Origin of the sequence: Propionivibrio limicola, assembly GCF_009469695.1 — a bacterium.
Lineage (GTDB): Bacteria > Pseudomonadota > Gammaproteobacteria > Burkholderiales > Rhodocyclaceae > Propionivibrio > Propionivibrio limicola.
The window spans coordinates 1-55,770 of sequence record NZ_SSSR01000007.1; the positions used below are offsets into that span (position 1 = coordinate 1).

Here is a 55,770-nt window from a genome sequence, read left to right on the forward strand (position 1 = left end):
CGAAAAGACCTCCGTCAGCGAGACTCGTTGATTTGCCGTAGCCGCTTTCTCCGTCTCCATACGCCACCCAAAAAGACAGAAAACTACACAAATCAACGCCCTGTGAACAGCCCCTTTGTAACTGATTGATTGTGAACGGCTATTTTGGCATGTTCACGACGGTGGCATTTCGGGTTTGGTGCGATTGCCCTGGTTGCTAACGCCATAATGCATAAGTATTTTTTTCTCCCTGCTATCATGGAGTGCTGTTGATCGGATCCGCGATGAATTCGTTCTTTTGTCGCTTCGCTTCGGTGCTCTCATGAGAAAACTCTTTCGCCCATTCCGGCTGGCCGGTCACTGCATCTTCCTTGCCTTCGCCGTACTGCCGCTACTGGCCGTGCCGGCTGCGGCCAGCGCCGGCCATGGTCGCGAGATCATCGTCGGCGTCCACGAAAACGAGCCGAAGATTTTCATGGGGCCGAATGGTCAGCCCTCGGGGATTCTCGGCGATCTGCTCGTCGAGATGGCGCGGCAGGAGGGGTGGAAACTGAAGCCGGTGGCCTGCATCTGGCAGGATTGCCTGACCGCATTGCAATCCGGGACGATCGACCTGCTGCCCGATGTCGCGTTCTCCGAGGAGCGCAGCCGGCAGCTCGGTTTTCACGAACGGGCGGCGTTGAACAGCTGGTCGCGGCTTTATCACGGCGATTCGGCACAGATCAATTCGATGCTTGATTTGCAGGGCAAGCGTGTCGCGGTCATGGAGGGCTCGATCCAGCAAACGTACCTCGACGAGGTTCTGCGCGGCTTCGGCGTGCAGGCCGTCTTGGTCCCGGTGGCATCGATTCCGGAGGGGTTCCGCCGAGTGGCGGCGGGCGAACTGGACGTGGCGGTGGCGAATCGCTTCGTTGGCGACTTGCAGGCGCCGCGGCACCACCTTCTGGAAACCCCGGTCATCTTTCAGCCGACGCAGCTCTACTACGCAACGGCCAGCGGGCGTAACGTCGACCTGCGGCAGGCGATCGACGAGCACCTCGAAAAATGGCAAGCGCAGCCGGATTCCGTCTATTCGCGCGTTCTGGAGCGCTGGATGGGGGCGGCGCCGCCGCGGCCCTTTCCCCGTGCCGTATGGTGGATCGGCGCCGGGCTCCTATTCCTGTTTCTCGTGACGCTCAAGGCGGTAGCGTTCCTGCGTCGCCAGGTCGCCAGAAAGACGGCGCAATTGCGCGAGAACGAGAACCGTCTGAACACGATCCTCGACAGTGTCGATGCGCACATCTTCATCAAGGACAGCGATTTTCGCTACCAGTACGTCAATCGGGGCGTCTGCGATCTGTTCGCCTGTACGCGGACAGCGATCATCGGCCGGGAAGACAAGGACTTTTTCGATGCCGATACGGCCGCCAACATGCGCGAAGACGATCGCCTCGTCCTGCAACAGGGAAAGCGCATCGAGGTCAAGGAAACGAAGCGCACGCTGGACGGCCGGTCGGAAAAGAACTATCTCACGGTCAAGCAGCCGTTGCTCGGCGACGACGGGGAAATTCAGGGGCTGTGCGGCGTATCGACCGATATCACCCGGCTCGCCGAGGCCGAGGCGGCGATCCATGAACTGGCCTTTTACGATCCGCTGACCGGCCTGCCGAACCGCCGCCTGTTGCATGATCGTTTGCAGCAGGCGATGTCGGCGACGACCCGTTACGCCGAGGGCGGCGCCTTGCTGTTCATCGATCTCGACAATTTCAAGGATCTCAATGACACGCAGGGGCACGACGCTGGCGATCGATTGCTCGTGCAAGCGGCCGGACGCTTGCACGATTGCGTGCGGGAGACCGACACGATTGCCCGGCTCGGCGGCGACGAATTCGTCGTCATGTTGCGCGGACTCAGCGCGGAGCCGGATCAGGCGCTGCTGCAGGCCGAGCGCATCGGCCGCAAAATCTGGGCCGCCATGCGCCAGCCGTACGAACTTGTAGGGCAGAGCCACCTGAGCACGGTCAGCATCGGCATCGCGATGTTTTCCGACCAGTACAAGAGCAAGGAGGATCTGCTCAAGCGGGCGGATCTGGCGATGTATCAGGCGAAAGCCGATGGGCGCGATACGTTGCGTTTCTTCAACCCGGACATGCAGGCCAAGGTCGCGGAGCGGACCGGCATCGAAAGCGCCCTGCGTCTGGCGCTGGCCCATTCCCAGTTCGTTCTGCACTATCAGCCGCAGGTCGATTCGAGTGGCCGCATCCGCGGCGTCGAGGCGCTGGTGCGTTGGCAGCGGCCCGGGCATGGGGTCGTGCCGCCGGATAGCTTCATCCCCGTCGCCGAATCGTCCGGCCTGATCCTGCCGCTTGGCGACTGGATTCTCCAGACGGCCTGCGGGCAACTGGTGGCGTGGGCCGACGATCCGGTGGCTTGTGGCTGGCATATCGCGGTCAATGTGAGCGCCCATCAATTCCGCCAGCCGGACTTTGCCGACAAGGTCATTGGCATTCTGGGTCAGACCGGCGCCAGTCCGGCGCTTCTCAAGCTCGAACTGACCGAGAGCCAGTTGATCGACGATATCGACAGTGTGATTTACCAGATGGAACGGCTGACAGAAAAGGGCGTTCGCTTCTCGCTCGACGACTTCGGCACCGGCTATTCATCGTTGAGCTTCCTCAAGCGCTTGCCGCTCGATCAGGTCAAGATCGACCGCTCCTTCGTCCGCGATCTGCTCTCGGATCCCGATGATGCGTCGATCGTCAAGACGATCATCGCCCTCGGTCAGAGTCTGCAGCTCAAAGTGATCGCCGAAGGCGTCGAAACGCAGGAACAGCGCGATACGCTGGAGCGGATCGGCTGTTTCCACTACCAGGGCTACCTGTTCGGCCGGCCGGTCAATTCGGACTCCCTGGCCGCTTCCGTGGCCGCCTGACTTCGCCCGCGGCGAAGCGACGGCCTCCGCGTCACAGCGTCAATAAGCCCGCGGCGGCGGGGGCGGACTGCCGGGTGGCGGAGGCGGGTAGGAGCCGGCAGGCGCGAGCGGCGGATAGGTGGTCGTGCGCCCTGACGATGATCTGACTACCGTGCCGGAGACCGGCACCCGTTGCCCGCGCGCGTACATGCACTGGAAGTAGGCGTTGTCGTAATACTGCTGCGTCGCGTAGTAGGAGCTCTGGGCCGTTCCAAGCCCAATCATGCTGCCGAACAACAGCCCCGTGCCGGCGCCGAATGCCGCGCCGTCTTGGCCGCCGAAGGCGGCTCCCGCCAAGGCGCCGACGACCGTTCCGACGGCCGCACTCTCAACGCCGGCCTGGGTCGCCGCCCCGGAAGCCGTCGTGCCGCCAAGCTGGTTGGTGGCATATTGCCGGCATTCGGCGTCGTCCCGGTTGAATTGCGCGAGTGTCTTTCCCGTTCCCGGCAGCGCCATGGCGCTGGGGCCCGTCGGAACGCTGGCGCAGCCGCCGAACAATGTCAGGCCGGCGAGCGCAAGGAGCACAGTCAGCGATTTCATATCCATTGTCCCTTTCGCGAATAGAAACTAACGCGGCGGTTGCGGCAACACCCGCTCCCAGCCGCCGGGACACTCCCTGACGTAGGGGTAGTAAGCCTTGGCCGAACGGCAGAAGTACCAATAATTTGCCGTAGCGTCCTGGCCGGTTGCCTCGCTGGACGGAGATGCCGAGTCAGCCGGAGCTTGCTCGATATAAACCTGCGGATAAGGACGCTCTATTACGGCCGGCGGATAGTAGTAGCGCGGCGGGTAATACCACGGATCCCAATACGGTCCCCAGTAAGGGCCGAAAGTGATGCCGACACTGCCTCTGTAGCCAGAATAATGTCGGTGCGCACGGTGGTCGGCCTCGGCGTTGTGGCTGCTGGCCAAGCCAACGAGCAAAAGCACGATTGTTGCGATTGTCGATTTCATCGGGACCTACCTTTCCTCTCAACTCTCCGATGCATCTCCGCCGGGATGCTCCTTGCCGTGATCGCAACGCGACCGTCGTTGGGGCAAGCAGCCCGGCATGGGATCAACTAGCTATCAGACTCTTGGATTATTGATCAGTTTCCGTGGCATTCAAGGGAGTGCAGGTAGCAGGGCGTGTTTTCCCGCCCGACCTGGCGCCGCCGCCTACTTTTCGGCGTCCTTCGCTGGTTTGTTCAGATCGCCATCCGGCAGATAGCCGACGCCACCCCAGTTGGCTTGCAGCAAGGCGCCGCGATCCGTCATTTGATATACGGAGAGCAGGGGATTGAACGACACGGCGCCATCAAGCACCAGACCCTCGCCTTCCTTCTTCAGCTTGAGCGTTGCGTCGCCGCTTGCCGTCACATCGGCGCCGACCTTGCAGAATGTCTTGAACAGCGACTTGTCCTTGAAGATCAGCACCTGTTTGTAGCTCTTGTGACCGATACCGGGCCCGGTTCCCAAACGGGCCATTTTCATGAACGTTTCCTGCTTGCTCTCGTTATCTACAGCAACACCGGCGCCCCGACCTGTCACGAGGAGAATGATGTTGGATTGCGAGGCATCGAACACGGCGTATCCCACCGACTTCCGGAGTTCTTCGCGCGCTTTCGGGTGGGCCTTGTACAAGCGTTTTAGCGTTTCGTCGCGCATGGTGCGGATTTCATCGCGGGCCTTTTGCTGCTCCGCGGTGCTGAGTGAACTGGTCGTTGGTTCCTCGGCGGAGGATTCCTGCTTTGGGTCATCGGCCAGTGCGGGGGCACCGGCAAACAGCAAGACCAACGAGAAGAGCAAACTGGCGCGTGATTTCATCTTGGTTGTCCCTTTAAGGATGGATGGGGTCTAATGGTCGGCGCCGCGGACGGTTCCAACCGTCGTGCACTGCAAAATTATTCTACGCCGAGGAAAAAATGCTTCCCAAGATAGTGTTTCTCGATCGCTCCACGCTGGCGGTTCCGCTGCGTCCCGTCGGCGTGCCGCACGCGTGGGTGGAATACCCACTGACCGCGCCGGACGAAACCGGCGAACGCCTGCAGGACGCCACCGTTGTCATCACCAACAAGACGCTCATCGACGAAGCGGTCCTGCGGCAAACCCCATCGTTGAAACTCGTCGCCGTCTCGGCGACCGGCTACAACAACGTCGATGTCGCGGCCTGCAAGGCGCGTGGTATTACGGTGTGCAACGTGCGTGACTACGCGCTGACCGGTGTCACCGAGCATACGCTGATGTTGATGCTGGCGCTGCGGCGCCAGCTGCTGGCCTATCGGACGCGGCTCATGGCCGGCGACTGGCAGAAATCGGCCAGCTTCTGCCTGTCCGAACCGCCTTTGCACGATCTGGCCGGCAGTACGTTGGTCATCATCGGTGGCGGCGCGCTTGGCAAGAGCGTGGCGGCGGCCTGTGGGGCGCTGGGCATGCGCGTGCTGTTTGCCGAGCACAAGGGCGCTGGCGTCGTGCGCCCGGGTTATGTGCCGTTCGCTGACGCGTTGGCGCAGGCGGATGTCGTGAGTCTGCATTGCCCGCTGACGCCGGAAACGCGCCACCTGATTGGTGCGCCCGAGCTGGCGCAGATGAAACGCAGCGCCCTGCTCATCAACACGGCACGCGGCGGCATCGTCGATGAACCGGCATTGCTCACCGCGTTGCAAAGCGGGCAGATTGCCGGCGCCGGCGTCGATGTGCTGAGCGAGGAGCCGCCGGTCAACGGCAACCCGCTGCTCAATGTCGACCTGCCGAATCTGATCGTCACCCCGCACGTCGCCTGGGCCAGCGAGGAAACGGTGCACAAGCTGGCCGAGCAGCTGATCGGTAACGTGGAAGCGTTTTTGTCGGGGACGCCGCGCAATATCGTGGTTTAGAAAGCTGCAGATTTATTGCAGATGCGTCATCCCGGCGAACGCCGGAATCCATAAAATCAACGAACTGGACCCCGGCTTTTGCCGGGGTGACGAATACTTCAACAACTCCTTAGCAGGCTTCCGCCTCGATTTGCTCGGAGAGCAGCAGCCACTTTTCTTCGCATTCGGCGAGCGCGTCGTTGACCGCTTGCAACTCCAGCCCGAGTTCGCCGATTTCCTGCGGCGAGAGCGGTTCCGCGAGGCGGGTTTCGAGGTCGGATTTCTGCGTTTCCAGTTCGGCCATGCGCGTTTCGACCTTGCCGAGGTCGCGCTTCATCGCCTTCATCTGCGGCGTGATTTTCTTGTTCGCGGCGGGGGGCGGCGCGACCGGGGCGGCGGCTGATGTTGTGGCCTTTTCTTCCTTGAGCGAGGTTTTGAGTTCCTCGCGCGCTCGTTTGGCTTCGTCGAGCAGGAATTGCTGGTAGTCGTCGAGGTCGCCGTCGAACGGGCCGACGCCACCGCGCGTGACGAGCCAGAACTCGTCGCAGACGGCGCGCAGCAGGGCGCGGTCGTGGCTGACCAGCATCACCGTGCCTTCGAATTCGTTGAGCGCAACGGCCAGCGCCTCGCGCGTCGCGAGATCGAGGTGGTTGGTCGGTTCGTCGAGCAGCAGCAGGTTCGGGCGTTGCCAGACGAGCATGCACAGCACGAGGCGCGCCTTTTCGCCGCCGCTCATCGTGCCGACCGGTTGTTTGACCATGTCGCCGCTGAAATTGAACGAGCCGAGGAAGTTGCGCAGATCCTGCTCGCGGCCCGATTCACCGTCCGGCAGCGCTTCCTTGGCCAGCCGCACCATGTGTTCGAGCGGGTTGTCCTGCGGGCGCAGCACGTCGAGTTCCTGCTGCGCGAAATAGCCGATCTTCAGGCCCTTGCCTTCGGTGACGGTGCCGCCGAGCGGGGCCAGCGTGCGGGCGATCGTCTTGACCAGCGTCGACTTGCCCTGGCCGTTGGCGCCGAGGATGCCGATGCGCTGGCCGGCGTTCACCGTGCGCGTTGCCTTGTTCACGATGACGGTCGGCGGGGTGCCGGCCGGCGCGTCGTCGGGAGCGGGATAGCCGCAGTCGGCGTCGCGCAGGACCAGCATCGGGTTGGGCAGGTTGGCCGGTTCCTTGAATTCGAAGGTGAAGTCGGCGCTGGCCAGTACCGGCGCGATCTTTTCCATGCGTTCGAGCGCCTTGACCCGGCTTTGCGCCTGCTTGGCTTTCGTCGCCTTGGCCTTGAAGCGGTCGATGAATTTCTGCAGGTGGGCGATCTTGTCCTGCTGCTTGGCGTAGGCGCTTTGCTGCAATTCAAGCTGCATCGCCTGTGTTTCCTCGAAGGTCGAGTAGTTGCCGCCGTAGCGGGTCAGCTTGCCGCTGTCGATGTGCAGCGTGACGTTGGTGATGGCGTCGAGGAATTCGCGGTCGTGGCTGATGACGAGCAGCGTGCCGTCGTAGCGCTTGAGCCAGGCTTCGAGCCAGACCAGCGCGTCGAGATCGAGGTGGTTGGTCGGTTCATCGAGCAGCAGCAGGTCGGATGGGCACATCAGTGCACGCGCCAGTTGCAGACGCATGCGCCAGCCGCCGGAGAAACTGTTGACCGGGTTTTCGAGCTCGGTGACCTTGAAGCCGAGGCCGAGAATCAGCGCTTGCGCCCGCGCTTCGGCGTCGTGCGAACCGGCGTCGTGCAGCGTCATGTAGGCGTGCGCCATGCGCTCGCCGTCGCCGGAGGCTTCGGCCGCGGCGACCTCGTCCTGCGCAGCTTTCAGGCGCGTATCGCCCTCGATGACGAAGGCCGTCGCGCTTTGCGCCGTTTCCGGCATCTCCTGCGCCACCTGCGCCAGCCGCCACGAAGGCGGCATGAAGAATTCGCCGCCGTCCTCGTGCAGGTTGCCGTTGATCAAGGCGAACAGCGACGACTTGCCGGCGCCGTTGCGCCCGACGAGGCCGGCTTTCTCGCCGGGATTGATCGTGACCGACGCGTTTTCGAGCAATACCTTGGCGCTGCGGCGCAGGGTGACATTCTTGAGGGTAATCATGAAGGGGGACGTCTTTTGAAAAACTGCGCAAACGCCTTAAACGCAGAGAACGCAGAGCCGCAGAGATACAGAGAAGTTCAAATCTGATTTTTCTCTGCGATCTCTGCGGCTCTGCGCGCTCTGCGTTGAAAGAGTTTCTAGTTCGATTTACTTGAAAACCACCGTCTTGTTGCCATGCACCAGCACGCGGTCTTCGAGGTGGTAGCGCAGGCCGCGGGCGAGGACGGTCTTTTCGATGTCCTTGCCGTAGCGCACCATGTCTTCAACCGAGTCGGAGTGGTCGATGCGGATCACGTCCTGCTCGATGATCGGGCCCTGGTCGAGCTCGCTGGTGACGTAGTGGCAGGTCGCGCCGATCAGCTTGACGCCGCGCTGGTAGGCCTGGTGGTACGGGCGGGCGCCGATGAAGCTGGGCAGGAAGGAGTGGTGGATGTTGATGATCTGGCCGGCAAATTTCTCGCACAGAGACGGCGAGAGAATCTGCATGTAGCGCGCCAGCACCATCGTGTCGCCCTTCACTTCCTCGAAGATGCGCTGCACTTCGGCGTAGGCCGATTCCTTGTTGTCCGGCGTCACCGGTACGTGATGGAACGGGATGCCGTGCCACTCGACGAAGCCCTTGAAGGTGTCGTGGTTTGAGATGACGCAGGGGATCTCGATGTCGAGCTCCTTCGACTGCCAGCGCGCCAGCAGGTCGTACAGGCAGTGTTCCTGCTTGCTGACGAGGACGACCACACGCTTCTTGACCGCCGAATCGTTGATCTTCCAGTCCATCTTGATTTCCTCGGCAAGCGGGCGGAAACGCTCGCGGAATTCCGCGAGATGGAAGGGCAGCGAGTCGGCCTTGATGTCGATGCGCATGAAATAGCGGCTGTCGCCGTTATTGTTGTCCGAGTGGTAGCGCGATTCGAGAATCCAGCCCTTGTGCTCGGCGATGAAGCCCGCGACGCGGGCGACGATGCCGACCTGGTCGGGGCACGAGGCCGATAGCGTGTAATAGCGTTTCGAGTACATGGCGGCGCTCAGCCTCCGACGCGGGCGAATGCCTTGTCGATTTCCGTGCGCAGTTCGTCGTAGTTCATGGTGACCGGGAACTGCGGGAATTCGCGGATGACGTTCTCCGGCGGGTGGAAGAGGATGCCGGCATCGGCTTCGCCGAGCATCGCCGTGTCGTTGTACGAATCGCCGGCGGCGACGATCTTGAAGTTGAGTTCCTTGAAGCGCTGGACGGCTTCGCGCTTCTGGTCGGGCATGCGCAGATGGTAGTCGACGAGCAAGCCGTTGGCGTCCGCCTCGAGGCTGTGGCAGAACAGCGTCGGCCAGCCGAGTTGGCGCATCAGCGGGTGGGCGAATTCGTAGAACGTGTCGGACAGGATGATCACCTGATAATCCTCGCGCAGCTTGTCGAGGAATTCGCGGGCGCCCGGCATCGGCCCCATTTCGCCGATCACCTTCTGGATGTCCGGCAGGCCGAGTTTTTTCTCGGCGAGAATGTTCAGACGATAGGTCATCAGCTTGTCGTAGTCCGGCTCGTCGCGCGTCGTGCGGCGCAATTCGGGAATACCGGTGCGCTCGGCAAACTGGATCCAGATTTCGGGGACAAGCACGCCTTCAAGGTCGAGACAGACGATTTTCACGAGAAGCTCCCAGAGAATGAGTAAAAAAACAGCCGGTCATTCTACCAAAGGGGGGAGTGGCGCATGTGGCTGATTCAGCGGGATTCATCGCCGTTTTTCCGCAAACCGGAGGCGCCCGTCTCCGCCGCGGCGTAAAATCGCCGGCTGTGGAGGAAACCGTAATGCACATGCGTAATCTGATGACCGTTTTGCTGTTGACCAGCACCCCGCTGGGGGCGCAGGTGCCTGCCGCCCATCCGGGGCCCGTGCCGAAAACGCTGGAGGAGGCGAAGGCGCAACGCGAACGCGCCTCGCAAATGGAGAAGGATGCCGAGCAGCGCTACGCCGCTGACGAAGCCGCTTGTTACCAGAAGATTCTGGTCAACGACTGCCTGGACGAAGCGAAAAAGCGTCTGACCCAGTCGAAGATCGACGCTCGCAATCTCGACACGCCGGCCCGCGACTTCGAGCGCGAGGCCAAGCGTGCCGACGTCGAGGCCAAGGAAGCGAAGCGCGAAGCCGATCGTCCGGTGCGCGAAGCCGAGCAGCAGACGAGGGGCGAACAGTACCGTAGCGAAGAGGCCGCCAAAGCGGTCGAGCGCGAGCGAAAAGCCGCCGAAAAAACGCAACAGGCCGCCGAGAATCGCCAGAAACTGGCCGAGGAGCAGGCCAGGCGGGCAGAAAAGAACGAAAAGCGCGCCAAGAAGGATGCCGAACGCGCCGCCCAGCGGGCCAAGCGGGAAGCCAAGGAAGCGGCGAAGGCGGCTGAGAAAGCGGCGGCCGACAAGGCGAAGGGCAATTGAGTTGAGCGATTCCTTGTCCGATTCCGACACGGCGATTTGCCTGAAAAAAGCTGCCGGCGAGGAATGAAAACTCCCTGCGCCGGCAGTCAAGGCTTCAAGTCGTGCTTCAAGAGGTACTGCTTGCTGCCACTGCGGGTACTACTTCTACTGCAATCCATAACGCTCAGATATACACGCCGCCATTGACGTCGAGGATTTCGCCAGTCACCCATTCTGCCTCGTCGCTGGCGAGGTAGAGGGCGGCATTGCCGATGTCGTCGGGGCGCCCAAGGCGGCCGATGCAGGCGGTGCTGATCAGCGCCTTGAGGTTTTCCGGCGGCATCGATTCCGTCATGCGGCCGGCCAGCGGGCCCGGACAGATGCTGTTGACGGTGATGTTGAAGGCGCCGAGTTCGCGGGCGAGGCACATCGTCAGGCCGTTGACCCCGGCTTTCGACGCGGCGTAATTAACGCCGACCTTCGGCCGGCCGGTGCGGCCGCCGACCGATGAGATCGTGATGATGCGACCGCTTTGTTGCTGCTTCATGAACGGCACGGCGGCTTTGCAGGTGACGAAGGTGCCGGTCAGGTTGATATCGACGACCCATTTCCAGTCGTTGAGCGACATCTCGTCGATCGGCATGTGCTTGATCACGCCGGCGCAGGGCACGACGATATCGAGCTTGCCGAACTGGCTGACGGCCAGCCTGGCGGCGGCTTCCATGTCGTCGAGGTGGCACACGTCGCCGGTGACGGTTGCCAGCGCGGCGCCGGCGTTCAGTTTCTGCGCGGCGGCCGCGAGCAGCTCGGGTTTCAGGTCGACCAGTACGACCCTGGCGCCGTTGGCGAGGAATTTTTCGGCGATCGCGATGGCCACATCGCCGCCGCCGCCGGTAATCAATGCCACTTTGTCTTTCAGTCTCATGTGTTCACCTCCGATGGTTCGAGTTCAGATGTGCCGTGCGATTGCCTTGCGCGCTCAGAGTCCGTTGGCTTCCAGATATGCCTTGGTTGTCTCGATGCTGCGGGAAATATGTTCGGAGGCGCCAATGGCCTTGAGGCGTTCGATATGCGGGATTTCGATGCCGCAAACGACGTTCGCCGGCATGTTGCTGACGATGCCGGCGATGTCGATGCCGCCTTCCCCGACGTAGAGCCGTTCGCCGCGGCCGGTGTGGATCAATCCTTCCTTGGTCGTCGGGATTTCGGCCGGCGCATCGCACAGGTGCAGCGCCCCGAGGTAGTCGGGCGGCAGGGCGGCCAGTTCTTCCAGCGTGCAGCGCGAGCGGGAAAAATGCAGCGTGTCGAGGGCGATTGCGGCGTTGTCGGCGCCGGACGATTTGATGATCTCGACGGAATCCTTGAGGTCGGTGATGCTTGCCCAAGTGACAAATTCAAGATTGACCTTGAGGCCGTAAGACTTGGCATGACCGCAAAGCTCGGCGAACTTGTCGACGACGAAAGCGCGGTCGGTTGACCAGATGTTCGTCAGCACCGCCTTGGCGCCGAGTTCGGCGGCAATTTCCATTTCCGGCAGATATTTCCTGATATCGACGTCGTCATGGAGGCGGGCATTTTCGATGTCGAGCAGCTTGACGCCGCTGTCGGCCAGCGCCGCCTTGGTGTCGCGCAGCAAGGCCGGATTGCTCGAAAGTCCGAAATTCAACTCGCCGGGAAGCCCCATGGCGATGGTGCGCAGGCTGACATAATCGAAACCGGCCCGGCCCGCCGTCTCGATCATTTCCGGCGGCGCCAGTTCCGAAGCGGTGAGATATACCAGCGAGAATTGTCTTTTCATTTGCGGTGCGTCCGAGATGTTGGCGGGGGCGGCCAGCGCCTGCTGAGACGCCAGCCCCCGTTCCAGCGGCTTACTTGCTGCCGCGCACCTTGGCGATTTCGGCGGTGAATTCCTTGTACAGCGCTTCGCCGACATCCTTCTGGACGAACTTGTCGATCACCGGCTTGGCTTTTTCGCGCAGCTTGGCGACGTCCTGCGGCGTCAGTTCATTGACCTGCACACCCGCTTTCTTCATGCGCTCGATCGCTTGCTGGTTCTGCTCGCGCGACAGATTGCGCTGGAAGACGGACGCTTCCTTGGCGGCATCGCCGATGATCTTCTTCTCTTCGGGAGTGAACTTGTCCCAGACCTTCTTGCTGATCAGGAACGCCATCGGGTTGTAGGTGTGCTGGGTCAGCGTCATGTACTTCTGAACCTCGAACAGCTTGGACGCCTCGATCGTGCGCGGCGGGTTTTCCTGGCCGTCGATGGTCTTCTGCTCCAGCGCGGTGTACAACTCGCCGAACGGCATCGGCACGGCATTGGCGCCCAGGGCGTTGAACAGGTCGATATAGATCGGCGACTGCACGACGCGGATCTTCAGGCCGGCGATATCCTCGACCTTGGTGATCGGCCGCTTGCTGTTGGTCAGGTTGCGGAAGCCGTTGTCGAAATAGCCCAAACCGACGAGCCCTTTCTCCGGCAGGCGGTCAAACATCTTCTGGCCGACCGGGCCTTCCATGATGGCGTCGGCTTCCTTCGAGTTGTTGAACAGGAAGGGCAGGTCGAAAACGATGAATTCCTTGATCAGACCATTGAGCAGACCGGCGTTGAGCGAGGTCATGTCGATCGTACCGCCCTGCAGCGCGGCGACGGTTTGCAAGTCGCCGCCGAGCACGCCGCCCGGAAACAGCTTTACGGCCATTTTGCCGCCGCTCTTTTCCTTCACCAGATCGGCAAACTTTTGCGAGCCGATGCCTTGCGGGTGATCGGCCTGATTCTGGAAAGTCAGGCGCAGCACCTTTTCCTGCGCCAATGCGGCCGAGCCCCCAACCAACAAGGCAGCCGAAAACAGACCCGCGGCGATTTTTTTGAGTGTCGTATTCATCAAGGAAGTCCTCCGAGAAGTGATTGGATAGAACCGGCACGAGTGGTGTGGAGCGCTAGTACCTCAGTTCATTTAATCACTGAGGTGTTAGTGTGTCAATCGATCTGCTAAAAAATCGGGACAAAACTGCTCCCGTTCAGGCGGTACGCTGCTTCGGCCTGTGCGAAAAAGCTTGTAGCACGCTCGGGTGTGTTGCATGTAACTGGATTTGTTGTATAGTGTTTCATGTAACATGGAAAAAGAGGTTCAACATGGCCACAACTCACGTAAACGCCCGAGTGCAGAAGCACCGCGCAGCCCTGCGCATGGCCGGGCTGCGCCCGGTTCAGATTTGGGTGCCCGACACGCGCCGGCCCGGCTTCGCCGAAGAATGCCGGCGACAATGCCGACTCGCGGCTCAGGCAGATGCCGCCGACACCGATATGCAGCACTTCATGGACGAGGCCTTGGCCGACGTGGACGGCTGGACTGAGTGATGCGCGGCGACCTCGTTACCATCGCCATGCAAGGCGATTTCGGCAAGCCACGTCCCGCCTTGATAATCCAGTCCGATCAGTTTGACGAACACGCGAGCGTCACGGTGCTACCCGTGACCAGCACGCTCGTTGCAGCTCCCTTGTTCCGTGTCACGGTGCGGCCGAGCACGGCGAACGGTCTCCAAAAGCCATCGCAGGTGATGGTCGACAAGGCCATGACTGTGAAACGGGATAAGGTTGGCCAAGCCTTCGGGCGCATTGACGCTGATGCACTGCTCGAAGTCGAACGTTGCTTGGCCGTGTTTTTGGGGATCGCTAAATGAGAACCCAAACCCCAGGAATCGCGATCCGCGTCTGATACGGTTGTAGCTCCCTCTCTCACCCCGGAAAGCTACAATGTCAACGATTTGACGGTCACGGCGCCTGAGGTTGTAGCTCCCTCTCTCACCCCGGAAAGCTACAATCGATCGTTGTAGATAGCCATCAAACGGTCTGTTGTAGCTCCCTCTCTCACCCCGGAAAGCTACAATAATCGCAGTCGTCTCGCTTGCCGTCGCGTTGTTGTAGCTCCCTCTCTCACCCCGGAAAGCTACAATGTTTTTCAAGATCGGCACAACGCCGGAGCAGTTGTAGCTCCCTCTCTCACCCCGGAAAGCTACAATTCGATCCACACGCGGCACTTTATAGGTGTAGTTGTAGCTCCCTCTCTCACCCCGGAAAGCTACAATACTACACCCGGAAGGGTGGCGTTCTCCTGTGTTGTAGCTCCCTCTCTCACCCCGGAAAGCTACAATCATCTTCGTCGAAGCCTTCGCTGTCTGACTGTTGTAGCTCCCTCTCTCACCCCGGAAAGCTACAATCCATTTAGGTTTCGGCCCCTTGCCGCCATGGTTGTAGCTCCCTCTCTCACCCCGGAAAGCTACAATAGGTGCGCATGAGCAAGAAGGGCGAGCGCTGTTGTAGCTCCCTCTCTCACCCCGGAAAGCTACAATTCCAGCACATCGACTGATGCATTGGCATAAGTTGTAGCTCCCTCTCTCACCCCGGAAAGCTACAATTCTTGCCCTGGCCGTTGGCTACGAGAAGAAGTTGTAGCTCCCTCTCTCACCCCGGAAAGCTACAATTCCTGACAATCAACCTGCCGAGCCAAGAGGGTTGTAGCTCCCTCTCTCACCCCGGAAAGCTACAATTGCAAAGCAGCACAGTACGCAAGAATGAAGGTTGTAGCTCCCTCTCTCACCCCGGAAAGCTACAATAGACCTCCCCAAAATTCCCGCCCGGCGTGAGCTGGGCGGGAATTTTTTCTGAAAAATCCGTGTCAGAAAAGTAGCATTTGTTCGGCTGTGACCGTTTTTTCTTGAAAAAGGCGCATGCCGACGAGCAGACGGATGCCGGCGAACTGCTTTTCAGTGACTGTCATGCAACGGACGGAGCCGGCGGGAGGAAGGCTGTCTACCAAACGCTTGAGGTGTTTTTCTTGATCGTCCGAACCATTGAGCAGGCGACCGTAGACGGACCACTGGATCATGTCGTAACCGTCGTTGAGCAAGAAGCGCCGGAATTGAACGTAGGCGCGCTTTTCGGTTTTTGTGACCATCGGTAGGTCGAAGAAGACAATCAGTCGCATGAAACGTCGCGTCTCCCTGCTCATGTTTAATAGTCCAGCGTGTGTGTTCTGAGTCCAATCAGGGAAGGCAATTCGAGATGGCTATCTTCTTGCTCGAAAAGTCGCCCAAGGCTCTCCACTGCGTATTCGATTGCCGACATGACAGACATCTTGCCCTGTGGCATCGCGAGGTCGACATTGAGCAGGGCAACCAGATCGGCTTTGTCTTTTGGTGAAAGATCGCCTTCTGTACTTGGGGGATTCTTTGCAACATGCAGATCGACCACGGGGCGAAATGGTTCGATCAGGTCGTCAGCAAGGTTGAAGGCGTTTTGCTCGCTGGCATGGAAAATACCCAGCGGAGGATGCAGACCGTGGGCGACAAGGCCGCGCGCAATTGCTCCACGGAGAACAGCGTAGCCATAATCGAGCGCAGCATTGATCCAGCGCTCTTCGGCACGGTAGAAACCGGGGCCGAAGAGTTGCGCGAAATAAAAGGCGGCGGCTTGTCCTTCGATATTGTCGACGTCGCCAGAGCGAACCCGGTTCGCGTATGAACTCAGGCGGTCCGCTCCCTGTCGCGCAGCCAAACGTAGGCATGCCGCCTGGTTTTCGATCTTGCGGCGGACGATGTTGGCCCATGCCTGTTTGGCAAGCGGCTTGCTGACGTCGAGTTGCTTTCGCATCAGGCGCGTCGTTCTCGAATGCGACAGAAAGGGCAGGAAAATGCCGTTCGGCTGATGGTTGTCGCCGGTTGCATAGAGTCCGATCCCATATTCGGCGCAGGCAGATAGCACCGGATGGGTCAGGTTGATTTGCCGGTGGTTGAGGACGATGACGGCAATGTCTTCAAACGGGATAAAGGCCGTTTCTTCCTGCTCGATAGCGAGCGAGAAGTGCTCCCGACGCAGACGGGCTGGCCGGGAGATCATTACGCTACGCCAGCCCACGGCGTGGCTCCGGTTGCGCCGGGTAGATATGGCCGAGGGTGTCGACGTGGAGTTTCTCTAATGCCAAGGCGGTTTTTACGCCAATCCCTTCAAGCATTCCATCTTTGCCCACCTGCTGATTTCGGTCATGTACCCAAATGTTTAGATTTCCTGTCCCACGATGGCAACTCGAGTAATAGCCAATAATTGGTTGTTTGCCTTTTTGTGTAACTCTGACCAGATCGTTCGGATAAAGCGAGAAACACCAGTCAAACGTCTCGTCGATCAGCGTCCATTCGCCTTCGTCCTTGGCCTGCACAATCGCCCGGTTTGGCAACACGGTCACTTTGTGGTGCACATAGACTGGCACGAGATGGAATTTGCCCGCTTTCGTGAAAACATCCACCCGCAACATGCTGTCGTTTTTTGCGATGCCGCCCCGAACAGGAATGCCGGAGAGCTTGTCGATGAGCATCGTGACGCTACGCACAACCGGGCCGGTCGGGTTTCCATCCCGGTCGGGTTTACGAAGCGGATTGTCGGGTGGAAAAGCCTTCTCTCCCTTGCCTCCATGTGCATTCAGGCGTTCCCGAATGGCGGCGTAGAGTTTTTCGTTCCGGTGCGGATCAATTAGCTTGTCAATGTCTTTCAGGCTCAGGCTGGCCAGCGGTACTTTCTGCGTTACGCTGCCTAGTTGTTGAAACCGTGCCGGTTGCGCGTAGATGGTGTCCTTGTGTGCGGCACCGCCATTGCGCCGTTGCGGCGCGCGGGAGACGAACAGGGGGAGTAGTGCGTCGAGCGCGGCATCGTCGTAGGTGCCAAAGCGTTCTATATCGGCACGAAGCTGCATGCGGTCATCTGTTTTGAGACGGGATTCAAGCTCATGGCGGAAGTGCGACCACGGTTCCGGAAAGTGCTGTTTCAGTTGTCGGAATTTGGCGGGGTTGATGATTTCGCCTGTGGTCGTGTCGATAAAGCCGTCACGAACCTGATGTAATTCCCGCGTGCGTGAATAATCGGCCAGACGTTTGACCATGCCATGCGAGCAGGCGGCGATGACGGCGGCGTCCAATGCGTGATGGCGGTCACTCTCGCTGCGGATTTTGTTGATTCCCCAGCGCGCACGCAAAAAGGCGGTCATTTGTCCGCTGAGAACGACACAGCGCTTGACCTCGCTGCCGTCTGCGAGTTGCAGGTAGCGCTCGACATGGTTTTTGAAGAATTTGCAGATGTAGCGGGTGTCGTTCAGGTTGCGCTCCTTGAACTCTTCAGCCTCTTTGCTTCCGAACTCCTTGCGCAACAAGCGGCTGCGTTTCGCTAACCGGTAGGCCTTGTTTGTTTCAACGAACACCACAAATCGCTGCCAGCGCGGGCTGTTTTCTGCTCCGCCAAGATATTCATACGGTGTGCGATTGCCTTTGTCGCGATTTTCCCGGGCGAGAACGAGTACTTTGTTGTTCTTGCCATCGTCGAAACTGCGCGAGTAGGGGAGTGCATGGTCGATTTCGACGTAACCGGCTTCGAGCAAACGGTCGAGGTCGATGGCCTCCTGGGAATAGGCGCATTTGCCCAGCTGTTCGCGGTAAAGGCGAAATTTCTCGAATTCGCCGCCTTTGGGCTCTTGCCCGAATTCTTCGATGAACAGGGTTTTGTCGCGTTCATTTCGGGTGCGGTATTCGTCCTGCTCTTTCTTGATCTTGTTGCGTTCATCAAGCGGCCGGGACAAATCACGCGCCATTTCGATATTTACCGCCATCGGCGATCCATAACGCCGCGCAATCGCGTTAACAACCTTACGCGCCTGATTCAACGCTCTTAAAACCACCGGATTGCGTGGAATATCAGCATCTTCAGCAAAAAGCATACGGCCATCGGAGTCTCGTCCTTTGTATAGCGGCGGCAACGTGCGGAATTTGCTTTCATCCGGTGCGTGCAACTGGCTGTGATGATAGCCGGCGGAAACACAGGCTTCGTCGTAGCGTTGCCCCTGTTCCATGAACGGGACAATTTTGCGAAGCACCTTCAGCGACAGCGCATGGAACTTATCAAAACGAATGTCGAGCAGTGCTTCGACCATCCTTTCCCGATTGGGCAGCTCCAGTTTTTCCAGCTCGGTGCGGGCCTCGTCGTCTTCTTTGTAGATACTGAGAATTCGGGCGATGTCGTCGAGTGTATGCGGATTGCCGCCATTAGCCGCGCCAGCGAGACTTTCCCATTCGGTTTCCAGTCCGGCTCTTTTCAGGGTGTTGCGAAGCTCCTGCCAGGCGGGCAAACGAATCAGCTTTTCCGACTTGGGGTCTTTGCCTTCTTTGGCCGCACGCAGTCCCGCAAATTCGAACGATTCTGGCAGCAGGCCTTTTTTGACGAGTGCGCTATGCAGTTGCTTGTAGGTCAGATCGCTGGCTTGCAGATAGGGCAGTGGAAGAGCTATCGCGCGTTCTTCAGCATTGAGGGGGCGGGTGACGCCGTCGCACACGATGCGCAGGTTGTTCAGTCGGGTCAGCCAGACCTGGCGCTCGGCGGTGAAACTGGCTTTGGGCGCGCGGTGTTCTGCTTTTTCAAATGTGCATTTGCCCAGCATTTTGAGCAAGGCGGCTCCGGAAAGTGCCGGCCTCTGCCGCCAGAACAAGCCGTTTTTTCGGTCACCATTGCCCAGAATGGTCATTTCCAGGGGGGCGCTTGTATATGGGTTGCCGAATTTGCGCTGGAGAGAAAACAGCGTTTTCAGTTCCTCGCCAAGCAGCAAACGAGAGATCGCTTTTGTGTATTCGCCCTGTTTGTTGCGCTGTGCGTTGGGAAACTCGGTGAGCAACATTTCGGCAACCGAGCGATAGCTTTTTTCTTCCATGAGGCGACGTGTGCCAGATAGCCCACGTTTGACCCGACCGCCTTCGCCTTTCGCATCACCTTCCGCCTGTTTTTCCTCGGCACGGCTAACCCAGTGAAAGCCCCGGTGTTTGCAGAGGTGATAGATAACCCGCGCCCACTCATCTCTGTTCAGCTTTCTGTCCAACCCCTCAACGCGCAGTTTCCACGGAGACACTTCTGCCGGATTGCTCGGCTGAAAATGCCGCTTATCCTCGATCAGGCCATGGCGCTTGAGTTCTCGTGTCAGTTTTTTTAGACGCCATGCGCGTTGGGCAAGGCGATGGCGTGCGAGACGAGCCATGCGCCGGGTGAGGTTTAGCGGATCACCTTCCTTGGCCGTTTCCGCCTTGTCGAAAGCGCGGACGCCTAAGTCGATTAGGCGGTTTTCACCAAGCAGGCACCAGCCGACGGAAGCGATGCCTATATCCAGTCCGAGTGTGTACGCGTGTTGCATAAATTGACCTGGCATTATTCAAATGCAGGTAGAATACGCCCGTTTGTAGCTTTCCGGGGTGAGAGCCGTTGCTACAATAAGGTGTCATCGAAAGATGACGACCGAATCCGGCCCGACAGGGAAACCTGTCGGGCCTTTTCATTTCTTGTTTGGTTTTTCTGCCCGGGCGGTGGCCGTCAGTCGTCGATCTGCAGCGTCAGACCGGATTCGCTGAGGGATGTGTAAGGCTTGGTGAGGAGGCCGTGTTCCAGCGCCAGATCGAAGGCGTCGAGCGCCTTGGCGATGTGCTCGGTAAGAACCGCTTCGGCTTCGGCGATGTTGCCCTGTTCAAAGGCATTGACGATTGCCCAGTGCTCGGACATCGAGCGCGTGCGCACGTCGCCGACGGCCAGCAGGACATGCGAGCGCAGCGCGACAAAACGGCCCGAGGAGACGCGATAGGCCTCGATCAGGTACTTGTTGCCGCTGTTTTCGACGAACGACGCATGAAAGTCCGTATCGGCGTGGGCTACCGCGAGAAAATCGTTGGCTGCCTTGGCGGCCTCCATTTCGTCGATCGATTGGCGCAGCAGGGCGAGGGTTGCCTGCTTGTGCCGGGTGCTACTGAGCGCGATTGCCTGCACTTCGAGAATGGTCCGGAATTCGCACAACTCGGCGACATCCTGCCGCGTTGGCATGAATACGTAACTGCCGCGCTGCGGCCGGATGTCGATCAGCCCTTGTACCTGCAGCGCCGTCAGCGCGTCGCGCACCGGCGTGCGGCTGACGCCGAGGGCGGTAGCGAGCTTGTCTTCGGAAAGCGCCTCGCCAAGCCCGAGTTCGGCGTCGAGGATGGCCCGGCGCAGGCGGTCGGTGACGCGGGAGGTCAGCGAGCCGCTGCGGGAGGACGAGATGGCGCGTGGCATGGTCGATGCGGCGGTGTGGTTATTCAATCCCCTGGCTGGCCAGATACTCTTCGTAATTACCGAGGTAATTGACGATGGTGCCGTCCATGCGGATTTCGAGGATGCGCGTCGCCAGCGAGGAGACGAACTCGCGGTCGTGCGAGACGAAAACCAGCGTGCCCTTGAATTTTTCGAGCGCGGTGTTCAGCGATTCGATCGATTCCATGTCCAGGTGGTTGGTCGGTTCGTCGAGCACCAGCACGTTGTTCTTCATCAGCATCAGCTTGCCGAAGATCATGCGGCCCTGTTCGCCGCCGGAAATGACGTTGACCGATTTCTTGACCTCGTCGCCGGAGAACAGCAAACGGCCCAGCGTGCCGCGAATCAGCGTTTCCAGATCCTCGCCCTCGGCGGCGTTGGCGCGTGCGTACTCGGCGACCCACTCGGTCAGGCTGGTATCGCCCTTGAAGTCCTCGGCGTGGTCCTGCGCGTAATAGCCGACGCGCGCTTTTTCGGTCCATTTGACGGTGCCGAACTGTGGTTGCAGTTCGCCCATCAACAGCTTGAGCAGCGTCGATTTGCCGACGCCGTTTTCACCGATGATGGCCAGACGGTCACCGGCATTGAGCGCCAGATCGAAGTTGTTGAAAATCTTGCGCTCGCTGCCTTCGTAGGCAAAGGTCAGCTTTTCGATTTCGACGGCCAGACGGTGCAGTTTTTCCTTCTCGTCGTATTCGAAGCGGATCCACGGGTACTGGCGCGACGACGGCTTGATGTCCTCGGGCTTGAGCTTGTCGATCTGCTTCATGCGGCTGGTTGCCTGCTTGGCTTTCGAGGCGTTGGCCGAGAAGCGGCGGACGAAGGTCTGCAGTTCGGCAATGCGTTCCTTGGCCTTGGCGTTGGCCGAAGCCTGACGTTCGCGCGCCTGCGTCGAGGCTTCCATGAAGTCGTCGTAGTTGCCCGGATAGACGGTGATCTTGCCGTAATCCAGATCGGCCATGTGCGTACACACCTGGTTCAGGAAGTGACGGTCGTGGGAGATGATGATCATCGTGCTGTTACGCTCGTTGATCACATTCTCCAGCCAGCGGATGGTGGCGATGTCGAGGTTGTTGGTCGGTTCGTCGAGCAGCAGGATTTCGGGATTGGCGAACAGCGCCTGCGTCAGCAGCACGCGCAGTTTCCAGCCCGGCGCGACTTCGCTCATCGGGCCAAAATGCTGTTCCAACGGAATGCCGACGCCAAGCAGCAATTCGCCGGCACGTGCTTCGGCGGTGTAGCCGTCATACTCGGCGAACTTGCTTTCCAGTTCGGCGGCGTGCATGAAGTCTTCTTCGGTGGCCTCCGGATTGGCGTAGATCGCGTCCTTTTCCTGCATGCAGGCCCACATCTGCTCGTGCCCCATCATGACCACGTCGATAACGCGCATGTCTTCGTAGGCAAACTGATCTTGGCGCAGATAGGCCATGCGCTCGTGGGCATCCTTCGAGACATTGCCGGCGGTGGGCTCCAGCTCGCCGGCGAGGATCTTCATGAAGGTCGACTTGCCGGCGCCGTTGGCGCCGATCAGGCCATAACGAAAGCCTTCGCCAAACTTGACGGAAACGTTTTCAAACAGGGGCTTGGCCCCGAACTGCATGGTGATGTTGGCGGCGACGAGCACTCGAAAACCTCGGAAAGTCTTTGATTTGACAAGCCCGCCATTGTACCCGAGGCGCGCGGTCTGCTGCCGGGAAGAAGAGTAAGGATTTGACGAATCGTAAAACGGGTGGCGCGCGATCAGTCGCGCTTTTCGTCTTTGTCCTCGTACATGCGCCGGTCGGCGAGCTCGATCAGTGCGGCGGGGGTGGCCGCTTCGGCCGGATACAGCGCCGCGCCAATCGCCGCGCCGACGTGAAGCGAAAGGCCGTCGATTTCGAAGGCGGCGCTTGCGCGTTTGCGCAGGCGTTCGATCACGCGGGCGAGGAGGGCTTCGTCGGCGTCCTCAATGAGGATGGCGAATTCGTCGCCTGCCCAGCGCGAGACGGTGTCGGCAAGGCGTACTTCTTGCTGGAGTCGGGTGGCGAATATGTGCAGTACCCGGTCGCCGAATTTATGCCCGTATCGATCGTTGATGGGCTTGAAACCGTTGAGGTCGATGAAAATGACGGCGATTTGTCCGCCGTTGCGCCGCATCAATCGCCGGATGCTCTGTTCCAGGCGGTCGTCGAACAGGCGCCGGTTGGGCAGTTCGGTGAGGCTGTCAAAGCCGGCCAGACGTGCCATTTCGCTGCGCTGGCGGAGTACTGTGAAAACGCAGAGGCCGCCCAGCACGGCGAGAAGCCAGCCAATGCTGCGAATTGTCCATGCCAGATCGGCGCGGCCCTTGTCGTTGTTGCGTACAGCGTAGGTCCAGGTGCCGCTGGGCATCTCGGCCTTGAGTTGCACGGTGGCCGGATCGGCGAACAGTTCGGGCCGTCCCCACAGGATGCCGCCGGGCGCGCCGTTCCGTTCTTCGCTACGCAGGGTGAACTCGAAAGACTTGTCCTCCATTCCCTCGAATACCGCTTGGTGCAGCGAGGGTATGTCGATCACCGTCGACAGCAGGCCCCAGTATTTGCCCTCGACGATGACGGGAACGCGGTAAATCAGGCCGGTGCCGCCCTGAACCAGGTTAACCGGCCCGGTCAGTACCGTCTGGTGATTTTCGACGGCTTGCCGAACAGCCGGCCATTGCGCCGGAATGTCGCGGTAATCGCGACCAAGCGCCTGTTCGTTTCCGGCACGCGGGCAGACGTAAGTCATGCGCGTGCCGATGGCGATGGAAAAGTTCCGGATGTGGCGCCCGAAGCCATGCACAGTTTCCAGGATGCGGTTGATTTCCTCGCTGTCGAGTTGATCGTGGCGCACGGCCAGATAGCCGACGATGCCGCTCGACAGATAGAGCACGGAGTTGAGTTCGCGGTCGGTGCGGGCGCGCAGTTCGGAGGCGATGGCCAGAGTTTTCGCCGAATTTTCCGACGCAATCTCCCTGGCGCGGAGGGCAATCAGGGTTTCCGTGGTCGTGATCAGCGAGAGACCGACCAGCAAGGCCGCCAGGCCGGCAAAACCGCGTGTCATGGATGCCCGGTTCAAGGCAAGCCCGATGTGACGTGCGACGGCGCTGTGCGAATTCTGGTGGCGGGTCATGGTAAGCCGGAACCTCGATGCGTTCCGGATTGTCTGTAATGGTTGGGTTTTCAAGCTTGTCCGGGGACGCGTTAGGATTGTAGCATCTGGGCTCCCGGCGCTTTGGGACAAGGCATGTGTCATGGCCGTTCCGTCACACCTGAATAACAACGATAAACAAAGGCTATCGTTGTTATCGAAACAATCAATTGGTTAAATGATTTGTGTGTCTTTAAGATTCACTCGTCGCTTCACTTTTCAACCCGAAACAAGGAGTCGTAACGATGAAATCACTGATCAATTCCGAAGTTCTCCCGTTCAACGCCACCGCCTTCCATAACGGCAAATTTGTTGCCGTCTCCGACGCCGATCTGCGCGGCAAGTGGTCGGTGGTCTTCTTCTATCCGGCCGACTTTACCTTCGTCTGCCCGACCGAACTCGGCGATCTGGCCGACAACTACGCCGAATTCAAGAAGCTCGGCGTCGAGATCTACAGCGTGTCGACCGACACGCACTTCACGCACAAGGCATGGCACGACAGCTCGGAAACGATCAAGAAGATCGAATACGTGATGGTTGGCGACCCGACCGGCGTGATCAGCCGCAACTTCGGCGTGATGATCGAGGAAGCCGGCCTCGCCGAGCGTGGCACCTTCGTGATCGATCCACAGGGCAAGATCCAGATCATCGAAATCAACGCCGGCGGCATCGGCCGCGACGCTTCCGAACTGTTGCGCAAGGTCAAGGCCGCGCAATACGTCGCCTCGCACCCGGGTGAAGTCTGCCCGGCCAAGTGGAATGAAGGCGACGCCACGCTGGCGCCGTCGCTCGACCTCGTCGGCAAGATCTAAGTTACGCAAGGTCCTCCGTCACCCCGGCGCATGCCGGGGCCAGCGAGTTGTCCTGGAGTCCCGCTTCCGCAGGTGACGGTTTCCCCTCAGTCAATGCTTCCTCAATAAAAAACCACCCGTCGCACTGGGAGAAAAGAATGCTCGACGCCGCCATCAAGACCCAACTCAAGGCCTATCTCGAAAGATTGCAGCAACCGATTGAACTCGTCGCCTCGCTTGATGCGGGCGCCAAGTCCGGGGAGGTGCGGGGCCTGCTGACCGACATCGCCGAGCTGTCGGACAAGGTGGCGGTCCGCTTTGACGGTCACGATGCCCGGCGTCCGTCGTTCTCCGTCGGCCGTCCCGGCGAACCGGCGCGCATCCAGTTCGCCGGCATCCCGATGGGGCACGAATTCACCTCGCTCGTTCTGGCTTTGCTGCAGACGGGCGGCCATCCGCCGAAGGTCGAGCCGGCGGTCATCGAACAGATCAAGGCACTTTCCGGCACCTTCCGCTTCGAGACCTTCATTTCCCTGTCCTGCCACAACTGCCCGGATGTCGTGCAGGCGCTCAATCTGATGGCCGTGCTCAATCCCGGCATCAGCAGCGCCATGATCGACGGCGCGCTGTTCCAGGATGAGGTTGAGCAGCGCCAGATCATGGCCGTGCCGACCGTTTTCCTGAATGGCGAACCGTTCGGCCAGGGGCGCATGACGCTCGAAGAGATCGTCGCCCAGATCGACACCGGCGCGGCGGCGCGCGAAGCCGAAAAGATTGCGGCGAAGGCAGCGTTCGACGTGCTTGTCGTCGGCGGCGGGCCAGCCGGTGCAGCGGCGGCGATCTACGCGGCACGCAAGGGCGTGCGCACCGGCGTCGTCGCCGAGCGTTTCGGCGGCCAGGTGCTCGACACGCTGGCGATCGAAAACTTCATCTCGGTCAAGGAAACCGACGGGCCGAAACTCGCCGCCGGCCTCGAGCAGCATGTCCGCATCTACGACGTGGATATCATGAATTTGCAACGCGCCGAGGCGTTGGTCAGCGATCCCGACGGACTGACCGAAGTGCGCCTGGCGAACGGCGCGACGCTGAAGAGCAAGACGGTCATTCTGTCGACCGGCGCCCGCTGGCGCGAAATGAACGTGCCGGGCGAGAAGGAATACAAGGCGCGCGGCGTTTGTTTCTGCCCGCACTGCGACGGCCCGCTGTTCAAGGGCAAGCGCGTGGCGGTGATCGGCGGCGGCAACTCCGGCGTCGAAGCGGCGATCGACTTGGCCGGTATCGTTGGCCACGTGACTTTGCTCGAATTCGATCCGGCCTTGCGCGCCGATTCCGTGCTGCAGAAAAAGCTGTTCAGCCTGCCCAACGTCAAGGTCATCACACAGGCGCAGACGACCGAGGTGACCGGCGACGGCGAAAAGGTCAACGGCCTCGTTTACAAGGACCGGGCGACCGGCGACTCGCACAAGGTCGAGCTCGAAGGCATCTTCGTGCAGATCGGCCTCTTGCCGAACACCGATTGGCTCAAGGGGACGCTCAACCTCTCGCCGCGCGGTGAGATCGAGGTCGACAACCGTGGCCAGACGTCGATGGCGGGTGTCTTTGCGGCCGGCGACTGCACGACGGTGCCGTACAAGCAGATCATCATCGCCATGGGCGAAGGCGCCAAGGCGTCGCTCTCGGCGTTCGACTACCTGATCCGCAATTCGGCCCCGGAATAAACGACGGTCCGTTGTTGCGCAAAGGAATGGGCGGGCCGGGGGATTTCTCCGGCCCGTTTGCTATGGGCGCTTGTCCGATCGGCTTGCCGTGCCAGAAGATGTCGCCGGACGCGGGGGCGAGAGTTCGCACGGGAGGCGCGGCAAGCTGGTTTTTCCGGAGCCATTCTGTCCCGTCAGATAAACGAGTTCGCCGGCGGCGACGTGGAATCCGATGCCGGCGAAAAGACGGCGTTCGCCACGAATGCATTCGAGATTGGAGACGGGCTGGCTGATCGAGAAAAAAACCCCCGGGGCCGCAGGGCGGCGCCGGGGGCTGTAAGCTACGTCGGTTGCCCGGAATGTAGCGAGGTGATTATTGCGTCTGCTGGATCCCGGCCACGACCCAGCCGCCGGAGCCGCTGGTTGCCTTGGTAAGGTGCCAGATCTCATCGATCGCTTCCGGCGTCGCGTCCTTGTCCTCACGAATCAGGCCGGTAAACCGCACGCTGACGATGTAGCGCGTCGCTTCCTGGACGACTTCGACCACTTCCGCGTCGAGCGTGACGACGTCGGTCTGCTGCGCGGCGTTTCCGCGTTCGGAGAGGTTCATCTTGATCTCGGCGAACATTTCCGGCGTCGTGAATTCGCGGATGTCGTCGAGGTTGCCGGCATCATGGGCGGCCTGCAGGCGGATGAAATTGACCTTGGCGTTGCGGACGAAGGCATCGGCATCGAAATCGGCCGGGATGGCTGCGCCTGTCGGGGTATCCGTGGTACTCGCGGTGTTGGACGATCCCCCGCCGACCGGTGCCGTATATTCAAACGGCCTGACGTCGGCCGACGGGTTGGCGCCCGCCGTCGCGTATTGCAGACCGCTCACGCGGGAACCGCCCTGCGCGGCGGCCCGCCGGCGCATGAAGAAGCCGATCACCGCCATCGCGACCATGGCCAGCAACGCGATCATCATGATCGACGCCAATCCCTCGCCGAAGCCGAGGTGCGAGGCCAGTGCCGCCAGACCGAGACCGGCGGCGAGGCCGGCCAGAGGCCCCATCCAGGAACGTTTGGCTGGCGCGGCTTGTGGTCCGGGGGTTGCGCTCTTGGCCGCGCTGGGCGCCGTGGCCTGGTTGGGGGCCGGCGCGGCGTTCTGCTTGTTGAACGTGGAGGACTGCCGTTGCATACCGAAGGATTTACCGCCGCCGAAGCGCTTGGCGGCTTCGGCATCGCCCGCTGTCAGCGTCAGCCCGAGTGCAAAGATAACAGCCAGCAACGAGAGAAATTTCATGTTTGAACTCCTGAGTTAGGAAAGAGTGCGTAAGGGTACGCAACTCTGATTGCAAAGAAAACAAGGATTATTGGCTTGGATGCGTCGAAAAATCCTGTGTGTTGCGTGGTTGCCGGGAGGTCTTGCGGCTTCAGTTCGGCGAACCGGCGTCACCGAAAATCGTGTGCTGGGCCTCGCGGCAGATCGTGGCGATGATCGGGTGGCTGAGTTTACGCTCGTTGGTGATCGCGTAGATTTGCTCGCGCACGGCGTCGGTGCGCCCGATGACCGTGATGCCGCTCTTTTGCATGAGCTCGCTTTCGATCGCCGACGGTGCAGCGAAAAAGCCGATACCGGCCTGGCCGAAAGCCTTGAGCAAGGCACTGTCGTCAAACTCGCCGATGATGCGCGGGCGCAGGCGTTCGGCTTCGAACCAGCGCATCAGCCGTGTATGCAGGGCGACGTCGGCACCGGGCAGGAGGAAGGGCGCGCCATCGAGCAGTTGCGGAAAGGGGAGGTCGGTTTGCCCGAGCAGTTCCCCGGTGCCGAAGAAACTGATCCCGCTTTCGCCGAGAAAATGATCGTAGCCGCGCACGTTGAGATTCTCGGGCATCGGCCGGTCGGCGATCACCATGTCGAGCCGATGCACCGCCAGATCGGCGAGTAGCGTCGTCAGGCGGCCTTCGCGGCAGATCAGCTTGATCGGCTCCTCGCTGGAGAGCGAGGGTTTGACCAGGCGAAAAGCGACCATTTTCGGCACCGAGTCGGCGATGCCGATGCGGAACGGCTTGCATTGAGAAAATGACTGGTCGCGCAGCGAATCGATCAATTCATCGCCGAGCGCGAAAATCTGTTCGGCGTAGCCGAGCATGCGTTCGCCGGCCTCGGTCAGTTCGAGACCTCGTCCAACGCGACGGAACAGTTCAATGCCCAGCACCGACTCGAATTCGCCAAGCTGGCCGCTGATCGACTGTGGCGTCAAATGCAGGTGTTTGCTGGCGCGGGCGATGCTGCCCGATTTGGCAACAACCCAGAAATAGCGCAAATGTTTGTAGTTCAGGCTTGGCATCGTTGTGATTCACGGCGGCGCGGAAACGAAAATGGTAGTGCAAAGTGGCGGGGATCTTGCCGCTGCCATGCAATTATTTTCGCAATCGGCCGTTTGGAGCGTAGATCGGGAAAAAGGAGGGGCTTGTCGGTTAGCGCGTTACGAACGCCGGCTTGTAGCCGAGCGCCAAGCGGATTTTTTCGGCGACCTTTTCGGCGTCGGCCCGGCTCGGATAGGGGCCGAGATGCACGCGATGGATGCCGCCGCCGGCATTGATCTGGATGCCTTCGGTTAGCCAATCGAGTTCGCGCGACAGGTGCGAACGCAGGCTCTCGGCGTTGTCGGCGCTGGAAAAGGCGCCGAGTTGCAGGAAGACGCCTTTTTGCACGACCGGCGGCAGACTGGTACCGGTCTGCGGCGTGAAGGTGATCTCGCTGCTGCTCAGTTTGCTGGCCAGCATTTCGATTTCATCGCGGCCGGCGGTCTGGGTGGTTGTCGGTGGCTTGGGCAGCGAAGCCGCCGGCGTGGGCGGTGCTGAGGCCAGCATCAGCGACCCGTCGGGAATGATGGATTCAACTTCGACTTGCGTGCTGCCGTTGTTGATGTAATCGAGACGGTAGGCGGCGGCATAGGAGAGGTCGATGACACGGTCGGCATGGAAGGGGCCGCGGTCGGTGACGCGCACGACGACGGACTTGCCGTTGCTGACGTTGGTGACGCGCACGTAGGACGGAATGGCCAGCGTCGGGTGCGCGGCCGTCATCGAGAACATGTCGTACGGCTCGCCGATCGAGGTCTTCTGGCCATGGAATTTCTTGCCGTACCAGCTGGCGATGCCACGCTCCCTGAACGGTTGTAGCTGGGTGGCCGGGACGTAGGATTTGCCGAGGACGACGTAGGGCCGGTTGGCGAAGCGGTGCAGCGCTTCGAGGCGCGGCTGGGCGTCGGGGATGTCGTCGAGGTTGTCCGGAATGTCGTCGCCCGGGCCGTCGTCCTTGTAGTAACCGCCGCCGCGCTTGAGCGTCACGGCGGGCTTGCGCGCCGTCTTCGTCGATGATTTTTCGGCTTCCGTTCCGGCCGGCGTGCCGTCGCCGATGCGGGCCGGTTGTCCGCCGCAGCCGGCGAGCAACAGAAGAATGACCAGCGTTGCGCTCCTGCGATTTCTCATCCCCGAGACCTCCTTGCTACTGCTTGACCAGCATCCGGTGCGACTGAATGCTCATCAGCATACCAAGCCCGAGAAACAGGGTCACCAGCGCCGTGCCGCCATAGCTCATGAACGGGAGCGGGACACCGACGACCGGCAGAATGCCGCTGACCATGCCCATGTTGACGAAGGCGTAGGTGAAGAAGCTGAGCGAAATCGAGCCGGCGAGGACGCGGGCGAACAGCGTCGAGGCATTGGCGGCGATGATCAGGCCGCGTCCGATCAGCATCAGATAGAGGACGAGCAGGATGCCGTTGCCAAGCAGCCCGTGCTCCTCCGAGAAGACGGCGAAGATGAAGTCGGTGTGGCGTTCGGGGATGAATTCGAGGTGTGTCTGCGTTCCTTCTAGCCAGCCCTTGCCGAAACTGCCGCCGGAGCCGATGGCAATCGTCGATTGGATGATGTGGTAGCCGGCGCCGAGCGGGTCGCTCGACGGGTCAAGCAGGGTCAGGATGCGCCGGCGCTGGTAGTCGTGGAGCATGTGCCAGAGAAAGGGGGCGGCGCTGGCACCGGCGACGACCAGGCCGATGATCACCTTCCACGACAATCCGGCAAAAAAGATGACGTAAAAACCGGCGCTACCGACGAGGACTGCCGTGCCAAGGTCGGGCTGCTTGGCGATCAGGGCGAACGGGATCAGCAGCAGCAGGCAGGCGCCGATGTAATGGCGGGTATTCAAGGCCGCTTCGTGCTTCTGGAAATACCAGGCGATCATCAACGGTGTCGCGATCTTGAGGATTTCCGACGGCTGGATGCGCGTGAAACCGAGCGACAGCCAGCGGCGGGAGCCATTGACCGTGATGCCGAACAGGGCCACCAAGACCAACAGCACGACTCCGGCGACATAGAGTGGAACGGCGAAACGCATCAGCTTTTGCGGCGACAGGCGCGCAACGGCAAGCATGAGGATGAAACCGACCGCCAGGTTGAGCACCTGGTCACCCGTCCGGTTGGTCGCGTAGTAGGTGGCGCTGTAGATTGTGAACAGGCCGATGGTCATCAGGCAAAGCACGATGAGCAGCAGCGGCAGGTCGAGGTGGGCGACGAGGCCGGCGCGGAAGCGGCGCAGATAATCATTGATCATGGGGATCCTCCTCGGTCGCGGCTTCATCCTCCTGCGCCGCCCCTTTCGGTTTTTTGCCCAGGAGGTAGTAATCGAGCACCATGCGTGCGATCGGTGCGGCCGACTGGGCGCCAAAACCGCCGTTTTCGACGAGGACGGCGAGGGCGATTTTCGGCTCGTCGACGGGGGCGAAAGCGATGAACAGCGCGTGATCGCGCAGGTGCTCCTTGATCTGCGATGCCTTGTATTCGCTGCCCTTCAGGCTGAACACCTGGGCCGTGCCGGTCTTGCCGCCGGAGGTGTATTCAGCACCGGCGAAGGCGCGGGCGCCGGTCCCTTCCTTGTTGACGCCAACCATTGCCTTCTTGATCGTTTCGACGTGTTCCTTTTTCCAGTGCAGCGAGCGTAGCGGCTGTGGCTCGATCATCGTTTTCGCACCGCTCTTGCTGTCGGTGATGTATTTGACGAGGTGCGGACGGAAGAGGACGCCGTTGTTGACCAGCATCGCGGTGGCCTGGGCGAGCTGGATCGGCGTGTACGCGTTGTAGCCCTGGCCGATGCCGATCGAGATCGTTTCGCCGGCGAACCATTTCTGCTGTTCGCGGCGCTTGAAGCGGCGTTTCTTCCATTCCGGCGAGGGCAACACGCCGGCCGATTCGCCGTCGATGTCGATTCCGGTCTTGCTGCCGAAGCCGAGCGGGGCCATGAAGCGGGCGATGTTGTCGATGCCCATGTCGTTGGCGAGGATGTAGTAGTAGGTATCGCACGATTCGACGATCGATTTGTACATGTCGACGATGCCGTGGCCGCCCTTCTTGTCGTCGCGGAAGGTGTGACCGCCAAAGTTGAAGAAGCCGGGGTCGGCGATGGCTTGACCGGCGGTGCGTTTGCCGAGTTCAAGCGCGGCCAGCGCCATGAACGGCTTGAAGGTCGATCCCGGTGGATAGGCGCCGTTCAGGGCGCGGTTGATCATTGGCCGATTCGGCGAATCGTTGAGTTCGTTCCAGTCTTCGGCGCGGATGCCGTCGATGAACAGATTGGGATCGAAGGAGGGGGTCGAAACGAGCGCCAGAATGCCGCCCGTCGACGGCTCGATGGCCACGAGCGCGCCGCGCCGGTCGCCGAAAGCTTTCTCGGCGATTTCCTGCAGCTTGATGTCGAGCGTTAGCGTCAGGTTGTTGCCGGATACCGGCGCCGTGCGTGAGAGGCCGCGCACAGCGCGACCGCCGGCGTCGATTTCGACCCGCTCGTAACCGGTGATGCCGTGCAGGTGAAACTCGTATTTCTGCTCCAAGCCGGTCTTGCCGATGTGGTCGGTGCCCTTGTAGTTGGCGGCCTGGTCGTTGGCCTCGATGTGCTCGAGGTCTTTCTTGTTGATGCGATTGATGTAGCCGATGGCGTGCGAGGCGCTGGGGCCGAGCGGGTATTGCCGGAACAGCCGGGCCTTGACCTCCACGCCGGGGAAACGATAGCGGTTGGCGGCAAAGCGTGCCACCTCCTCGTCCGAAAGGCGCGCGCGGATCGGCAGGCTCTCGAAGGACTTGCTTTCCTCGAGCAGCTTGCGGAAGCGCCGTTTGTCCTTGGGCTGAATGTCGACCAGCGTCGCCAGCGCGTCGATGGTCGCGTCCAGATCCTTGACCTTCGACGGCGTGATTTCGAGGGTGAACGCCGAATAGTTGCGCGCCAGCACGATGCCGTTGCGGTCGACGATGGTGCCGCGGTTGGGCGGTATCGGCACCAGCGAGATGCGGTTGTCTTCGGCGCGGGTGGTGTAGTAGTCGTGCTGGATGACCTGCAGGTAAACGAAGCGGGCCAGCAGGACGCCGAAGGCGAGCAGCACCAAGGCCGCGACGACGACGATCCGGTTGCGGAACCGGTCGAGGTCGCTGTCGGTGGTGTTGAAAGACGAGTGCCGGATAAGCAAGGCGGTGTGTCCCGAAGTTTTCTTTGGCGCCTAGATCGGGCGGTTTTCGTCGCGGTCGACCGGCCGGTATTGCGGCAGCAACAGGATGAAGGTGAGCGGCCACCAGAGGAGGGCGCCAATCAAAGGTCCGATGAAGTAAGCCAGTCCGGGGAATTCCTCGCCGGTCATGGCGCGGGCGCCGAGTTGAATCAGTTGCACGATCGCGAGGAGGGCGAGAACGTGCAAGGCCTGCTGTGCCATCGGAAACCACAAAATGCGACGCGACAGGGAAGAGGCAGCATAGGCGGCGAGAACATAGGCCAGCGCATGCTGGCCCATCACGCTGGCATCGGCGACATCCATGAGGACGCCGAGCAGAAAAGCGCTTCCCATGCCGACCCGCCGCGGTTCGCGGATGCTCCAGAACAACAGTACCAAGGCGACCCAGTCGGGCATCCAGGGCCACGCCGAGGTAGGCAGGAAATTGAGCGTCAGGGCGGCGATCAGGCTGAGGCCGATAAACCAGGGACGTACCGGCAGAAGAATGCGCGACGAGGCGAAGGAATGGGGCATCGGTTATTCCTTGCGCGGCCGTTCGTTCCGGGCCGCGGCTTTGCCGCGTCCGTCGGCTGGTTTGGATTTGCTCGCCTTTTCGGTCAATTCGCCCGGCAGGTCCAGCGGTTCACGCGGGTCGAGCACCATGACGAGGCCGAAATTCTCGACGCCGGCGAGCGGTTCGCAATGGATGCGCGCGAACGAATACGAGGCGTCGCGCTCCACGCTGACGACCCGAGCCACCGCCAGACCGGGCAGAAAGATGCCGTCCAGTCCCGAAGTGACGATCAGGTCGCCTTTTTCCACGTCGGCATTGTTCGGTAAAAAACGCAGCTCGAGACGCCCGTTGCCGACGCCGAATACCACGGAGCGCAGGCCGTTGCGCAAGATCTGGACGGGCACCACCTGATCCTTGTCGGTGATCAGGGTGACCTCCGAAACGTAGGGGAAGACGCGCGTTACCTGGCCGATGACACCTTTTTCGTCCACGACCGGTTGTCCGGGAACAATGTTGTCCTGCTGCCCCTTGTCAACGACGATGCGCCGGGAGTAGGGATCGCGCACCGTATAGAGAAGCTGGGCGACGCGCCCTTGCGCTTTCTTGCTTTCCTTGACTTCGAGCAACTGGCGCAGTCGCTCGTTTTCGGCTTCCAGATGTTGCGCGCGCAGCAGTGTTGTCGCATTTTCTACGTGGGTGCGTTCCAGGCGGCTGTTTTGTTCGCGCAGCGAATCCATGCCCGACAGGTAGCCGGCCGCGTTCTGCAGCATCTCGACCGGTTTCTGGACGACGCGCTGGATCGGGTGCGTGATCAGGGAAACCCCTTGGCGCAGGATCTCCAGCGTCTGAAAGCGCGAATCGATAAAAATCAGTGCCAGCGAAAGCGCGGCGTAGAACGAAAGCTGCGCCAGCGGCGCCGGGCCGCGTTTGAAAAAGGGAGGCGGCTGATAGTCCATGGGGTTCGGTGGTGCCTAACGAGCGGAGCGGGCGGGGCGTGAGAGGCAAGCCGTGAGCGAAAGCCGTTTTCGGCCCCGCTCAGGCGAGAGTGCGGCGGCCGTGGCTGCCAACACTCTTTGCGTCGTTCTGGCTATGCCCGTCAATCCGAGGCGAAGATGCTGCCGAGCTTGTCCATGCGCTCGAGCGCCATGCCGCAGCCACGCGCGACGCAGGTCAGCGGCTCTTCGGCGACGATCACCGGCAGGCCGGTTTCTTCCATCAGCAGGCGGTCAAGATCGCGCAGCAGCGCGCCGCCACCGGTCAGCACCATGCCCTTGTCGGCGATGTCGGCACCGAGTTCGGGCGGCGTCTTTTCGAGTGCCGACTTGACGGCGGAAACGACGTTGTTGAGCGGTTCGGTCAGCGCTTCGAGGATTTCGTTCGACGAAATCGTGAATTTGCGCGGAATGCCTTCGGCCTTGTTGATGCCGGAAACTTCCATTTCGCGGACTTCGGCGCCCGGGAAGGCGGAACCGATGCCCTTCTTGATGCTTTCGGCGGTGTTTTCGCCGATCAGCATGCCGTAGTTGCGGCTGATGTAGTTGATGATTGCTTCGTCGAGCTTGTCGCCGCCGACGCGCACCGAGCCGGAATAAACCATGCCGCCGAGCGAGATGACACCGACTTCGGTGGTGCCACCACCGATATCGACGACCATCGAACCGGTTGGTTCGGAGACCGGCAGGCCGGCACCGATTGCGGCGGCCATCGGCTCCTCGATCAGGAAAACCTGCGACGCACCGGCGCCGAGCGCCGATTCGCGGATGGCGCGGCGCTCGACCTGCGTCGAGCCCGACGGCACGCAGATGATGATGCGCGGGCTCGGCGAGAGCATGCGCGAATCGTGCACCTTACGGATGAACTGCTTCAACATCTGCTCGGTGACGGTGAAGTCGGCGATCACGCCGTCCTTCATCGGACGAATGACGGTGATGGCGCCCGGCGCCTTGCCGAGCATTTCCTTGGCGCTTTGGCCGACGGCCTGAATCGATTTTTTGGCGTTGGGGCCGCCGTCCATGCGGATGGCGACGACCGACGGTTCGTCGAGAACAATGCCCTTGCCGCGAACGTAGATCAGCGTGTTGGCCGTGCCGAGGTCGATCGCCAGGTCATTGGAGAAGTAACTGCGGAGAAAACTGAACATGCCTGTGCCTGTATGTGCGTGTAGGACTCCCGCAGAACTGCGGCGAGCAAAGCATTTATGATACCTTATAAGGCTTATTGTTTTAATACCTTACTGATTTCATTACCATGTCGCTCACTCTGGAACAAGTCCGGCGCGTCGCCCATCTGGCCCGGATCGAAATCAGCGACGCCGAGGCGCAAAGCACGCTCGGCCACCTGAACGGAATTTTCACCCTGATCGAAGAAATGCAGGCCGTCGATACGCAAGGCATCGAGCCGATGGCGCACGCTCAGGATCTCGCCCAGCGCCTGCGCGCCGACGCCGTGACCGAGCAGAACCGCCGCGACGCCTTTCAGGCCGTGGCGCCGGAAACGGAAGCCGGTCTCTATCTTGTGCCGAAGGTGATCGAATGATTACGCGTAGCCTTTCTTCCCTCGCCCAGGCGCTGGCCGCCAAGGAAATCTCCAGCGTCGAGCTGACTCAGCTCTATCTCGATCGCATCGCCCGTCTCAATCCGTCGGTCAACGCCTACATCACTGTCGATGCCGAGAAAAGCCTGGCGCAGGCCCAGGCGGCTGACGCGTTACGCGCCGCTGGTCAGGCCGGGCCGCTGACCGGCATCCCGCTGGCACAGAAGGATATTTTCTGTGCCAAGGGCTGGCTGACGACCTGCGGCTCGAAGATGCTCGGCAACTTCGTCAGCCCCTACGACGCGACGGTAATCGAACGTTTCAACGCGGCCGGCAGCGTCATCCTTGGCAAGACGAACATGGACGAATTCGCCATGGGCTCGTCGAACGAGACGTCCTATTTCGGCTCGGTCAAGAACCCGTGGGATAACGCACGCGTGCCCGGCGGCTCGTCGGGCGGTTCCGCCGCCGCTGTGGCGGCGCTGCTGGCACCGGCGGCGACCGGCACCGATACCGGCGGCTCGATCCGTCAACCGGCGGCGCTCTGCAACCTGACCGGCCTCAAGCCGACCTACGGCGTCGTTTCGCGTTACGGCATGATTGCCTTTGCCTCGTCGCTCGATCAGGGCGGGCCGATGGCGCGTTCGGCCGAGGATTGCGCGCTGCTGCTCAACACGATGGCCGGTTTCGACGAGCGCGATTCGACCAGCCTCGACCGCCCAGCCGAAGACTACGGCCGCGATCTGGAAAAACCGCTGGCCGGCCTGAAAATCGGCCTGCCGAAGGAATTCTTCGGCGAAGGCTGTACGCCCGAGGTCATGGCGCTGGTCGAAGCGGCGATTGCCGAGTATCGCAAGCTCGGTGCCGAAACAGTCGAAGTCAGCCTGCCGAACATGAAGCTCTCCGTGCCGGCCTACTACGTGATCGCGCCGGCCGAAGCCAGCTCGAACCTGTCGCGCTTCGACGGTGTGCGCTACGGCTATCGCGCCCCCGAGTACGCCGACCTCAGCGACATGTACAGCAAGAGCCGCGCGCAGGGCTTCGGCGCCGAAGTGAAGCGCCGCATCCTGATCGGCACCTATGTGTTGTCGCATGGCTATTACGACGCCTATTACCTGCAGGCGCAGCGCATCCGCCGCCTGATCGCCAACGATTTCGTCGAAGCGTTCAAGCAATGCGATGTGATCATGGGGCCGACCAGTCCGAGTACCGCGTTCAAGCTCGGCGAGAGGGCGGCCGATCCGGTCCAGATGTACCTGTCCGATATCTACACGATTGCCGTCAATCTTGCCGGTCTGCCCGGGATGTCGGTGCCGTGCGGTTTTGCCGGTGGATTGCCGGCAGGTCTGCAACTGATCGGCGACTATTTCAGCGAAGCGAAATTGCTGAATGTGGCGCACCGCTACCAGCAGGTGACGGATTGGCATCTGCAACATCCGGCCGGACTCGTCTGAGCGTTCCGATGAAGCGGATCTGCCTCGTTGTGCCGTTCCTGCTGTTGGCGGGTTGTGCCGGTTCTCCGCCCGACCAAACGCTGGAGGCGCCGGCCAAAGCGGAGACGGCCGCGAAGCCGGAGCTCAAATCGCAGCCGTTGAAGCATCTTGCCGGCCGTAATCTGAAACCGATGCCGGACAGAGAGTTGAACGTGCGCACACGTTGCCGCTTCAAGGATGTGAACGGCGGGCATGGCAGCCTGGATTTGCAGGTGGTGAAGGCCGATGTCAAGCGCTTTTCGGCCGAGGTCAACATCCCGAAGCAGGGCGTTTGCCGCTTTGACATGAATGATTTCGAACAGACGGCCCGGATGCCGAACGTCGTGCTGGCCGAAAAAGGCAGCGCCTGCACGGTGCGCATGTGGGAGCAGGAGTTGGGCGGCAAGAAAGGCGTCACTGTGTCGTTCAACAGCTGCCAGACCCAATGCACCGGCGATGCCTTCAGTTACCTGTGGCCGATCCTGGTCGATGCCCGGAATGGTCGCTGTTCTTGATAAGTGAGTAATTGACAATGAAACAATGGGAAGTCGTCATCGGTATCGAGACGCACGTTCAGCTCTCGACGCAATCCAAAATTTTCTCCGGCAGTTCGACCGCCTTCGGCGCTGAGCCGAATGTGCAGGCCAATGCCGTTGATATCGCGCTGCCCGGTGTGCTGCCAGTGCTCAACAAGGGCGCCGTCGACTGCGCGATCCGCTTCGGGCTGGCCGTCGAGGCTGAAGTGGCGCCGAAATCCGTATTCGCCCGCAAGAATTATTTCTACCCTGACCTTCCCAAGGGCTACCAGATCAGCCAGTACGAACTGCCGGTGGTGGTTGGCGGCAAGGTGAATATCACGCTCGGCCAAGGCGATACGGCCACGGAAAAGACGATCAATCTGACGCGCGCCCACCTCGAGGAAGACGCCGGCAAGTCCTTGCACGAGGATTTCCACGGCAAGACCGGCATCGACCTCAACCGGGCCGGCACGCCGTTGCTGGAAATCGTCACCGAGCCGGACATGCGCTCGTCGGCCGAGGCCGTGGCCTACGCCAAGGCGTTGCATGCGCTGGTGCGCTGGATCGGTATCTGCGATGGCAACATGCAGGAAGGCTCGTTCCGCTGCGACGCCAACGTCTCCGTGCGTCCGCTCGGGCAAAAGGAATTCGGCACGCGGCGCGAGATCAAGAACCTCAACTCCTTCCGCTTCATGCAGCAGGCCATCGATTACGAGGTGCAGTGGCAGATCGCCACGATCGAGGACGGCGGGCGCATCGAGCAGGCCACCGTGCTGTTCGACCCGGATACCGGCGAAACGCGCGCCATGCGCTCGAAGGAAGACGCGCACGACTACCGCTATTTCCCCGACCCCGACCTGCTGCCGCTGATCATCGACCGCGATTGGGTCGAGCGGACGCGCAGCGCGATGCCCGAGCTGCCGGCCGCCAAGAAACAGCGCTTCATGGCCGATTACAACCTGTCGGCCTACGATGCGACGACCTTGACCTCCTCGCTGGAAATCGCTGACTACTACGAAGCCGCCGTTGCTGTTGCCGGAAATGCCGCTGCCAAGCCCTGTGCCAACTGGGTCATGGTCGATCTGGCGGCGCGTCTCAACAAGGACGGCAAGGAGCTGGCCGATTCGCCGGTTTCCGCCGCGCAACTTGGCGGACTGGTCGCGCGCATCGCCGACAACACCATCTCCAACAACATCGCCAAGAAGGTTTTCGAGGCACTCTGGAACGGCGAAGGCCGCTCGGCCGACGAGATCATTGAGAAGCAGGGGCTCAAGCAGATCACCGACACCGGCGCCATCGAAGCGCTGATCGACGGCGTACTGGCGGCAAATGAAGCAATGGTCGCCGAATTCAGGGCCGGCAAGGAAAAGGCCTTCAATGCGCTGGTCGGTCAGGCGATGAAGGCGACCAAAGGCAAGGCCAATCCGCAGCAGGTCAACGAACTGTTGCGCAAGAAGCTCGGCTGATTTAGGGCGCCGAGGTAGAAAAAACGGCCGGAATGCCTCGAGGGGCGTTCCGGCCGTTTTTGTTTGACTGATTGTGGCGCTTAACGGCTGGCTGTCGGGGCAGGGCGTTGCGTCAGCTCAAGGTAGTGCTGGCGATCATTGTTGTATTTGGCTTCGATGACAGCCAACTCCTTCTTCTTGGCCTCGACGATCGACTCCTGCGTCTTGATTTCCGCCTCGCTGTCCTTCAAGCCTTTGCGGACTTCGACGGGCAACGGCTTGTTTTTGTAGAACTCGGCGTCCTGCTGGTATTTCTTACGCTTTTTGCTGATTTCGCCGATCCGTGACTGGGCCGCGTTGATCGATTTGATTACGTCCGAGCGGGCGCGTTCGCGCATGGCTTCAATGTCGTCAAGGCTGCCGTAGGTGTTGAGCAGCGCCTGATCCTTGCGCTGTTTTTCCTTGAGAGCCGCTTCCTCGGCTTTCTGCTTTTCTTCTTCAATGGCGCGCTGGCGTCGTTGTTCGGCCGTTGGCGGTGCGTCGACGTGACGGCGCGTTAGCCCATTGCTGCCAACTTCGCGATAAGCGCGGCTGTGACACGCCGGCGGGAGAATGTCGCCGCACATCTGTTTGCCGTTTGCGTCGGTGCAACAGTAAAAATTGCTGCCGCCGGCCGCGGCTGGCGAGGCCGCCGTCGCTTCACCCGAGAGCGGCAGCAGGCCGTAGAGGAGCGCCGTCGCGAATCTAGCGGCGATACGCAACGCCATACTCCTCGCGGTAACGGGCAACGGCTTGCCGGTAGTCCTCGAAATCGGACCGCTGTTCCAGGTAAGCCATCAGATCGTCGAGGGTGGCGACGGCAACGACCGGGATGCCGTAATCGCGCTCGACTTCCTGCACGGCCGACAACTCGCCCGTGCCGCGCTCCATGCGGTCCAGCGCGATGACGACGCCGCAGGGCGTGGCGCCGGCGGCGCGGATGATCTCGACCGACTCGCGCACCGAGGTGCCGGCGGAAATCACGTCGTCGACGATCAGCACCCGGTCGCTCAATGGCGCACCGATGATGTTGCCGCCTTCGCCGTGATCCTTGACCTCCTTGCGGTTGAAGGCAAACGGCAGGTTGTGGCCATCGCGGGCCAGTGCCAGCGCACTGACGGCGACGAGCGGGATGCCCTTGTAGGCAGGGCCGAACAGCATGTCGGGGGCGATCCCGCTGGCGACGATGGCCTTCGCGTAAAATTGCGAGAGCCGGTCGAGTGCATTGCCGTCATTGAACAGCCCGGCGTTGAAAAAATAAGGCGAGAGGCGCCCGGCCTTGGTCTTGAATTCGCCGAAGCGCAATACGTTCTGGGCAAGGGCGAACTCGATAAATTCCTGACGAAAATCCATAACAACCGCAATCAATGTCGTTCAAAGCCGGAGTCGGCGGGAGCACTTATGTTACGCATCATTACCCTAAACCTCAACGGCATCCGCTCCGCGTGGAGCAAGGGCGTCCTGCCGTGGCTGGCGGGGCAGGACGCCGATTTCGTCTGCGTGCAGGAGCTCAAGGCGCAGCATGGCGATCTGTCGGATGACATGCGCGCGCCGGACGGCATGCACGCCATTTATCACTGTGCCGAAAAGAAAGGCTATAGCGGTGTTGGCCTGTGGAGCCGGCACGCGCCCGATGCCGTTGTCGAAGGCATCGGTCATCCGGAATTCGATGCCGAAGGGCGTTATCTGCGGGCGGATTTCGGCCGTCTCTCGGTGGTTTCGCTTTATCTGCCTTCCGGGTCAAGTTCTCCGGAACGTCAGGCAGCGAAGTTCCGCTTCATGGAGGTTTTCTATCCGCATCTGCTTGAACTCGGCAAGAGCGGCCGTGAGGTAGTCGTTTGCGGCGACTGGAACATCGCGCACCGGGAAATCGACCTGAAAAACTGGAAATCCAACCAGAAGAATTCGGGTTTTCTGCCCGAGGAGCGGGCGTGGATTGGCCGGGTTCTGGAGGAGGGCGGCTGGTGCGATGCCTACCGGCGCTGTCATCCGGCGGCGACGGACGAGTGCTATACGTGGTGGTCGAATCGCGGTCAGGCGTGGACGAAGAATGTCGGCTGGCGGCTCGATTATCAACTGGCGACGCGCGGGCTGGCCGAAAGGGTAAGTGCGGCGCGCGTGTATAAGGAGCAGCGCTTCTCGGATCATGCGCCGCTGATCGTTGACTACAATGCCCCGATTGGCATTGCTTCAGGCTCGCAAATTGGATAATCTGAAAATGGTGGCAGCGGATGCATGATCGCTCCGTTCCATACTCCCCGAACCTTTCCAAGAATGAGGTGTGCTATGTCAGAGGTGACCGATATGAGCAGCAAACAAAAAATTGTTTCCGACATGAAAGTCGTGGTTTCCGATGCAGAGGAGATTCTGCGCGCGACCGCCGGTGTTGCAGGTGAAAAGATCGGCGATTTGCGTGAGCGCATCAGCGACCGTCTGCGGGATGCCAAGGTGCGTCTGGCTGACGCCGAGGCCGCGCTGGTCGACAGGACCAAGGCGGCCGCACGTGCCACCGACGATTACGTGCATGACAAGCCCTGGCAAGCCGTCGGCATCGCGGCCGGCATCGGCTTCCTCATCGGTGTGATCATTGGTCGTCGTTAATCAAAGCGATACCCTATGAGCGCACCCCAAGGCGGTGAACAGAGCGGTCTGTTCGCCGCCCTGAAAAATATTTCGGCAACGCTGCTGGCGACGGGCAAGACGCGGCTGGAACTCCTCGGCAACGAGATCGAGGAGGAGAAACTGCGTGCCATTCGTCTTGTCTTTCTGGCTCAGGGCATGGCGTTTTGCCTCGGTGTCGGCGTGCTGCTCTTTGTCGCTCTGATGGCGGCATTGTTCTGGGAAAGCCGGCTCGTCGTGCTGGGTGGGGCGGCGGGGGTGTTTCTTGCCGGAGGCGCGTTCTGTTGCGTGCTGTTCAAACGCGCGACCGTTCGGCCGGAACCGGTATTTGCCGCCAGCATCGCGGAACTTCAGGAAGATATCCGTCAATTGAAAGCCGCACTGGAAAATGAACAGACGGCTCGATGAAATTCTTGTGAAGCGGGGGCGTTTGCTTGAACGCATCGCCGCTCAGCGCGCCGAGTTGGGCCGTCAGTCCCAACCGGTGGTGATGGCCTTATCGCGCGTCGACCGGGCGGTTGGCCGCATCCGGTCGGGCGTTTCGTTCGTCAAGTCTCATCCGGCGTGGGTGGCTATCGCAATGACGGCGCTTATCGCCTTCAGGCCGAGCCGATTGTGGCGCTGGACGCGGCGCGGTTTCTCCGTCTGGCAGATCTGGCGGACGGTGCGCAGCCGCTTCATGTCCGTCGGCCTGTCGCTGCTCTGAATTCTGATCGGGGCGTGGCGCCAGCCGCGATTCGTTTTTTTACCCTGCCGGCGGCCAGATGCCCTGAGCGATGAGCTGCTTCGTTGCCGCTTCCGACCAGCCGCGATTGGCGGCCGGGCTGGCGGGGCTGGGATGCAGCACCTTGCCGATACGCACGTCCATGCCGTTCAGCGCTTCCTTGGCGCGTGCTTCGGCGAACCCCCCGATCCCGATCACCCACTCCGGTTCGAGAATTTCGACGAGCCGTCGCAGGTGTTGGTCGCACGCCGCGTAGAGCGGGCTGGCTTCGGCGGCGGGCAGTTTGTCGGGCGTCAGGTTGCGGCCGTGATCGAAGAAGGCGAGCGGGCAGTAGTTGGCGACGAAATGCGCGGAGAAAAAAGCCTCGGCGCTGCCGAAACGCTCCTGGAACAGCGCCCACAGTCGACGGCCACTGACTTCAGAGCGGGCGCAGGCGAAACCTTCGATCGGCCGTTTCGGGTTTTCCTGCGCCGGTTTGATGACGTCGGCTTCAATGCCCATCCAGTCGCGGACGGCGGCGATTTCGCCGAACGGGACGCCGCATTGCACCATGCCGAACGGTCCCGGATTCATGCCGAGAAAGACGATCTCCTTGCGGCCGTTGCCGAAGCGGCGAAGGTACGTTTCATGGGGCGCCCAAGCGTAGTCGAGCGGGTTGTAGATGTGCGAGACGGGCGGCGCGAAGGCGAGCCGGTCGACCGCGGCCGAGAGATCACGGGCCGCGTCGATGAGCGCGTCGGAATATGTGGCGGAAAGCGGGGCCGAGGTGCGGTGTTCAGGCATTTTGCAGGGCTTCCTTCGGTTTGGCCTCGTACCAGGGCGCGACGCGCGCAAGCAGCAGCATGCCGGGTACGGCGAGCACGAAGCAGAGCAGGAAAAAGCTCATCCAGCCCATGTTTTCGACGAGCCAGCCGGCCGAGGCGTTGATGAAGGTGCGCGGCACGGCGGCGAGGCTGGTGAATAAGGCGAATTGCGTGGCCGTGTAGGCCGGGTGCGTGGCGCGGGCGATGAAGGCGACGAAGGCCGCCGTGCCGAGGCCGACGCCGAGGGCTTCCAGTCCGATGACGCCGGCCAGCGCCAGCCGCTGCTCGGCGCCGATGATCGTCTGTGGCCCGAGCCAGGCCAGCCAGGCAAAGCCGAGGATCGAGACGATCTGCACGACGCCGAACAGCCAGAGGGCGCGGTTGATGCCGAGGCGCACCATCCACAAACCGCCGAGCAGGCCGCCGATGACGGCCGGCCACAAGCCGGCATGCTTGGCGATCAGCCCGATATCGGTCTTGGTGAAACCCATGTCGAGATAGAACGGCGTCGCCAGTGCCGTGCACAGCGAATCGCCCAGTTTGTAGAGGAAGATGAAGGCGAGGATCAGCAGTGCCTCGCGCACGCCGGCACGGTTGATGAATTCGTGAAAGGGCTCGACCACGGCCTCGCGCAGGGTTTTGGGGGCCGTTCGCGCCGAGGCGGGTTCGCGGATGAGCAGCGTCATCAGCATGCCCGGCAGCATGAAGGCGGCGGTGATCCAGAATACCTGCGCCCACGGCAACTGGTCGGCGAGGATCAGCGACAGCGAGCCGGGCACCAGTCCGGCGACGCGGTAGGCATTTACGTGCACGGCGTTGCCGAGGCCGAGTTCGGCTTCGGTGAGCAGTTCGCGCCGGAAGGCGTCGAGCGCGATGTCCTGCGTGGCTGAAAAGAGGGCGAGCAAGGTGGCCAGCCAGAGTACCGGCGCGATGCTTGTCTGCGGCGACAGGCCGCCGAGGAAGCCGATCGACAGCAACAGGCCGATCTGCATCAGCAGCGACCAGCCGCGCCGACGGCCGAGCAGCGGCAGTGCGTAGCGGTCGAGGAACGGCGACCAGAGGAATTTCCAGGTGTACGGAAACTGGATCAGCGCGAAAAAGCCGATCGTTTTCAGATCGACGCCTTCACTGCGCAGCCAGGCCGGCAGCAGGTTGAGCAGCAGATAGAGCGGCAGGCCGGAACTGAAGCCGGTGAAGACGCAGATCAGCATCTTGCGGGTGAGCAGCACCCGCAAGCTTTCGGGCAGCGCGGCCATCAGGCTTTTCGCCCGAGACGGTAGAAGGCGAGGCTGCCGTTCAGGTTGGGGTCGTCAGCTACCGGTTGGCCGAAAACGTCGAAGGCCAGCCGTTCGCGGATCTCGATGCCGAGCTTCTCGCACAACGCCTCGAAATCGACGATGGTGAAGAAGCGCACGTTCGGCGTGTCGTACCACTCGTAGGGCAGGTCTTCGGACACAGGCATGTGGCCGCCGGTGATCGCCTCGCGGTTGGCGCGGTAGGCGAAGTTGGGAAAGCTGATGACCGCTTCCTCGGCGACGCGCAGCATTTCGGTGAGGATGCGTTCGGTGGCGCGCATCGCCTGCAGCGCCTGCGAAATGATGACGTGGTTGAATGACTGACTCTCGAAGCCGGACAGGCCGCGCTCGATATCGATCTGGATGACGTCGACACCGTTGCGGATGCAGGCGAGCACGCTCTCGTCGTCAATCTCGACGCCGTAGCCGTCGACGTCCTTTGTTTCGCGCAGATAGCGCAGCAACCGGCCATCGCCGCAACCGAGATCGAGTACCCGTTCGCCCGGGGGAATCCAGTTGGCGATGACAGCGAAGTCGAAGCGTTCGCGTTCCTTGGCGGTGAGCGGGTTCCGGGGCGTCCCGCGCGGTTTTTCGTAGGTCATACCGAAATATTCTCCAGATAGGCGCGCAGCACGGCGTGGTAATGCGCGTCGTCGAGCAGGAACGAGTCGTGCCCGGCGTCGCAGTCGATCTCGGCGTAGGCGACATGGCGCCGGTTGTGCAACAGCGCGAAGACGATCTCGCGCGAGCGCGCCGGCGAGAAGCGCCAGTCGGTCGAGAAGCTGGCGACGAGGAACCTGGCCTTGGCGCGGGCCAGCGCGGCGGCGAGGTTGCCGTCGTAATTGAAGGCCGGGTCGAAATAATCGAGCGCTTTCGTCGTCATCAGGTAGGTGTTGGCGTCGAAGAAGCCGGCGAACTTGTCGCCCTGGTAGCGCAGGTAGGACTCGATCTCGAAATCGACGTCGTAGCTGAACTTGTGCTCGCCGTGGCGCAACTGGCGGCCGAATTTTTCGCCCATCTGGCTATCCGACAGATAGGTGATATGGCCGACCATGCGTGCCAGACGCAGGCCGCGTGCCGGAACGACGCCGTGTTCGGCGTAGTGGCCGCCGTGGAAATCCGGGTCGGATAGGATCGCCTGCCGGGCAACCTCGTTGAAGGCGATGTTCTGCGCCGAGAGCTTGGGGGCCGAGGCAATCACGATGGCGTGGCGGATGCGATCCGGGAACTGCAGCGACCATTCGAGTGCCTGCATGCCGCCGAGGCTGCCGCCGATGACGGCTGCCCAGGTGTCGACGCCGAGATGGTCGGCCAGCCGGGCGTGGGCGGCGACCCAGTCCTCGACGGTGACGAGCGGAAAATCGGCGCCGTAGTGCTTGCCGGTCTGCGGATTGATCGACAGCGGGCCGGTCGAGCCGAAGCAGCCGCCGAGGTTGTTGACGCCGACGACGAAGAACTTGTCGGTGTCGAGCGGCTTGCCGGGGCCGACCAGGTTGTCCCACCAGCCGACATTCTTCGGGTCGTCGGCATAGGTGCCGGCGACGTGGTGGCCGCCGGAGAGGGCGTGGCAGACGAGCACCGCATTCGAGCGCGCGGCGTTGAGCGTGCCATAGGTTTCATAGACGAGTTCGAAGCCGGGGAGCTGCGCGCCGCTTTTCAGCGCAATCGGCTCGTTGAAGCGGAAGCGCTGCGGTGCAACGATTCCGACGGATTTTTCTTGTGACATCGCAATTTACCCAACTGAACAAGGCGTCCGGCAGCGTGTCCGGACGTGACGCTGGAAAAACAAAACCCGGTCAGCTTTTTGAGGCGGACCGGGTTGATTCCGCTTTAGCCGTATTTATTGGGCGCCCGCAAGCTGATCGTTCAAATCGGCGCCATCAGTCCCGGCTGAAGTTACCGCCCGCTCCGGCAAAAGTCAAATTGCCGGAGGGGCGCCATCGGGGCGTTACATCGCATTGAGCCGCTCGATCTGCTCCTGGATTTTGGCCGATTCGTCGCAGCGAAGGATTTTGCGCACGATCGGCGTGATTTCGGCAATGTCGCTCTGCTTGATGCGCTGCTTGATCGCCGGAACTTGCGCCGGGTGCATCGAAAACTGGCGCAGGCCGAGACCGAGCAAGAGCCGCGTGTAGTTCGGATCGCCGGCCATTTCGCCGCACACAGACACCGGGATGTTGGCTTTTTCGGCGCTGCTGAATACATGCGAGAGCAACATCAATATGGCCGGGTGCACCGGGTCGTAAAGGTTTGAAACCTGCTCGTCGCTGCGATCGATGGCCAGCGTGTATTGGATCAGGTCGTTGGTGCCGATCGACAGGAAGTTGAGGCGGCGCAGGAACATGCCGACGGCCAGCGCAGCGGCCGGCACCTCGATCGTGCCGCCGATCTCGATGTTCTCGTCGAACGCAATGCGCTCGCAACGCAGGCTCGATTTGGCCTGCTCGACGGCGGCCAGCATCTGGTCGATCTGGTGCCCGTGCGACATCATCGGCACCAGGATACGCACCTTGCCCAGCTTGGAGGCGCGCAGGATGGCGCGCAGTTGCGCCTGGAACGATTTCGGTTCGATGAGCGACAGGCGGATCGAACGCAGGCCGAGCGCCGGGTTGTCGCGCCGTTCGTCCTCGCGGTCCTCGAACAGGTTCTTGTCGTTGCCAAGGTCGAAGGTGCGGATGGTGACCGGCTGGCCTTCCATGCCCTTGACGACCTTGCGATAGGCTTCGTATTGCTCGTCTTCGCTCGGCATGTCGCCACGGCCAAGAAAGATGAACTCGGTGCGGAAGAGGCCGACGCCTTCGGCGCCGCTTTCAAAGACGGCGGGAATGTCGTCTGGTTCTTCGATGTTGGCGAGCAGATCGATTTTTACGCGGTCGAGCGTCGTCGCGCGCGCCGTCTTGAGCAGCTTGAGCTTCGAGCGTTCGAGCTCGATCTGACTCTTCTTGAGCTCGTATTCTTCGAGAACGCGCTGGTCCGGATTGACGATGATGACGCCGCGCGTGCCGTCGACGATCAACGTTTCCTTGTCGCGGATGAGTTGGCGAGCGTTGTGCAGGCCGAGCACGGCCGGGATGGCCATGCCGCGTGCCAGGATCGCCGTGTGCGAGGTGGCGCCGCCGACGTCGGTGACGAAGGACGCAAAATGCTGATCCTTGAACGCCATGACGTCCGAAGGCGACAGGTCGTGCGCGACGACGATCAGGTTTTCGCCCTTGAAGCCACGTGTCCGCGACGAGGCGTGGCCGTGCCCGGCCAGTTCGCGCACGACGCGTTCGACGACCTGGCGCACGTCGTAGCTCCGTTCGCGCAGATAGACGTCGTCGATCTTCTCGAATTCCTCGACCAGGCGCTCCATCTGCTGGACGATCGCCCATTCGGCGTTGCAGCGGCGCTCGCGGATGATCTGTTTGGGCACTTCCGACAGCTCGGGGTCGGAGAGCAGCAGCAAGTGCAGGTCGATGAACGCGCCGATGTCGGCCGGGCCGCTCTCCTTGCTCTGCTTCATCGTCGCGAATTCGTTGCGCACGCTGGCGAGCGCTGCCTCGAAACGCGCCACTTCCTTTTCCACCATGCGTGGCGAAACAAGCAGGTGCGAGACTTCGAGCGTTGCCTGCGAAATGAGGTGCGCCTGACCGATCGCGATGCCGCCCGAAACCGGAAGTCCATGCAGGGTGAAGCTCATGGTGGGCTTCATTGCCGACTTACTCTCCTTCACCGAACTTGTCTTCGATGAGTTTGAGGATGGAGGTAAGCGCCTCGTCTTCGTCGCCGCCTTCGGTTTCGATGGCGACCTTCGAGCCTTTGCCGGCCGCCAGCATCATGACGCCCATGATGCTCTTGGCGTTGACGCGGCGCGTGCCTTTTTCGATCCATACTTCGGAGTCGAAGCTGCCGGCCAGTTGCGTCAGCTTGGCCGAGGCCCGGGCGTGCAGGCCGAGTTTGTTGGGGATTTCAATTTCAGCGCGTGGCATGGGATTTTCCGTCAATCATCCGGCGACTGCCGGGGCAGGTTGATAACGCCATCCCGGCCGCCGGTGATGGCTTTTTGCAAAAGGTTTTCCATGGAGCCGGTGCGATAGGTCAGCGCGCGCAGCAACATCGGCAGGTTGACGCCAGCGATGCCCTCGATCCGGCCGGGGGCGAGCAGGTGCTGGACGATGTTCGACGGCGTGGCGCCGAGCATGTCGGTGAGCACCAGCACGCCGTCGCCGCCGTCGACCTCGGCCAGCAGGCGCTGCGCCAGCGGCAGAACGTCCTGCGGATCGTCCTGCGCGGCAATGCCGAGCTGGGCCAGCTGCGGCGGGCGTTTGTGCAGGACGTGGCAGACATTCTGCAGCAGACTCTCGCCAAACGTGCCATGCGTAATCAGGAGGATGCCAATCATTGCGCGGTCTCATGGAAAGCAGACTGCATTCTAAGGGAATCCGGGCCGTTCGGTGGCCTTGCCGTCATATCCGGAAACACTTTCGCTGGCTCATGGTGCGGGAAGGCGGATGACTTCCGGCGCCGGTGCCGGCGATCCGGTGAATTCGAGGCGATCCGTCATCTTTTCGCTGACCTGGAGGCGTCCCTCGGCATCGACGCGCAGCACATGGTCGATGCCGAATTTTGCGGCCATTTCCGGCCAGCCGCTGCCGGCGATGAAGAGCGGTTTCGAACCGGCGTCGGAGAGTGTGCCGGCGGCCGGGCGCGGCGTGATCAGTACCGTCAGCGCCTGCGTGTGCGTGACCGGCGCGCCGGTGCGCGGGTCGAGCAGGTGACAGTAGCGTTTGCCGTCGAGCTCGAAATAGCGCTGGTAGTCGCCCGAGGTGCCGATCGCCTCGCCGTCGTTGAGCTTGAGGGTGGCCAGCGGGCCGGGCTGGCGCGGGTGCTGGATGCCGACGCGCCAGGGTTCGCCATTCTTGCTGCCGAGCGCCATGACGTTGCCGCCGATGTTGATCAGTGCGTTGTGGACGCCGTTCTCGCGCAGGATGGCGGCGGCGCGGTCGAGTGCCAGGCCCTTGAGATAGCCGCCGAAGTCGAGCGCCACTTCCCGGTTGCGGCTGCTGACGCGGTCGCCTTCAAGCTTGATGTCGGCGATGCCCGGTCGCGACGCCCGCCAGGCGGCCAAGGCTTCGGCGGGCGGCAACACGGGTTTGAATTCGTCGGAGTGGAAGCCCCAGATCTGGATCAGCTTGCCGATGCCGGGATCGAAATTGCCGCCTGCCAGGGCGGAAAAGCGTTGGGCGTCGGCGATCAGTCCGGCCATTTCGGGCGTGACGGTATGTGTCTGGCCGGCGGCGATGGCGTCGTTGAGCGCATTCAGTTCGGACGGCTGCCAAGGATGGTAGGTGCGGTGCAGGCGGTCGAACTCGCGCAGCACGGCGGAAGCGGCCGGACGCGCCTTGGCTTCGTCGAGTCCGGCGATCAGGATTTCGACGCGCGTGCCGAAGACGAACGACTCCTGATGATGCATCGGGGCCTTACCGCAGGCGGCAAGCAGTAGCGCCATACCGCCGAGCAGCAGAAACTGGAAAAACCTTTGAATGGACAGGAGCGGATTCATCTTTTCTCGATGGCCGCTTCGAGCGCCTTGATGAACAGGGCGGCGGTGTCGAAGCCGGTTTGTTTGTAAATTTCGACCATGCAGGTCGGGCTGGTGACGTTGATTTCGGTGAGCCAGTCGCCGATGACGTCGATGCCGACGAAAAGCAAGCCGCGTGCCGCCAACACTGGCGCCAGCGCTTCGCCGATTTTGCGGTCGCGCGCCGAGAGTGGCCGCGCCTCGCCACGGCCGCCGGCGGCGAGATTGCCGCGCGTTTCCCCGGCCATCGGGACGCGGGCGAGGCAGAAGGGCACGACTTCGCCGCCGACGATCAGGATGCGCTTGTCGCCATCGACGATTTCGGGGATGAAGCGCTGCGCCATGATGGTGCGCTGGCTGTCGCGGGTCAGCGTTTCGACGATGACGTTGCGGTTGGGGTCGTCGTAGCGGACGCGGAAAACTTCGCTGCCGCCCATGCCGTCGAGCGGCTTGAGCACGCAATCGCGGTGGCTGTCGATGAAGCCGTGCAGCAGGGCGGGGTCGCGGGCGACCAGCGTCGGCACAGTGAATTGCGGGAACTCGGCGGCGGAGAGCTTTTCCGAATGGTCGCGCAGGGCGCGCGGGCTGTTGAAAACGCGCGCGCCTTCCGCCTCGGCGCGTTCGAGCAGCCAGGTGGCGGTGACGTACTCCATGTCGAACGGCGGGTCCTTGCGCATGACGACGGCGGCGAAGTCGCGCAGCGGAACGGTGTGGCGGACGAGCTCGGTATGCCACGCCGGGTCGCTTTCGTCGGCGACTTCCAGCATCTCTAGATGCACGGCCTCGGCGCAGACGCCGTGCAGCGTCGACCAGTGCAGCGCGGGTTGCTGGATGGCCCAGACGGCGTGGCCGGCGGCTTGGGCGGCACGCATCATGGCGATGCTCGAATCCTTGGCCGGGTTGAGCTTGTCGAGCGGGTCGAGAATGAAGGCGATGCGCATGGGTTACTCCTCGGGTTCGGTACGTTCAAGTTCCAGCGAAGCCGCCAGGAGGGCGAGGCGGGCGACGACGCCGTAGGCGTAGAAACGGTTGGGCGGGGCATCGGGCGTCTGGCAACAGTCGGGCAGCGAGCAACTGGTCGAAAAGGCGAGCGGCTCGAAGTGCATGCCCGGCGCGTTGAGGTTCTCGTCCTTGCCGCGCCCGGAATGGACGCGGTAGAAGCCGCCGACGACGAAGCGGTCGATCATGTAGACGACCGGCTCGGCGACGCCATCGCGGACGCGCTCGTAGGTGTGTACGCCTTCCTGGATGATGACCTGGCTGACGCTCGCGCCTTCCTTGATCACCGACATCTTGTTGCGCTGTTTGCGGTTGAGGCCGACGACTTCGGAGGCGTCCTTGACCGTCATCACCCCCATGCCGTAGGTGCCGGCATCAGCCTTGACGACGACGTAGGGCGTCTCATCGATGCCGTACTCGGCGTACTTCTCGCGGATCAGCGTCAACACCGCGTCGACGTTGGCGGCGAGGCATTCCTCGCCCTGCCGTTCGTGGAAATTGACGCTGTTGCAGACGGAGAAATACGGGTTGATGCGCCACGGGTCGATGCCGACCAGTTTCGCGAATTCGTCGGCGACCTCGTCGTAGGCGGCAAAGTGGTTCGACTTGCGGCGCGTCGCCCAGCCGGCGTGCAGCGGCGGCAGGATGAACTGTTCGTTGAGGCCGCGCAGGATGTCGGGGACGCCGGCCGTCAGGTCGTTGTTGAGCAGGATCGCGCACGGGTCGAAGCCGTCGAGGCCGAGGCGGTACTTTGTCCGCCGCAGCGGTTCGAGCAGCAGCGTCGTGCCGTTCGGCAGTTCGATCGGCGTCGGCGTGTCGATTTCGGGCAGCAGCGAGCCGATGCGCACGTCGAGGCCGGTCATGCGCAGGATGGTCGCCAACTGGGCGACGTTCTGCAGGTAGAAGAGGTTGCGCGTGTGGTTTTCCGGGATCAGCAACAGGCTCTTGGCTTCCGGGCAGATTTTTTCGATCGCCGACATCGCCGCCTGCACGCAGAGCGGCAGGAAGGCGTCGCTCAGATTGTTGAAACCGCCGGGGAAAAGGTTCATGTCGACCGGCGCCAGCTTGAAGCCGGCATTGCGCAAATCGACCGAGCCGTAGAACGGCGGCGTGTGCTCCTGCCACTGGCTGCGCAGCCAGCGCTCGATGTCGGGCGCGGTGTCGAGGAACTTCGCCTCGAGTTCGTGAAGCGGACCGGTGAGCGCGGTCGTCAGATGAGGAACCATTGCTTTTCTCCAATCAACCCGGCCGGTGAGTCACGCCGGCGCAGGCAAAAAGGGAGGCTAGACAGTGCGCGCGGCGTCAGGTTCGGTTCGGGGCTTTTCCGGATGCCCGGACAACGGCATCACAGCAGTTTTTCGGTGTTTTCCTGCGATGTTACACCGGCCGTCGGCAGGAAGGCACGGAAGGATTCCGGTAGCGGCGCTTGCTCCAGACTGCGCTGGGTGAACAGGAAGCGGCCGTCGCAGACGAAGCCGAGATCGTCCCAGTCGACACCGTTGAGCGCGGCGGCCAGCGTGGCGACGTCGACGGCCGGATCGCGCGGGAAAATGGCGAGGACGGCGCCGTCGTAGTGCGGGCAGTCATGCACGAAAAACGGATTGGCGCGGCGCGTCTTGTTATTCACATAGACGCGAGCTTGCGGCGATTGGAAGTAGCCGCGACCCCATTGCCACCAGTTCGTTTCGTCGAACGGGCGGATGCGGCGCGCGATCAAGCGTTCCTTGTGCGCCTGCAGGATGACGGGCGGCGCTTCGCCGGGTTCGCACCAGATCATGCGCCGCGTCTTGCCGCTGGCGACGGTGGAGGAGCAGACGAAATCGCGGTTGCCGAAGGACTCGTCGGCGTAGATGTCGTCGGCTCCCGAGACCGCGCCGACCTTGACGAAGGCGAGGTCGGACAGGTGCAGCGGGTAGTCGCCGCGGGTGAACAACAGATGGCCGCCGCTTTCGATGAAGCGCCGCTCTTCCCACGCCAGCGTGGCGAGACCGCCGATGCCGCTGGAGGTGCCGAGCGCGGCATGACGCGTGACGCGGGAGTGGTTGCCCTTCTCGAAGCGCCAGATGGCGCAGTTCGGCGTCGCGCCGTCGAACAGGCGCGCGTCGCCGAGATCGATGAAATCGGTGATCGTGCCTTCGGCAAAGAGTTCGCGGTTGAGCGGCACGGCCGAGGTCGCCTTGATGAAGTCGCGCGGCGTGATGAAGATCAGCTCGCCGCCCGGCGCCAGGTGGTGCAGACACTTCTCGATGAAAAACAGGTAGAGGTTGGCGCGTCCGTCGAGCGCGCTGCGCCGCGTCAGCTGCCGCGTCTCGGGCGTGATGTCCTGATAGCGCACGTAGGGCGGATTGCCAATGATGGTGGCGAAGCGCTGGCGCGGATCGAGCGCGAAGAAGTTCATCACCTTCGCTCCCGGCGGCGCGTGGCGCGGGTCGATCTCGATGCCGAGCGCCTCTGGAAAATGCTGCAGGAAGGCGCCGTCGCCGCAGGCCGGTTCGAGTACCTTGCCGGTGTTGCGTACCAGCGTCCGCATGCAGTCGACGATGGTCGGTGGCGTAAACACCTGGCCGAGCAGGGCGACGTCGTTTTCAAGGAGCGAAGTGTTGAGCGAGGCGGAAGTCATGTGGCGTGTCAGGGGCGATCGGGCGGGAGGCGTAACGGCCTGGAAGTATATACGCTGGGCCGCGCCGGGCGAGACAAGACGGCGGACAAAAGAGTAGAGTAACCCTCTGTTTTCGGCAGCCACTGTTGCTGGCGAAACTTACTAACTACAGGGAGAATCTGGATGCGTATTCTTGTCTTGGGGGCGGGCGGTATCGGCGGTTATTTCGGCGCGAGGATCCACGAAGCAGGCGGCGATGTGACCTTTCTCGTGCGGCCGGGACGGCTGACGACCTTGCGCGAGCACGGACTCAAGGTGCTCAGCCCGCTCGGCGATCTCCATTTTTCCCCGAAGCTGCTGACCAAGGACGAGCTCAAGGCGAAGGCCGAACACTTCGATCTCGTCATCCTCTCCTGCAAGGCCTACGACCTCGCTTCGGCGATGGATGACATCGCGCCGGCAGTCGGCAAGGAGAGCGCGGTTCTGCCGCTGCTCAACGGCGTGCGGCATATCGACGTCCTCGCCGAGCGCTTCGGCGAGGAGCGGGTGTTCGGCGGCGTGGCGCAGGCGGCATTGCTGGTGACGGCGGCGGGGGAGATCCGCCATTTCAACAAGATTCACCGCCTGATTACGGGCGCGCGCGGCGTGCCGCATCCGCCCTGCCTGCACGAGCTGGCGGCGCTGATGGCGAAAACCTCGGTCGAATTCATCCTCGCCGACAATATCGAGCAATCGATGTGGAACAAGTTCGTTTTCTGGTCGTCGCTGGCGAGTGCGACATGCACGTTGCGCGCCAACATCGGCGAGATTCTGCAGACCGTCAGCGGCGAGGAATTCATCACCGGCCTCATCGACGAGTGCGCGCACATCGCGTCCGCCAGCGGCCACGCCCTGACCGAGTCGCAACTGGCGACGGCGCGTGCGACGCTGACCGAGAAAGACTCGGTGCTCGCCGCCTCGATGCTGCGCGATATCGAACGCAACGGGCCGACCGAGGCGGAGCACACGCTCGGCGACCTCGTGGTTCGTGCCGGGGCGCTCGGGTTCAAGGCGCATTGCCTGCGCCTCGCCTATTCGCACATGCAGGCCTACGAATTGCGCCGGCAGACGCAGCAAGGCTGAGTGTTGCGGGAGCGCCGGATATGCTGAGTGCCAATCAGTCCGAGCCGATTTATGTTCCATCACTGCTTTACCGCGATGAGGAAGGGCAGCCTGCGCTGGAACTGCCGCCGCAGTGGCGGGGCATTCCTCTGAATTTGTATCGCAGCCTGATCAGCGCGGAACGAGGTCCATGCCATCTCGATTGGCCGGTACTCATCTATTGCCACAACATCACCGGGCAGCGCTGGTATCGGGAGAACGGAAAAACGGTCGAGCTTGGCGCAACGCCCGGGCAACTGGAATTGCTGGACCGCGACTACCAGCGGGAATGGGGGCGTTGGGAGACGTCGCCCGGCTTTACCGTCGTCTTGCAGCTGACCCCCGAGACGCTGACGCGCTTGGCGCCGGAACTCACCGGTTTCGATTTGCGAACGACGCACGTACTGTTCGATCCGAAGGTTGAGTGGCTGGTTCGCGAGTTGCTCGACGAGGCGCAACGCGGGGCGCCGGAGGGCGGGCTGTACGCCGAGAGCCTCTCGTGCGCGTTGATTGCCCGCCTGGCCAAGGATTACGCGGACGGCGGCAAGGATGATGCTCCGGCCGGAGGCCTGTCGACCCGCTGCCGGTGCCGGATCGTTGACTTCATCGAGGCTAACCTTGGCGAAGAGCTCAGCGTTACCCTGCTGGCGCAGGAGGCGGGCCTGAGTCCCAATCACTTTGCCAACTGTTTTACCGCCAGCTTCGGCCAGTCTCCGCACCGCTACGTATTGCGCCGCCGCATCCAGGAGGCGCTCCGATTGCTGCCGCTGTCCTCGCGTTCGATTGCCGAGATCGCCATGGATCTCGGTTTTTCCAGTCAATCGCATTTCACCAAGGTCTTCCGCGAATACACCGGCATGACACCGAGCGGTGCTCGTCGTTCGTGAAAACCGACCGTAGAATCTGACAACTTTATTCCGTGGTTTTATGGCAGACCGCGGACGGCGATGGGCCCTATCCTTTTTGCACG

Annotated in this window: 53 protein-coding genes and 1 CRISPR repeat array; of the genes, 17 read left to right on the top strand and 36 right to left on the bottom strand. The window is 61.7% G+C overall.

Features of this window, described 5'->3' with window-relative positions; all coding sequences use genetic code 11:
• Positions 1–301 precede the first annotated feature (301 nt).
• Positions 302–2,890 carry an EAL domain-containing protein gene (locus GH659_RS07110; RefSeq protein ID WP_153110587.1) on the top strand — a complete coding sequence of 863 codons (2,589 nt, stop codon included), beginning with the start codon at positions 302–304 and terminating at the stop codon, positions 2,888–2,890.
• A 39-nt stretch (positions 2,891–2,929) separates the two neighbouring features.
• Here GH659_RS07110 and GH659_RS07115 read toward each other — a convergent pair whose 3' ends face one another.
• The 3 genes from GH659_RS07115 to GH659_RS07125 all read right to left on the bottom strand — a co-directional run bounded on the left by GH659_RS07115 (position 2,930) and on the right by GH659_RS07125 (position 4,735).
• Positions 2,930–3,469 (bottom strand): glycine zipper family protein, encoded by a 540-nt coding sequence (locus tag GH659_RS07115; protein WP_153110589.1) that lies wholly within the window; start codon positions 3,467–3,469, stop codon positions 2,930–2,932.
• A 27-nt stretch (positions 3,470–3,496) separates the two neighbouring features.
• Complete coding sequence (locus GH659_RS07120; RefSeq protein ID WP_153110591.1) at positions 3,497–3,883, bottom strand: hypothetical protein; 387 nt, start codon at positions 3,881–3,883, stop codon at positions 3,497–3,499.
• A 204-nt stretch (positions 3,884–4,087) separates the two neighbouring features.
• A complete protein-coding gene (locus tag GH659_RS07125; RefSeq protein WP_153110593.1) occupies positions 4,088–4,735 on the bottom strand; it encodes a lipid-binding SYLF domain-containing protein in 648 nt (215 codons plus the stop codon).
• Between the two features lie 98 nt (positions 4,736–4,833).
• Here GH659_RS07125 and GH659_RS07130 point away from each other — a divergent pair, with 98 nt between their 5' ends.
• Complete coding sequence (locus GH659_RS07130) at positions 4,834–5,784, top strand: D-2-hydroxyacid dehydrogenase (protein WP_153110596.1); 951 nt, start codon at positions 4,834–4,836, stop codon at positions 5,782–5,784.
• Between the two features lie 109 nt (positions 5,785–5,893).
• Here the strand turns inward: GH659_RS07130 and GH659_RS07135 are convergent, their stop codons facing one another.
• From GH659_RS07135 to thrH, 3 genes are all read right to left on the bottom strand, one after another.
• Complete coding sequence (locus GH659_RS07135) at positions 5,894–7,840, bottom strand: ABC-F family ATP-binding cassette domain-containing protein (protein ID WP_153110598.1); 1,947 nt, start codon at positions 7,838–7,840, stop codon at positions 5,894–5,896.
• Between the two features lie 147 nt (positions 7,841–7,987).
• The gene (purU, locus tag GH659_RS07140) at positions 7,988–8,854 is read right to left on the bottom strand and encodes a formyltetrahydrofolate deformylase (protein WP_153110600.1); all 867 of its coding nucleotides are present in this window, start codon (positions 8,852–8,854) and stop codon (positions 7,988–7,990) included.
• An 8-nt stretch (positions 8,855–8,862) separates the two neighbouring features.
• On the bottom strand, positions 8,863–9,477 hold the full coding sequence (thrH, locus tag GH659_RS07145; protein WP_153110602.1) for a bifunctional phosphoserine phosphatase/homoserine phosphotransferase ThrH: 615 nt from the start codon (positions 9,475–9,477) through the stop codon (positions 8,863–8,865).
• A gap of 161 nt (positions 9,478–9,638) precedes the next feature.
• On the opposite strand from thrH, the gene GH659_RS07150 reads away from it, so the two are divergent.
• The gene (locus tag GH659_RS07150) at positions 9,639–10,259 is read left to right on the top strand and encodes a hypothetical protein (RefSeq protein ID WP_153110603.1); all 621 of its coding nucleotides are present in this window, start codon (positions 9,639–9,641) and stop codon (positions 10,257–10,259) included.
• 163 nt (positions 10,260–10,422) lie between these two features.
• Here GH659_RS07150 and GH659_RS07155 read toward each other — a convergent pair whose 3' ends face one another.
• The 3 genes from GH659_RS07155 to GH659_RS07165 all read right to left on the bottom strand — a co-directional run bounded on the left by GH659_RS07155 (position 10,423) and on the right by GH659_RS07165 (position 13,123).
• Positions 10,423–11,163 carry an SDR family NAD(P)-dependent oxidoreductase gene (locus GH659_RS07155; protein ID WP_153110605.1) on the bottom strand — a complete coding sequence of 247 codons (741 nt, stop codon included), beginning with the start codon at positions 11,161–11,163 and terminating at the stop codon, positions 10,423–10,425.
• A gap of 54 nt (positions 11,164–11,217) precedes the next feature.
• Positions 11,218–12,036, bottom strand: a complete 819-nt coding sequence (locus GH659_RS07160) for a sugar phosphate isomerase/epimerase family protein (protein WP_153110607.1) — start codon at positions 12,034–12,036, stop codon at positions 11,218–11,220.
• 70 nt (positions 12,037–12,106) lie between these two features.
• Positions 12,107–13,123, bottom strand: coding sequence for a TRAP transporter substrate-binding protein (locus tag GH659_RS07165; RefSeq protein ID WP_153110609.1), 1,017 nt, complete (start codon positions 13,121–13,123; stop codon positions 12,107–12,109).
• A 251-nt stretch (positions 13,124–13,374) separates the two neighbouring features.
• On the opposite strand from GH659_RS07165, the gene GH659_RS07170 reads away from it, so the two are divergent.
• On the top strand, positions 13,375–13,599 hold the full coding sequence (locus GH659_RS07170) for an antitoxin MazE family protein (RefSeq protein WP_153110611.1): 225 nt from the start codon (positions 13,375–13,377) through the stop codon (positions 13,597–13,599).
• The gene (locus GH659_RS07175; RefSeq protein ID WP_153110613.1) at positions 13,599–13,922 is read left to right on the top strand and encodes a type II toxin-antitoxin system PemK/MazF family toxin; all 324 of its coding nucleotides are present in this window, start codon (positions 13,599–13,601) and stop codon (positions 13,920–13,922) included. The genes GH659_RS07170 and GH659_RS07175 overlap by 1 nt, the downstream gene beginning before the upstream one ends.
• A gap of 39 nt (positions 13,923–13,961) precedes the next feature.
• A CRISPR array of direct repeats spans positions 13,962–14,855; the repeat unit is 36 nt; unit sequence GTTGTAGCTCCCTCTCTCACCCCGGAAAGCTACAAT.
• 62 nt (positions 14,856–14,917) lie between these two features.
• Here GH659_RS07175 and cas2 read toward each other — a convergent pair.
• The 6 genes from cas2 to GH659_RS07205 all read right to left on the bottom strand — a co-directional run bounded on the left by cas2 (position 14,918) and on the right by GH659_RS07205 (position 23,508).
• Positions 14,918–15,226: a CRISPR-associated endonuclease Cas2 gene (gene cas2 / locus GH659_RS07180; RefSeq protein WP_153110615.1), complete on the bottom strand. Its 309-nt coding sequence runs from the start codon at positions 15,224–15,226 to the stop codon at positions 14,918–14,920.
• A gap of 26 nt (positions 15,227–15,252) precedes the next feature.
• Entirely contained in the window at positions 15,253–16,137 is an 885-nt protein-coding gene (gene cas1, locus GH659_RS07185) for a type II CRISPR-associated endonuclease Cas1 (RefSeq protein ID WP_153110617.1), read from the bottom strand.
• A gap of 4 nt (positions 16,138–16,141) precedes the next feature.
• Positions 16,142–19,456 (bottom strand): type II CRISPR RNA-guided endonuclease Cas9, encoded by a 3,315-nt coding sequence (cas9, locus tag GH659_RS07190; RefSeq protein ID WP_211364147.1) that lies wholly within the window; start codon positions 19,454–19,456, stop codon positions 16,142–16,144.
• 176 nt (positions 19,457–19,632) lie between these two features.
• Positions 19,633–20,361: a GntR family transcriptional regulator gene (locus GH659_RS07195; RefSeq protein WP_153110621.1), complete on the bottom strand. Its 729-nt coding sequence runs from the start codon at positions 20,359–20,361 to the stop codon at positions 19,633–19,635.
• A 19-nt stretch (positions 20,362–20,380) separates the two neighbouring features.
• On the bottom strand, positions 20,381–22,003 hold the full coding sequence (locus GH659_RS07200) for an ABC-F family ATPase (RefSeq protein WP_153110623.1): 1,623 nt from the start codon (positions 22,001–22,003) through the stop codon (positions 20,381–20,383).
• A gap of 116 nt (positions 22,004–22,119) precedes the next feature.
• A complete protein-coding gene (locus GH659_RS07205; RefSeq protein WP_170285840.1) occupies positions 22,120–23,508 on the bottom strand; it encodes a diguanylate cyclase domain-containing protein in 1,389 nt (462 codons plus the stop codon).
• A gap of 263 nt (positions 23,509–23,771) precedes the next feature.
• On the opposite strand from GH659_RS07205, the gene ahpC reads away from it, so the two are divergent.
• Together ahpC and ahpF are read left to right on the top strand one after the other, a co-directional pair.
• A complete protein-coding gene (gene ahpC, locus GH659_RS07210) occupies positions 23,772–24,338 on the top strand; it encodes an alkyl hydroperoxide reductase subunit C (protein ID WP_153110626.1) in 567 nt (188 codons plus the stop codon).
• A 137-nt stretch (positions 24,339–24,475) separates the two neighbouring features.
• Positions 24,476–26,035, top strand: a complete 1,560-nt coding sequence (gene ahpF, locus GH659_RS07215) for an alkyl hydroperoxide reductase subunit F (RefSeq protein WP_153110628.1) — start codon at positions 24,476–24,478, stop codon at positions 26,033–26,035.
• Between the two features lie 352 nt (positions 26,036–26,387).
• On the opposite strand, the gene GH659_RS07220 is transcribed toward ahpF, so the two are convergent.
• The 8 genes from GH659_RS07220 to GH659_RS07255 form a co-directional block, all read right to left on the bottom strand.
• On the bottom strand, positions 26,388–27,299 hold the full coding sequence (locus tag GH659_RS07220) for a Tim44 domain-containing protein (RefSeq protein ID WP_153110630.1): 912 nt from the start codon (positions 27,297–27,299) through the stop codon (positions 26,388–26,390).
• Positions 27,300–27,429: 130 nt separating this feature from the next.
• A complete protein-coding gene (gene nhaR, locus GH659_RS07225) occupies positions 27,430–28,347 on the bottom strand; it encodes a transcriptional activator NhaR (protein ID WP_153110632.1) in 918 nt (305 codons plus the stop codon).
• 130 nt (positions 28,348–28,477) lie between these two features.
• A complete protein-coding gene (locus GH659_RS07230; RefSeq protein WP_153110634.1) occupies positions 28,478–29,494 on the bottom strand; it encodes a septal ring lytic transglycosylase RlpA family protein in 1,017 nt (338 codons plus the stop codon).
• A 16-nt stretch (positions 29,495–29,510) separates the two neighbouring features.
• Positions 29,511–30,617: a rod shape-determining protein RodA gene (gene rodA / locus GH659_RS07235; RefSeq protein ID WP_153110636.1), complete on the bottom strand. Its 1,107-nt coding sequence runs from the start codon at positions 30,615–30,617 to the stop codon at positions 29,511–29,513.
• Positions 30,607–32,520, bottom strand: coding sequence for a penicillin-binding protein 2 (gene mrdA, locus GH659_RS07240; RefSeq protein ID WP_425499983.1), 1,914 nt, complete (start codon positions 32,518–32,520; stop codon positions 30,607–30,609). Before mrdA ends, rodA begins: the two co-directional genes overlap by 11 nt.
• A gap of 30 nt (positions 32,521–32,550) precedes the next feature.
• Positions 32,551–33,072 (bottom strand): rod shape-determining protein MreD, encoded by a 522-nt coding sequence (mreD, locus tag GH659_RS07245; protein WP_153110639.1) that lies wholly within the window; start codon positions 33,070–33,072, stop codon positions 32,551–32,553.
• A 3-nt stretch (positions 33,073–33,075) separates the two neighbouring features.
• Positions 33,076–34,008, bottom strand: coding sequence for a rod shape-determining protein MreC (gene mreC, locus GH659_RS07250; protein WP_153110641.1), 933 nt, complete (start codon positions 34,006–34,008; stop codon positions 33,076–33,078).
• A 140-nt stretch (positions 34,009–34,148) separates the two neighbouring features.
• Positions 34,149–35,192 carry a rod shape-determining protein gene (locus tag GH659_RS07255; protein WP_153110643.1) on the bottom strand — a complete coding sequence of 348 codons (1,044 nt, stop codon included), beginning with the start codon at positions 35,190–35,192 and terminating at the stop codon, positions 34,149–34,151.
• 107 nt (positions 35,193–35,299) lie between these two features.
• Between GH659_RS07255 and gatC the strand changes: the two genes are divergently transcribed.
• The 4 genes from gatC to gatB are packed head-to-tail and all read left to right on the top strand — an operon-like array spanning position 35,300 to position 39,040.
• On the top strand, positions 35,300–35,587 hold the full coding sequence (gene gatC / locus GH659_RS07260; protein ID WP_153110645.1) for an Asp-tRNA(Asn)/Glu-tRNA(Gln) amidotransferase subunit GatC: 288 nt from the start codon (positions 35,300–35,302) through the stop codon (positions 35,585–35,587).
• Positions 35,584–37,038: an Asp-tRNA(Asn)/Glu-tRNA(Gln) amidotransferase subunit GatA gene (gatA, locus tag GH659_RS07265; RefSeq protein WP_153110647.1), complete on the top strand. Its 1,455-nt coding sequence runs from the start codon at positions 35,584–35,586 to the stop codon at positions 37,036–37,038. Before gatC ends, gatA begins: the two co-directional genes overlap by 4 nt.
• 8 nt (positions 37,039–37,046) lie before the next feature.
• Positions 37,047–37,571 (top strand): hypothetical protein, encoded by a 525-nt coding sequence (locus GH659_RS07270; protein WP_153110649.1) that lies wholly within the window; start codon positions 37,047–37,049, stop codon positions 37,569–37,571.
• A gap of 17 nt (positions 37,572–37,588) precedes the next feature.
• Positions 37,589–39,040 carry an Asp-tRNA(Asn)/Glu-tRNA(Gln) amidotransferase subunit GatB gene (gatB, locus tag GH659_RS07275; protein ID WP_425499984.1) on the top strand — a complete coding sequence of 484 codons (1,452 nt, stop codon included), beginning with the start codon at positions 37,589–37,591 and terminating at the stop codon, positions 39,038–39,040.
• A gap of 80 nt (positions 39,041–39,120) precedes the next feature.
• On the opposite strand, the gene GH659_RS07280 is transcribed toward gatB, so the two are convergent.
• Complete coding sequence (locus tag GH659_RS07280) at positions 39,121–39,780, bottom strand: hypothetical protein (protein ID WP_153110653.1); 660 nt, start codon at positions 39,778–39,780, stop codon at positions 39,121–39,123.
• A complete protein-coding gene (pyrE, locus tag GH659_RS07285; protein WP_153110655.1) occupies positions 39,764–40,411 on the bottom strand; it encodes an orotate phosphoribosyltransferase in 648 nt (215 codons plus the stop codon). The genes GH659_RS07280 and pyrE overlap by 17 nt, the downstream gene beginning before the upstream one ends.
• A 48-nt stretch (positions 40,412–40,459) precedes the next feature.
• On the opposite strand from pyrE, the gene GH659_RS07290 reads away from it, so the two are divergent.
• The 4 genes from GH659_RS07290 (at position 40,460) to GH659_RS07305 (ending at position 42,383) form a co-directional block, all read left to right on the top strand.
• The gene (locus tag GH659_RS07290; protein ID WP_153110657.1) at positions 40,460–41,269 is read left to right on the top strand and encodes an exodeoxyribonuclease III; all 810 of its coding nucleotides are present in this window, start codon (positions 40,460–40,462) and stop codon (positions 41,267–41,269) included.
• A gap of 93 nt (positions 41,270–41,362) precedes the next feature.
• On the top strand, positions 41,363–41,659 hold the full coding sequence (locus GH659_RS07295; protein WP_425499985.1) for an ElaB/YgaM/YqjD family protein: 297 nt from the start codon (positions 41,363–41,365) through the stop codon (positions 41,657–41,659).
• Positions 41,660–41,674: 15 nt separating this feature from the next.
• The gene (locus GH659_RS07300) at positions 41,675–42,085 is read left to right on the top strand and encodes a phage holin family protein (protein WP_153110661.1); all 411 of its coding nucleotides are present in this window, start codon (positions 41,675–41,677) and stop codon (positions 42,083–42,085) included.
• Positions 42,066–42,383: a YqjK-like family protein gene (locus GH659_RS07305; RefSeq protein WP_153110663.1), complete on the top strand. Its 318-nt coding sequence runs from the start codon at positions 42,066–42,068 to the stop codon at positions 42,381–42,383. The genes GH659_RS07300 and GH659_RS07305 overlap by 20 nt, the downstream gene beginning before the upstream one ends.
• A gap of 39 nt (positions 42,384–42,422) precedes the next feature.
• Here the strand turns inward: GH659_RS07305 and GH659_RS07310 are convergent, their stop codons facing one another.
• From GH659_RS07310 to GH659_RS07360, 11 genes are all read right to left on the bottom strand, one after another.
• Complete coding sequence (locus GH659_RS07310; RefSeq protein WP_153110665.1) at positions 42,423–43,184, bottom strand: uracil-DNA glycosylase family protein; 762 nt, start codon at positions 43,182–43,184, stop codon at positions 42,423–42,425.
• Entirely contained in the window at positions 43,177–44,460 is a 1,284-nt protein-coding gene (locus GH659_RS07315; RefSeq protein WP_153110667.1) for an AmpG family muropeptide MFS transporter, read from the bottom strand. Before GH659_RS07315 ends, GH659_RS07310 begins: the two co-directional genes overlap by 8 nt.
• Positions 44,460–45,101, bottom strand: a complete 642-nt coding sequence (gene metW / locus GH659_RS07320) for a methionine biosynthesis protein MetW (protein ID WP_153110669.1) — start codon at positions 45,099–45,101, stop codon at positions 44,460–44,462. The genes GH659_RS07315 and metW overlap by 1 nt, the downstream gene beginning before the upstream one ends.
• Positions 45,098–46,225 (bottom strand): homoserine O-succinyltransferase MetX, encoded by a 1,128-nt coding sequence (gene metX / locus GH659_RS07325; RefSeq protein WP_153110671.1) that lies wholly within the window; start codon positions 46,223–46,225, stop codon positions 45,098–45,100. The genes metW and metX overlap by 4 nt, the downstream gene beginning before the upstream one ends.
• A gap of 222 nt (positions 46,226–46,447) precedes the next feature.
• Positions 46,448–48,181 carry a phosphoenolpyruvate--protein phosphotransferase gene (gene ptsP / locus GH659_RS07330; RefSeq protein ID WP_153110774.1) on the bottom strand — a complete coding sequence of 578 codons (1,734 nt, stop codon included), beginning with the start codon at positions 48,179–48,181 and terminating at the stop codon, positions 46,448–46,450.
• A gap of 19 nt (positions 48,182–48,200) precedes the next feature.
• Positions 48,201–48,470, bottom strand: a complete 270-nt coding sequence (locus GH659_RS07335; RefSeq protein ID WP_153110673.1) for an HPr family phosphocarrier protein — start codon at positions 48,468–48,470, stop codon at positions 48,201–48,203.
• 11 nt (positions 48,471–48,481) lie between these two features.
• Positions 48,482–48,883, bottom strand: coding sequence for a PTS sugar transporter subunit IIA (locus GH659_RS07340; protein ID WP_153110675.1), 402 nt, complete (start codon positions 48,881–48,883; stop codon positions 48,482–48,484).
• A 90-nt stretch (positions 48,884–48,973) separates the two neighbouring features.
• Positions 48,974–50,044, bottom strand: a complete 1,071-nt coding sequence (locus tag GH659_RS07345) for an FAD:protein FMN transferase (protein WP_246167766.1) — start codon at positions 50,042–50,044, stop codon at positions 48,974–48,976.
• Positions 50,041–51,003: a glutathione synthase gene (gshB, locus tag GH659_RS07350; RefSeq protein WP_153110677.1), complete on the bottom strand. Its 963-nt coding sequence runs from the start codon at positions 51,001–51,003 to the stop codon at positions 50,041–50,043. Before gshB ends, GH659_RS07345 begins: the two co-directional genes overlap by 4 nt.
• Positions 51,004–51,006: 3 nt before the next feature.
• Positions 51,007–52,287, bottom strand: a complete 1,281-nt coding sequence (gshA, locus tag GH659_RS07355; RefSeq protein WP_153110679.1) for a glutamate--cysteine ligase — start codon at positions 52,285–52,287, stop codon at positions 51,007–51,009.
• Positions 52,288–52,406: 119 nt separating this feature from the next.
• Positions 52,407–53,681 (bottom strand): Eco57I restriction-modification methylase domain-containing protein, encoded by a 1,275-nt coding sequence (locus GH659_RS07360; protein WP_153110681.1) that lies wholly within the window; start codon positions 53,679–53,681, stop codon positions 52,407–52,409.
• A gap of 162 nt (positions 53,682–53,843) precedes the next feature.
• Here GH659_RS07360 and GH659_RS07365 point away from each other — a divergent pair, with 162 nt between their 5' ends.
• Positions 53,844–54,782, top strand: a complete 939-nt coding sequence (locus tag GH659_RS07365) for a 2-dehydropantoate 2-reductase (protein WP_153110683.1) — start codon at positions 53,844–53,846, stop codon at positions 54,780–54,782.
• 20 nt (positions 54,783–54,802) lie between these two features.
• A complete protein-coding gene (locus tag GH659_RS07370; protein WP_153110686.1) occupies positions 54,803–55,687 on the top strand; it encodes a helix-turn-helix transcriptional regulator in 885 nt (294 codons plus the stop codon).
• The last annotated feature ends 83 nt before the right edge of the window (positions 55,688–55,770 follow it).

Coding starts and splice junctions, on each gene's coding strand:
- GH659_RS07295 (WP_425499985.1), top strand. CDS start 41,363: ATGAGCAGCAAACAAAAAATTGTTTCCGACATGAAAGTCGTGGTTTCC.
- mreC (WP_153110641.1), bottom strand. CDS start 34,008: ATGGACTATCAGCCGCCTCCCTTTTTCAAACGCGGCCCGGCGCCGCTG.
- gatB (WP_425499984.1), top strand. CDS start 37,589: ATGAAACAATGGGAAGTCGTCATCGGTATCGAGACGCACGTTCAGCTC.
- GH659_RS07130 (WP_153110596.1), top strand. CDS start 4,834: ATGCTTCCCAAGATAGTGTTTCTCGATCGCTCCACGCTGGCGGTTCCG.
- GH659_RS07220 (WP_153110630.1), bottom strand. CDS start 27,299: ATGAAATTTCTCTCGTTGCTGGCTGTTATCTTTGCACTCGGGCTGACG.
- GH659_RS07255 (WP_153110643.1), bottom strand. CDS start 35,192: ATGTTCAGTTTTCTCCGCAGTTACTTCTCCAATGACCTGGCGATCGAC.
- GH659_RS07175 (WP_153110613.1), top strand. CDS start 13,599: ATGCGCGGCGACCTCGTTACCATCGCCATGCAAGGCGATTTCGGCAAG.
- GH659_RS07300 (WP_153110661.1), top strand. CDS start 41,675: ATGAGCGCACCCCAAGGCGGTGAACAGAGCGGTCTGTTCGCCGCCCTG.
- purU (WP_153110600.1), bottom strand. CDS start 8,854: ATGTACTCGAAACGCTATTACACGCTATCGGCCTCGTGCCCCGACCAG.
- ahpC (WP_153110626.1), top strand. CDS start 23,772: ATGAAATCACTGATCAATTCCGAAGTTCTCCCGTTCAACGCCACCGCC.
- GH659_RS07165 (WP_153110609.1), bottom strand. CDS start 13,123: ATGAATACGACACTCAAAAAAATCGCCGCGGGTCTGTTTTCGGCTGCC.
- GH659_RS07370 (WP_153110686.1), top strand. CDS start 54,803: ATGCTGAGTGCCAATCAGTCCGAGCCGATTTATGTTCCATCACTGCTT.
- GH659_RS07305 (WP_153110663.1), top strand. CDS start 42,066: ATGAACAGACGGCTCGATGAAATTCTTGTGAAGCGGGGGCGTTTGCTT.
- rodA (WP_153110636.1), bottom strand. CDS start 30,617: ATGATCAATGATTATCTGCGCCGCTTCCGCGCCGGCCTCGTCGCCCAC.
- cas2 (WP_153110615.1), bottom strand. CDS start 15,226: ATGCGACTGATTGTCTTCTTCGACCTACCGATGGTCACAAAAACCGAA.
- ptsP (WP_153110774.1), bottom strand. CDS start 48,181: ATGAGCTTCACCCTGCATGGACTTCCGGTTTCGGGCGGCATCGCGATC.
- GH659_RS07115 (WP_153110589.1), bottom strand. CDS start 3,469: ATGAAATCGCTGACTGTGCTCCTTGCGCTCGCCGGCCTGACATTGTTC.
- GH659_RS07150 (WP_153110603.1), top strand. CDS start 9,639: ATGCACATGCGTAATCTGATGACCGTTTTGCTGTTGACCAGCACCCCG.
- GH659_RS07365 (WP_153110683.1), top strand. CDS start 53,844: ATGCGTATTCTTGTCTTGGGGGCGGGCGGTATCGGCGGTTATTTCGGC.
- GH659_RS07290 (WP_153110657.1), top strand. CDS start 40,460: ATGTTACGCATCATTACCCTAAACCTCAACGGCATCCGCTCCGCGTGG.
- GH659_RS07270 (WP_153110649.1), top strand. CDS start 37,047: ATGAAGCGGATCTGCCTCGTTGTGCCGTTCCTGCTGTTGGCGGGTTGT.
- GH659_RS07195 (WP_153110621.1), bottom strand. CDS start 20,361: ATGCCACGCGCCATCTCGTCCTCCCGCAGCGGCTCGCTGACCTCCCGC.
- GH659_RS07230 (WP_153110634.1), bottom strand. CDS start 29,494: ATGAGAAATCGCAGGAGCGCAACGCTGGTCATTCTTCTGTTGCTCGCC.
- GH659_RS07335 (WP_153110673.1), bottom strand. CDS start 48,470: ATGCCACGCGCTGAAATTGAAATCCCCAACAAACTCGGCCTGCACGCC.
- GH659_RS07110 (WP_153110587.1), top strand. CDS start 302: ATGAGAAAACTCTTTCGCCCATTCCGGCTGGCCGGTCACTGCATCTTC.
- mreD (WP_153110639.1), bottom strand. CDS start 33,072: ATGCCCCATTCCTTCGCCTCGTCGCGCATTCTTCTGCCGGTACGTCCC.
- gshA (WP_153110679.1), bottom strand. CDS start 52,287: ATGGTTCCTCATCTGACGACCGCGCTCACCGGTCCGCTTCACGAACTC.
- GH659_RS07340 (WP_153110675.1), bottom strand. CDS start 48,883: ATGATTGGCATCCTCCTGATTACGCATGGCACGTTTGGCGAGAGTCTG.
- ahpF (WP_153110628.1), top strand. CDS start 24,476: ATGCTCGACGCCGCCATCAAGACCCAACTCAAGGCCTATCTCGAAAGA.
- metX (WP_153110671.1), bottom strand. CDS start 46,225: ATGTCACAAGAAAAATCCGTCGGAATCGTTGCACCGCAGCGCTTCCGC.
- GH659_RS07360 (WP_153110681.1), bottom strand. CDS start 53,681: ATGACTTCCGCCTCGCTCAACACTTCGCTCCTTGAAAACGACGTCGCC.
- GH659_RS07310 (WP_153110665.1), bottom strand. CDS start 43,184: ATGCCTGAACACCGCACCTCGGCCCCGCTTTCCGCCACATATTCCGAC.
- GH659_RS07125 (WP_153110593.1), bottom strand. CDS start 4,735: ATGAAATCACGCGCCAGTTTGCTCTTCTCGTTGGTCTTGCTGTTTGCC.
- gshB (WP_153110677.1), bottom strand. CDS start 51,003: ATGCGCATCGCCTTCATTCTCGACCCGCTCGACAAGCTCAACCCGGCC.
- GH659_RS07135 (WP_153110598.1), bottom strand. CDS start 7,840: ATGATTACCCTCAAGAATGTCACCCTGCGCCGCAGCGCCAAGGTATTG.
- GH659_RS07345 (WP_246167766.1), bottom strand. CDS start 50,044: ATGAATCCGCTCCTGTCCATTCAAAGGTTTTTCCAGTTTCTGCTGCTC.
- GH659_RS07120 (WP_153110591.1), bottom strand. CDS start 3,883: ATGAAATCGACAATCGCAACAATCGTGCTTTTGCTCGTTGGCTTGGCC.
- GH659_RS07160 (WP_153110607.1), bottom strand. CDS start 12,036: ATGAAAAGACAATTCTCGCTGGTATATCTCACCGCTTCGGAACTGGCG.
- gatC (WP_153110645.1), top strand. CDS start 35,300: ATGTCGCTCACTCTGGAACAAGTCCGGCGCGTCGCCCATCTGGCCCGG.
- gatA (WP_153110647.1), top strand. CDS start 35,584: ATGATTACGCGTAGCCTTTCTTCCCTCGCCCAGGCGCTGGCCGCCAAG.
- GH659_RS07170 (WP_153110611.1), top strand. CDS start 13,375: ATGGCCACAACTCACGTAAACGCCCGAGTGCAGAAGCACCGCGCAGCC.
- nhaR (WP_153110632.1), bottom strand. CDS start 28,347: ATGCCAAGCCTGAACTACAAACATTTGCGCTATTTCTGGGTTGTTGCC.
- metW (WP_153110669.1), bottom strand. CDS start 45,101: ATGACCTACGAAAAACCGCGCGGGACGCCCCGGAACCCGCTCACCGCC.
- cas9 (WP_211364147.1), bottom strand. CDS start 19,456: ATGCAACACGCGTACACACTCGGACTGGATATAGGCATCGCTTCCGTC.
- GH659_RS07155 (WP_153110605.1), bottom strand. CDS start 11,163: ATGAGACTGAAAGACAAAGTGGCATTGATTACCGGCGGCGGCGGCGAT.
- pyrE (WP_153110655.1), bottom strand. CDS start 40,411: ATGGATTTTCGTCAGGAATTTATCGAGTTCGCCCTTGCCCAGAACGTA.
- cas1 (WP_153110617.1), bottom strand. CDS start 16,137: ATGATCTCCCGGCCAGCCCGTCTGCGTCGGGAGCACTTCTCGCTCGCT.
- GH659_RS07315 (WP_153110667.1), bottom strand. CDS start 44,460: ATGGCCGCGCTGCCCGAAAGCTTGCGGGTGCTGCTCACCCGCAAGATG.
- GH659_RS07205 (WP_170285840.1), bottom strand. CDS start 23,508: ATGACCCGCCACCAGAATTCGCACAGCGCCGTCGCACGTCACATCGGG.